The sequence below is a fragment of the Paenibacillus apiarius genome (genome assembly GCF_017052585.1).
In the GTDB taxonomy this organism is placed as follows: Bacteria; Bacillota; Bacilli; order Paenibacillales; family Paenibacillaceae; genus Paenibacillus_B; species Paenibacillus_B apiarius.
Map to the genome: position 1 here is coordinate 57,672 of NZ_JAFFHZ010000001.1, position 57,671 is coordinate 115,342.

Annotated in this window: 61 protein-coding genes (2 of these 61 cut by a window edge); 9 read left to right on the forward strand and 52 right to left on the reverse strand. The window is 49.9% G+C overall.

The window, feature by feature from the left end; translation table 11 throughout:
* Nucleotides 1-78 carry the start of an AIM24 family protein gene (locus JSQ80_RS00285; protein WP_087433202.1) on the reverse strand. The gene continues 624 nt to the left of window position 1, outside the view, so only the first 78 of its 702 coding nucleotides appear in the window; its start codon is at nucleotides 76-78; its stop codon lies off the left edge, out of view.
* A gap of 11 nt (nucleotides 79-89) precedes the next feature.
* Nucleotides 90-524 carry an SH3 domain-containing protein gene (locus JSQ80_RS00290; RefSeq protein WP_206093915.1) on the reverse strand — a complete coding sequence of 145 codons (435 nt, stop codon included), beginning with the start codon at nucleotides 522-524 and terminating at the stop codon, nucleotides 90-92.
* A gap of 361 nt (nucleotides 525-885) precedes the next feature.
* On the opposite strand from JSQ80_RS00290, the gene JSQ80_RS00295 reads away from it, so the two are divergent.
* Both JSQ80_RS00295 and JSQ80_RS00300 read left to right on the forward strand, forming a co-directional pair.
* Complete coding sequence (locus tag JSQ80_RS00295) at nucleotides 886-1,170, forward strand: hypothetical protein (protein ID WP_206093916.1); 285 nt, start codon at nucleotides 886-888, stop codon at nucleotides 1,168-1,170.
* A 534-nt stretch (nucleotides 1,171-1,704) separates the two neighbouring features.
* The gene (locus JSQ80_RS00300) at nucleotides 1,705-2,238 is read left to right on the forward strand and encodes a GNAT family N-acetyltransferase (protein WP_206093917.1); all 534 of its coding nucleotides are present in this window, start codon (nucleotides 1,705-1,707) and stop codon (nucleotides 2,236-2,238) included.
* 70 nt (nucleotides 2,239-2,308) lie between these two features.
* On the opposite strand, the gene JSQ80_RS00305 is transcribed toward JSQ80_RS00300, so the two are convergent.
* The 29 genes from JSQ80_RS00305 to JSQ80_RS00445 form a co-directional block, all read right to left on the reverse strand.
* Nucleotides 2,309-2,767, reverse strand: a complete 459-nt coding sequence (locus JSQ80_RS00305; protein WP_206093918.1) for a hypothetical protein — start codon at nucleotides 2,765-2,767, stop codon at nucleotides 2,309-2,311.
* A 364-nt stretch (nucleotides 2,768-3,131) separates the two neighbouring features.
* Complete coding sequence (locus tag JSQ80_RS00310) at nucleotides 3,132-3,374, reverse strand: DUF4318 domain-containing protein (protein WP_206093919.1); 243 nt, start codon at nucleotides 3,372-3,374, stop codon at nucleotides 3,132-3,134.
* 823 nt (nucleotides 3,375-4,197) lie between these two features.
* Nucleotides 4,198-5,022, reverse strand: coding sequence for a sporulation transcription factor Spo0A (spo0A, locus tag JSQ80_RS00315; protein WP_087433761.1), 825 nt, complete (start codon nucleotides 5,020-5,022; stop codon nucleotides 4,198-4,200).
* A gap of 169 nt (nucleotides 5,023-5,191) precedes the next feature.
* Nucleotides 5,192-6,604: a SpoIVB peptidase gene (gene spoIVB / locus JSQ80_RS00320; RefSeq protein WP_206093920.1), complete on the reverse strand. Its 1,413-nt coding sequence runs from the start codon at nucleotides 6,602-6,604 to the stop codon at nucleotides 5,192-5,194.
* Between the two features lie 118 nt (nucleotides 6,605-6,722).
* Nucleotides 6,723-8,444, reverse strand: a complete 1,722-nt coding sequence (gene recN, locus JSQ80_RS00325; RefSeq protein ID WP_206093921.1) for a DNA repair protein RecN — start codon at nucleotides 8,442-8,444, stop codon at nucleotides 6,723-6,725.
* Between the two features lie 23 nt (nucleotides 8,445-8,467).
* Nucleotides 8,468-8,917, reverse strand: a complete 450-nt coding sequence (gene ahrC / locus JSQ80_RS00330; RefSeq protein WP_019422907.1) for a transcriptional regulator AhrC/ArgR — start codon at nucleotides 8,915-8,917, stop codon at nucleotides 8,468-8,470.
* A gap of 67 nt (nucleotides 8,918-8,984) precedes the next feature.
* The gene (locus tag JSQ80_RS00335) at nucleotides 8,985-9,440 is read right to left on the reverse strand and encodes a DNA-binding protein (RefSeq protein ID WP_206093922.1); all 456 of its coding nucleotides are present in this window, start codon (nucleotides 9,438-9,440) and stop codon (nucleotides 8,985-8,987) included.
* Between the two features lie 134 nt (nucleotides 9,441-9,574).
* Complete coding sequence (locus JSQ80_RS00340; protein ID WP_087433757.1) at nucleotides 9,575-10,405, reverse strand: TlyA family RNA methyltransferase; 831 nt, start codon at nucleotides 10,403-10,405, stop codon at nucleotides 9,575-9,577.
* A 46-nt stretch (nucleotides 10,406-10,451) separates the two neighbouring features.
* On the reverse strand, nucleotides 10,452-12,350 hold the full coding sequence (gene dxs / locus JSQ80_RS00345) for a 1-deoxy-D-xylulose-5-phosphate synthase (protein WP_206093923.1): 1,899 nt from the start codon (nucleotides 12,348-12,350) through the stop codon (nucleotides 10,452-10,454).
* Nucleotides 12,331-12,957: a CNNM metal transporter family protein gene (locus JSQ80_RS00350; RefSeq protein ID WP_087433755.1), complete on the reverse strand. Its 627-nt coding sequence runs from the start codon at nucleotides 12,955-12,957 to the stop codon at nucleotides 12,331-12,333. The genes dxs and JSQ80_RS00350 overlap by 20 nt, the downstream gene beginning before the upstream one ends.
* Before the next feature lie 749 nt (nucleotides 12,958-13,706).
* Nucleotides 13,707-14,624 (reverse strand): polyprenyl synthetase family protein, encoded by a 918-nt coding sequence (locus JSQ80_RS00355; protein WP_140397883.1) that lies wholly within the window; start codon nucleotides 14,622-14,624, stop codon nucleotides 13,707-13,709.
* Nucleotides 14,617-14,883, reverse strand: coding sequence for an exodeoxyribonuclease VII small subunit (gene xseB, locus JSQ80_RS00360; protein WP_206093924.1), 267 nt, complete (start codon nucleotides 14,881-14,883; stop codon nucleotides 14,617-14,619). Before xseB ends, JSQ80_RS00355 begins: the two co-directional genes overlap by 8 nt.
* Before the next feature lie 5 nt (nucleotides 14,884-14,888).
* The gene (xseA, locus tag JSQ80_RS00365) at nucleotides 14,889-16,244 is read right to left on the reverse strand and encodes an exodeoxyribonuclease VII large subunit (RefSeq protein ID WP_206093925.1); all 1,356 of its coding nucleotides are present in this window, start codon (nucleotides 16,242-16,244) and stop codon (nucleotides 14,889-14,891) included.
* An 83-nt stretch (nucleotides 16,245-16,327) separates the two neighbouring features.
* Nucleotides 16,328-17,185 (reverse strand): bifunctional methylenetetrahydrofolate dehydrogenase/methenyltetrahydrofolate cyclohydrolase FolD, encoded by an 858-nt coding sequence (folD, locus tag JSQ80_RS00370; RefSeq protein WP_206093926.1) that lies wholly within the window; start codon nucleotides 17,183-17,185, stop codon nucleotides 16,328-16,330.
* Between the two features lie 69 nt (nucleotides 17,186-17,254).
* Nucleotides 17,255-17,740: a transcription antitermination factor NusB gene (gene nusB, locus JSQ80_RS00375; RefSeq protein WP_206093927.1), complete on the reverse strand. Its 486-nt coding sequence runs from the start codon at nucleotides 17,738-17,740 to the stop codon at nucleotides 17,255-17,257.
* A gap of 159 nt (nucleotides 17,741-17,899) precedes the next feature.
* Complete coding sequence (locus JSQ80_RS00380) at nucleotides 17,900-18,130, reverse strand: DUF2273 domain-containing protein (RefSeq protein ID WP_087433750.1); 231 nt, start codon at nucleotides 18,128-18,130, stop codon at nucleotides 17,900-17,902.
* A gap of 14 nt (nucleotides 18,131-18,144) precedes the next feature.
* Nucleotides 18,145-18,684, reverse strand: coding sequence for an alkaline shock response membrane anchor protein AmaP (gene amaP / locus JSQ80_RS00385; RefSeq protein WP_087433749.1), 540 nt, complete (start codon nucleotides 18,682-18,684; stop codon nucleotides 18,145-18,147).
* Between the two features lie 70 nt (nucleotides 18,685-18,754).
* Nucleotides 18,755-19,165: an Asp23/Gls24 family envelope stress response protein gene (locus JSQ80_RS00390; protein WP_087433748.1), complete on the reverse strand. Its 411-nt coding sequence runs from the start codon at nucleotides 19,163-19,165 to the stop codon at nucleotides 18,755-18,757.
* Nucleotides 19,166-19,275: 110 nt separating this feature from the next.
* A complete protein-coding gene (accC, locus tag JSQ80_RS00395) occupies nucleotides 19,276-20,619 on the reverse strand; it encodes an acetyl-CoA carboxylase biotin carboxylase subunit (RefSeq protein WP_206093928.1) in 1,344 nt (447 codons plus the stop codon).
* Between the two features lie 46 nt (nucleotides 20,620-20,665).
* Nucleotides 20,666-21,166, reverse strand: coding sequence for an acetyl-CoA carboxylase biotin carboxyl carrier protein (accB, locus tag JSQ80_RS00400; RefSeq protein WP_206093929.1), 501 nt, complete (start codon nucleotides 21,164-21,166; stop codon nucleotides 20,666-20,668).
* 141 nt (nucleotides 21,167-21,307) lie between these two features.
* On the reverse strand, nucleotides 21,308-22,147 hold the full coding sequence (locus JSQ80_RS00405) for a SpoIIIAH-like family protein (protein WP_206093930.1): 840 nt from the start codon (nucleotides 22,145-22,147) through the stop codon (nucleotides 21,308-21,310).
* 45 nt (nucleotides 22,148-22,192) lie between these two features.
* Complete coding sequence (spoIIIAG, locus tag JSQ80_RS00410; RefSeq protein WP_087433744.1) at nucleotides 22,193-22,858, reverse strand: stage III sporulation protein AG; 666 nt, start codon at nucleotides 22,856-22,858, stop codon at nucleotides 22,193-22,195.
* Between the two features lie 87 nt (nucleotides 22,859-22,945).
* The gene (spoIIIAF, locus tag JSQ80_RS00415; protein ID WP_206093931.1) at nucleotides 22,946-23,782 is read right to left on the reverse strand and encodes a stage III sporulation protein AF; all 837 of its coding nucleotides are present in this window, start codon (nucleotides 23,780-23,782) and stop codon (nucleotides 22,946-22,948) included.
* 34 nt (nucleotides 23,783-23,816) lie between these two features.
* Nucleotides 23,817-25,067 carry a stage III sporulation protein AE gene (gene spoIIIAE / locus JSQ80_RS00420; protein ID WP_206093932.1) on the reverse strand — a complete coding sequence of 417 codons (1,251 nt, stop codon included), beginning with the start codon at nucleotides 25,065-25,067 and terminating at the stop codon, nucleotides 23,817-23,819.
* Between the two features lie 12 nt (nucleotides 25,068-25,079).
* Nucleotides 25,080-25,469, reverse strand: a complete 390-nt coding sequence (gene spoIIIAD, locus JSQ80_RS00425) for a stage III sporulation protein AD (RefSeq protein WP_019422926.1) — start codon at nucleotides 25,467-25,469, stop codon at nucleotides 25,080-25,082.
* 27 nt (nucleotides 25,470-25,496) lie between these two features.
* Entirely contained in the window at nucleotides 25,497-25,700 is a 204-nt protein-coding gene (gene spoIIIAC / locus JSQ80_RS00430) for a stage III sporulation protein AC (protein ID WP_019422927.1), read from the reverse strand.
* 11 nt (nucleotides 25,701-25,711) lie between these two features.
* Nucleotides 25,712-26,239, reverse strand: coding sequence for a stage III sporulation protein SpoIIIAB (spoIIIAB, locus tag JSQ80_RS00435; protein WP_272491158.1), 528 nt, complete (start codon nucleotides 26,237-26,239; stop codon nucleotides 25,712-25,714).
* Nucleotides 26,229-27,236, reverse strand: coding sequence for a stage III sporulation protein AA (spoIIIAA, locus tag JSQ80_RS00440; protein ID WP_087433740.1), 1,008 nt, complete (start codon nucleotides 27,234-27,236; stop codon nucleotides 26,229-26,231). Before spoIIIAA ends, spoIIIAB begins: the two co-directional genes overlap by 11 nt.
* A gap of 161 nt (nucleotides 27,237-27,397) precedes the next feature.
* The gene (locus tag JSQ80_RS00445; protein WP_254912193.1) at nucleotides 27,398-27,667 is read right to left on the reverse strand and encodes a YqhV family protein; all 270 of its coding nucleotides are present in this window, start codon (nucleotides 27,665-27,667) and stop codon (nucleotides 27,398-27,400) included.
* 266 nt (nucleotides 27,668-27,933) lie between these two features.
* Between JSQ80_RS00445 and comA the strand changes: the two genes are divergently transcribed.
* The 3 genes from comA (at nucleotide 27,934) to JSQ80_RS00460 (ending at nucleotide 30,135) form a co-directional block, all read left to right on the forward strand.
* Nucleotides 27,934-28,755, forward strand: coding sequence for a phosphosulfolactate synthase (gene comA / locus JSQ80_RS00450; protein WP_206093933.1), 822 nt, complete (start codon nucleotides 27,934-27,936; stop codon nucleotides 28,753-28,755).
* Between the two features lie 36 nt (nucleotides 28,756-28,791).
* Nucleotides 28,792-29,523 carry a 2-phosphosulfolactate phosphatase gene (locus JSQ80_RS00455; RefSeq protein WP_418888858.1) on the forward strand — a complete coding sequence of 244 codons (732 nt, stop codon included), beginning with the start codon at nucleotides 28,792-28,794 and terminating at the stop codon, nucleotides 29,521-29,523.
* 150 nt (nucleotides 29,524-29,673) lie between these two features.
* Nucleotides 29,674-30,135, forward strand: a complete 462-nt coding sequence (locus JSQ80_RS00460; RefSeq protein ID WP_087433737.1) for a DUF441 domain-containing protein — start codon at nucleotides 29,674-29,676, stop codon at nucleotides 30,133-30,135.
* Nucleotides 30,136-30,156: 21 nt separating this feature from the next.
* Here JSQ80_RS00460 and JSQ80_RS00465 read toward each other — a convergent pair whose 3' ends face one another.
* From JSQ80_RS00465 to JSQ80_RS00485, 5 genes are all read right to left on the reverse strand, one after another.
* Nucleotides 30,157-31,410 (reverse strand): aspartate kinase, encoded by a 1,254-nt coding sequence (locus JSQ80_RS00465; RefSeq protein WP_206093935.1) that lies wholly within the window; start codon nucleotides 31,408-31,410, stop codon nucleotides 30,157-30,159.
* Between the two features lie 742 nt (nucleotides 31,411-32,152).
* On the reverse strand, nucleotides 32,153-32,710 hold the full coding sequence (gene efp / locus JSQ80_RS00470; RefSeq protein ID WP_087433733.1) for an elongation factor P: 558 nt from the start codon (nucleotides 32,708-32,710) through the stop codon (nucleotides 32,153-32,155).
* Nucleotides 32,711-32,834: 124 nt separating this feature from the next.
* Nucleotides 32,835-33,911 (reverse strand): M24 family metallopeptidase, encoded by a 1,077-nt coding sequence (locus JSQ80_RS00475; protein ID WP_206097421.1) that lies wholly within the window; start codon nucleotides 33,909-33,911, stop codon nucleotides 32,835-32,837.
* Between the two features lie 30 nt (nucleotides 33,912-33,941).
* Complete coding sequence (gene aroQ / locus JSQ80_RS00480; protein WP_206093936.1) at nucleotides 33,942-34,406, reverse strand: type II 3-dehydroquinate dehydratase; 465 nt, start codon at nucleotides 34,404-34,406, stop codon at nucleotides 33,942-33,944.
* Between the two features lie 116 nt (nucleotides 34,407-34,522).
* Entirely contained in the window at nucleotides 34,523-35,140 is a 618-nt protein-coding gene (locus JSQ80_RS00485; RefSeq protein WP_206093937.1) for a YqhR family membrane protein, read from the reverse strand.
* A gap of 162 nt (nucleotides 35,141-35,302) precedes the next feature.
* On the opposite strand from JSQ80_RS00485, the gene JSQ80_RS00490 reads away from it, so the two are divergent.
* Nucleotides 35,303-36,250, forward strand: a complete 948-nt coding sequence (locus tag JSQ80_RS00490) for a DUF1385 domain-containing protein (RefSeq protein ID WP_240463429.1) — start codon at nucleotides 35,303-35,305, stop codon at nucleotides 36,248-36,250.
* Between the two features lie 23 nt (nucleotides 36,251-36,273).
* Nucleotides 36,274-36,567 carry a hypothetical protein gene (locus JSQ80_RS00495; protein WP_206093939.1) on the forward strand — a complete coding sequence of 98 codons (294 nt, stop codon included), beginning with the start codon at nucleotides 36,274-36,276 and terminating at the stop codon, nucleotides 36,565-36,567.
* Nucleotides 36,568-36,624: 57 nt separating this feature from the next.
* Here JSQ80_RS00495 and JSQ80_RS00500 read toward each other — a convergent pair whose 3' ends face one another.
* From JSQ80_RS00500 to mntR, 3 genes are all read right to left on the reverse strand, one after another.
* Nucleotides 36,625-37,596: a patatin-like phospholipase family protein gene (locus JSQ80_RS00500; RefSeq protein WP_206093940.1), complete on the reverse strand. Its 972-nt coding sequence runs from the start codon at nucleotides 37,594-37,596 to the stop codon at nucleotides 36,625-36,627.
* Between the two features lie 151 nt (nucleotides 37,597-37,747).
* Nucleotides 37,748-39,334 (reverse strand): family 10 glycosylhydrolase, encoded by a 1,587-nt coding sequence (locus tag JSQ80_RS00505; protein ID WP_206093941.1) that lies wholly within the window; start codon nucleotides 39,332-39,334, stop codon nucleotides 37,748-37,750.
* A gap of 102 nt (nucleotides 39,335-39,436) precedes the next feature.
* On the reverse strand, nucleotides 39,437-39,862 hold the full coding sequence (gene mntR / locus JSQ80_RS00510) for a transcriptional regulator MntR (RefSeq protein ID WP_206093942.1): 426 nt from the start codon (nucleotides 39,860-39,862) through the stop codon (nucleotides 39,437-39,439).
* Nucleotides 39,863-40,050: 188 nt separating this feature from the next.
* Here mntR and splB point away from each other — a divergent pair, with 188 nt between their 5' ends.
* On the forward strand, nucleotides 40,051-41,133 hold the full coding sequence (splB, locus tag JSQ80_RS00515; protein WP_240463432.1) for a spore photoproduct lyase: 1,083 nt from the start codon (nucleotides 40,051-40,053) through the stop codon (nucleotides 41,131-41,133).
* A 51-nt stretch (nucleotides 41,134-41,184) separates the two neighbouring features.
* On the opposite strand, the gene JSQ80_RS00520 is transcribed toward splB, so the two are convergent.
* From JSQ80_RS00520 to JSQ80_RS00535, 4 genes are all read right to left on the reverse strand, one after another.
* The gene (locus JSQ80_RS00520) at nucleotides 41,185-41,901 is read right to left on the reverse strand and encodes a cytochrome c biogenesis CcdA family protein (protein ID WP_087433726.1); all 717 of its coding nucleotides are present in this window, start codon (nucleotides 41,899-41,901) and stop codon (nucleotides 41,185-41,187) included.
* 59 nt (nucleotides 41,902-41,960) lie between these two features.
* Nucleotides 41,961-42,764 (reverse strand): metal ABC transporter permease, encoded by an 804-nt coding sequence (locus JSQ80_RS00525; protein ID WP_087433785.1) that lies wholly within the window; start codon nucleotides 42,762-42,764, stop codon nucleotides 41,961-41,963.
* Between the two features lie 273 nt (nucleotides 42,765-43,037).
* On the reverse strand, nucleotides 43,038-43,784 hold the full coding sequence (locus tag JSQ80_RS00530; protein ID WP_087433725.1) for a metal ABC transporter ATP-binding protein: 747 nt from the start codon (nucleotides 43,782-43,784) through the stop codon (nucleotides 43,038-43,040).
* A gap of 60 nt (nucleotides 43,785-43,844) precedes the next feature.
* Entirely contained in the window at nucleotides 43,845-44,852 is a 1,008-nt protein-coding gene (locus JSQ80_RS00535; protein ID WP_206093943.1) for a metal ABC transporter substrate-binding protein, read from the reverse strand.
* A 245-nt stretch (nucleotides 44,853-45,097) separates the two neighbouring features.
* Between JSQ80_RS00535 and JSQ80_RS00540 the strand changes: the two genes are divergently transcribed.
* Nucleotides 45,098-45,910, forward strand: a complete 813-nt coding sequence (locus tag JSQ80_RS00540) for an undecaprenyl-diphosphate phosphatase (protein ID WP_206093944.1) — start codon at nucleotides 45,098-45,100, stop codon at nucleotides 45,908-45,910.
* 166 nt (nucleotides 45,911-46,076) lie between these two features.
* Here the strand turns inward: JSQ80_RS00540 and metG are convergent, their stop codons facing one another.
* The 9 genes from metG to JSQ80_RS00580 form a co-directional block, all read right to left on the reverse strand.
* Nucleotides 46,077-48,086, reverse strand: a complete 2,010-nt coding sequence (metG, locus tag JSQ80_RS00545) for a methionine--tRNA ligase (RefSeq protein WP_206097423.1) — start codon at nucleotides 48,084-48,086, stop codon at nucleotides 46,077-46,079.
* Nucleotides 48,087-48,182: 96 nt separating this feature from the next.
* The gene (locus JSQ80_RS29370) at nucleotides 48,183-48,308 is read right to left on the reverse strand and encodes a hypothetical protein (RefSeq protein ID WP_272491056.1); all 126 of its coding nucleotides are present in this window, start codon (nucleotides 48,306-48,308) and stop codon (nucleotides 48,183-48,185) included.
* 172 nt (nucleotides 48,309-48,480) lie between these two features.
* Nucleotides 48,481-48,753, reverse strand: a complete 273-nt coding sequence (yidD, locus tag JSQ80_RS00550) for a membrane protein insertion efficiency factor YidD (RefSeq protein ID WP_206093945.1) — start codon at nucleotides 48,751-48,753, stop codon at nucleotides 48,481-48,483.
* Nucleotides 48,750-49,211 (reverse strand): Fur family transcriptional regulator, encoded by a 462-nt coding sequence (locus JSQ80_RS00555; RefSeq protein ID WP_087433721.1) that lies wholly within the window; start codon nucleotides 49,209-49,211, stop codon nucleotides 48,750-48,752. Before JSQ80_RS00555 ends, yidD begins: the two co-directional genes overlap by 4 nt.
* Before the next feature lie 433 nt (nucleotides 49,212-49,644).
* On the reverse strand, nucleotides 49,645-51,786 hold the full coding sequence (locus JSQ80_RS00560; RefSeq protein WP_206093946.1) for a stalk domain-containing protein: 2,142 nt from the start codon (nucleotides 51,784-51,786) through the stop codon (nucleotides 49,645-49,647).
* A gap of 230 nt (nucleotides 51,787-52,016) precedes the next feature.
* On the reverse strand, nucleotides 52,017-53,639 hold the full coding sequence (nagZ, locus tag JSQ80_RS00565) for a beta-N-acetylhexosaminidase (protein WP_206093947.1): 1,623 nt from the start codon (nucleotides 53,637-53,639) through the stop codon (nucleotides 52,017-52,019).
* Between the two features lie 50 nt (nucleotides 53,640-53,689).
* Nucleotides 53,690-55,300, reverse strand: a complete 1,611-nt coding sequence (locus JSQ80_RS00570) for a response regulator transcription factor (protein ID WP_206093948.1) — start codon at nucleotides 55,298-55,300, stop codon at nucleotides 53,690-53,692.
* Nucleotides 55,297-57,126: a sensor histidine kinase gene (locus tag JSQ80_RS00575; RefSeq protein WP_087433717.1), complete on the reverse strand. Its 1,830-nt coding sequence runs from the start codon at nucleotides 57,124-57,126 to the stop codon at nucleotides 55,297-55,299. The genes JSQ80_RS00570 and JSQ80_RS00575 overlap by 4 nt, the downstream gene beginning before the upstream one ends.
* A 27-nt stretch (nucleotides 57,127-57,153) precedes the next feature.
* Nucleotides 57,154-57,671: the 3' portion of a carbohydrate ABC transporter permease gene (locus JSQ80_RS00580; RefSeq protein WP_087433716.1), read on the reverse strand. 313 nt of this gene lie beyond the right edge of the window; 518 of the gene's 831 nt are visible here — the last part of the coding sequence; the start codon falls outside the window, past its right edge; the stop codon is at nucleotides 57,154-57,156.

Sequence of the window (57,671 nt, forward strand, 5' to 3'; positions counted from 1 at the left end):
ATAAACGGCCTCATCCCCGCTCAGATGCAGCGAAGTCATCTGTGCATGCAATTCTTGGGCTTCTTGAATGACTTCCATTACATTCTCCTCTATTTCAACGTTCTGCGCCAGACGAAGATACGCAGCACCCGGGTAAGAATGATATATAATACGACCAGACCAATCCCTGTGCAGACAGTAATCACAATCCGTCGAAATTGCAGCTTTTCCTGCAGCTTCGCTTCCACATCCTTCTGCTCCCATTGATCAATGCGCTTGAGCAATTGTTCATTTTGCTGCCGCAGCGACTCGTTCTCTGCCTGCAATTGCTGCTGCATGGCATCCGATTGGCGCTTTGCCTCTTCAAGCGACTGCCGTGTTTCTTCATATTGCTGCTTCATCTGTTCAAAATCAGCCGGAAGCTCTGACAGCTTCTGCAGGAATCCAGCGTGAGCGGACGGACTCGGAACAAGGAACATCATGCTGAAAAAGAGCAGCAAGATTAGCCATGGCGCCTGCTTCCCCTTTTTCTGTCTTGATTGCATGCCATCCGCCTCCTTTTGAGATTATTTCAACTTCTCACCTATCAGTCGACAATTTTCATCAATATTATAGCATATCTTTATCGTTCGAAAAGGAAATGAAAGGTTACAAAATCATTAGATGAGGGTTGATTTTCGGAGAAAATGGCCGTCCACCGGAACCATTTAGAGCATTTGTGCTTACTATATCAGTAATGCAGGACTCATAAGGAGGAACCGGGATGCGTGATGAGGATCAGCGGAAGATATTGCTTGTCGTTACCATAATTGTGTTCTTAGCCTTCGCATACGGTTTCGTGGAAGGCACGGCACCAGAATCGGAAGGTACGATTATTCCGTAAACTTGACAAGAAGGTGAGTGTCAGTGACCTTTTCGAGAGGACGGCAAAAAAAATGCAGCGATAACAATAAAAATAATAAAAAAAAAAGAAACGGAACGAAATTATCTGTCGAGCAAATAGCGGTCATTGCCGCGTTGTTAACCAATTCACTTAAAGTGCAGTCGATCCTCGTAGACCGTAACCAAGTGGTGGAAGTGCTGCTTACCGGGTCTCTTCGCAAAAAGACGCAAATGGACCAGCTGATTGAACAAATAAGCGACCTCTCCATTGGAGATTTGCTAGAAAGCCTGAACAATCTAAATAAGTAATACGGCCTAGACAACTTGCTAATTCTAACTTCACAGATATTAGTTGATGTATCCCCCACCTTGTAGGAGCGAAAGTCTTATTTTTAATTGTTCGCCCTGCTTTGCACGAATATAGGACAAGCACACAGTGTAGAGCAGAGCCAAACAACATCGTGAAACACGACGTCTGGCCGGAAAAGAATATAAGTGGATAAATAAAGCGGCCCTGACTTCCCCATTGGCCAGTCCTGCAAGGACTTGGGCAATGAGGGGCGTCGAGCCGGATATAACGCCTTCTGCTGTTATCAACTTCCTCGGCTAAGTAACGTTGTCTGAATCTTGTATAATTTCTTCTAAAGTGAAAGGATTCGGAATGTTTAAAGTTAAGTATTTTCCGTATAACTTATGGATATCAATGACCAACTTTTGAGCCCCCTATTCAACATCGTCATATCAAAGTAAAATATTGTTATTCGTGAAATTACTCATCCCTATCAATGTTTATATGTTTCTTGAATTTATCTAGTTATTCCTTATAATAACGGGGGGATTTTTGTGGAGATATTGGGAGAGAAACTATTGCTGTCACAGATTACAATCAATGATTTGGATTTTATATGCAGGATAGAATGCGATAGGTGTCTATGGTATTTTGAAGAAGATCTACAGACGGAACAAGCCGTTAGAGAGAAATATCTACATAAAATCAATGAAATTGACGATGCATGCAGTTTTGATTTTATTGTAAGTTTAACTGAGGATGATAAGAAAACACTCATCGGTTTAGCGCAAGTTTGGAGCTATATCGAATACAGAAAGAGCTGGGAGTTAGGATATGCGATTCTTCCGGAATACGGGAGTAACGGTTATGGAACTGAAGCGGCCAGACTATTATTGAAATTTGCATTCGAAACATTAGATGCCCATAAAGTGGTTGGAATGTGCAATTCAAAAAATACTCGTTCAGCATCACTTATGGAACGTATTGGCATGACTAGGGAGGCTATTTTTAAAGAAGAGCTTTTTTGGCAAAACCAATGGACCGATCAATATTATTATTCAATTCTGGAAAAAGAGTATTACGTCTAACGCCCTACCTTTCGTGCAAGATGAAAAAAGCACCTTTAGGTGCTTTAGGTGCTTTTTTTATTAATAACACCTAACTGCGAGTGTCTATTACCAGTCTGTACGGTGTGTTAGGATCATAATCCGAAGGGTATCTCCCTCGCACTAATACATACACGTCTTCACCCGGATTAATAGTGGTTGTCAGAAAACGCGGTATTGCAGGACTACCGTAGTTGCCCTCATCTTTGAACGAAATAACTTGTCCGTCATTTTTGAATACAATAAACATCAGATCATACGTTCCACCACTATTAGGTGGGGTAAATAACGCTGCTACTGTACGCATGCCTGGAGTAGTGTTCTTTACATGGTAGAAATCGAGATCATCGGGAGCGTCGAGGTAACCGCCATGCTCATGCACATAGCCAAGGTCAACCTCAATTGCAGTATCAAAGGTATCTGCAACACCTTTTTGCGCAAAAGCAGATGGTGCAAAAGTTAGTATTAGCACGGAAGTAATCAAGGCTGTTATTACTTTTCTTATTCTCATAAACATTCGCCTCCAAATGCAATATAAGTCGGCCGAACTCTTAACAAAATATTACTAATTAATCAATCTTCTGGTATATAGTACGATAGGGCTAATATTTTGTCGGTTATTAAACATTAATGTAATATTCTATAAAGAAAACTTAATCTAAGTGGATTGTGGACATAGCGAGGGTGTAAAATAGAGTATGCCTTTCTCAGTTACTTATCTTACTGTTGCTCCAGAATAAATGTAGTGACTTGTACACATAAAGAATCGGAGATATGAAAGAGCGTTCGAACATTCGGAATACAGGGGCTCGGTACACAAAAAGCCCCGTTTTATTGAACGGGGCTTTTTCCTTTATAAAACAATCATTGTGGTATTAAATTTCTTTAAAATGGAGCACAAAGCCTGGTCTTCCTGCATTTTCAACTTGGCATTTATAAACAACATTATCTATAGAAATAACTGCAGGTCTATCGTATTCTACAAATTCGTATGCTACCTTTTCTTTCACACAATAACGTTCAATTTCATCTAAAAATGCTTGTTTATTCTTTGGAAGTTGATCCAATTCGACTGTAAAACCTTTCTTCAAAATCTTTTTCCAAAGATTTTCCATCATGATTGTCCCCCTCTTTTATAATTGATTACTACTTATAATTCTATTATACAATATCCTTTTCTTCGCGAAGAATTTATAATTTTATTATCGCATCTAAGCTAATATCTTTCACTAGTCCTTTTGTGACAGACTAAACTTCGGTGAGTTGGTGAAATGATCGAATAGGCTACGCAAACGGACGTGGAGTCTCCGATGTATCGAGAGGGCGAGCCGTATACTATTCCGGTCGTCGCGTGACACGCGGCTTGGTTCGCCGTAGTCAGTCCCCCTCAAATTTAAGGCGCGAAAACGATCTGCGAGAGGAGTACGTGGAAAAACAAGTAAAGCCCCGTTTTATTCAACGGGGCCGTTGCCGTATGGTTTTCGATCCGTAGCGCCAAGATACGATTTTAATCCGTCCTGCAAGATATGCGAGAAATTAACGTTTGCAGCGTCGTTCAGCCACTTCGGAATACGGTAGGGCTATCTGCGTTCAACTACCTATAATAAACAGGTTCGATAAGCGCATCGTTCGTGTTTTTACATTAAAAACGCCCACCTCCGAAAGTTTATCGGACAGGTGGGCGTCTTAGTTTACGTATTAAGTTGTCTAATGCAGACGCAATGACGCCTCGTCAGCCACTATTAGCCTGCGCCGGGCAAGGATTTGCGCTGCACTGTCGCTAAGTCAACGGCCGCCAAAGTTACGGCACGAACGGAGGTGAATCGTAAATTTTTGTTGGAGTGTTTGCGAAAAGTTTATCGGAACGTTTTAACGGGACGCCGATAAGTTTACGGGAACAAACGTTTGATACATCACCTTAACCCCTTACTCCTTACCTCTTCAGCTCACCTTATGCTCAATGCGCAGCTTGTCGGCTACCATCGCAATGAATTCGCTGTTCGTTGGCTTTGACTTGCTGATGTTGATTGTGTAGCCGAACAGACGGCTGATGCTGTCGATGTTGCCGCGCGTCCAAGCAACCTCAATCGCATGGCGAATGGCACGTTCTACGCGGCTCGGCGTCGTTTTGTATTTTTCCGCAATCGCAGGATATAATGTCTTCGTAATCGAACCCAAAATTTCAATGTTGTTATATACCATCGTAATTGCTTCGCGCAAATACTGATATCCTTTAATATGTGCCGGAACACCGATTTCATGAATAATCGAAGTGATATTGGCATCCAAATTCTTCGTCTTGCCCAGCTGTACAACATTGGATTTGGAGGATGAAGTCATCAAGCTGCTGGCACTGGAACCGCCCGTTAAAGCGGTATTCGACGATACGCCAGCTAACTGCCGAATGCGATTGGCCAAAATATCCATATCGAATGGCTTCAATATGTAATACGAGGCGCCAAGTTGGACCGCACGTTGCGTAATGCTCTCCTGCCCAAATGCGGTGAGCATAATGATCTTTGGTTGCGGGGACAAGTTCAAGCTTCGCAAACGTTCTAACACACCCAAGCCGTCTAAATGCGGCATAATAATATCGAGAATGAGCACGTCCGGCACCGCTCTCGTCTGCTCCAGGAATTGGAGTACCTCTTCGCCATTATAGGCGACCCCAGTGACGACCATGTCGTCTTGTTCTGATAAGAAATCAGCTAACAAATTAGTGAATTCTCGGTTGTCGTCCGCTAACAGTATTTCGATCTTTTGCAACTTTTAATCCTCCCTTGTCAAAGTTTCGCATATCGGCACCAATACAATGAGTGTTAAATCCTTTCCAGATCATGTTATTCGACATCAAGAATGAAATTCCTTCTGTCGAAAACTTTTTTTCTTTATTTTTTCGAAAAGATCCATTATAATGAAGATTTATTATAAATTTCTACATTATTCGTGCTGATTCGTAAAGGTTCGACATTGGTGTCGATTTGCTTAGTGAAAAAGGAGAAGGAGCACGCTGCGCGTGTACCTTCCCCTGTAGCCCCCACGTCTGCGGCGCCGATAAGACGACACCCGCATCCTGCAGCATCCATTCAATAAAGCAACCATAACCTGAGCTTGGGTCGTTGACGAAGACATGAGTAACGGCTCCGATTAGTTTGCCATTCTGAATGATTGGACTGCCGCTCATTCCCTGAACGATTCCACCGGTCTTCTGCAATAGTCGCGGATCAGTAATCCGAATGACCATACCTTTGGTTGCAGGCGTAGATTGCTTTGTCAGATGCGCAATTTCGATTTTGAAGCGCTCGACCTGTTGACCGTTCACGACCGTCAACATTTCCGCGGGTCCTTCCTGCACTTCCTCACTAAACGCTACCGGTATAGGCTCTTTAAATAAACTGTGATCTGGAGTAGCCGTCATTTTCCCGAATATTCCGAACGGAGTATTCCGTTCAATATTGCCTAAGACTCGGCTTTCCTTCAAAAAATGGGCTCTTTTCTCACCAGGTTCACCATTTTGGCTCTTGGATATCGAGGTTACGTTCGATTGTACGATTTCACCTTGACCAACGACAATGGGCGACTGCGTATCCATATCGGTAATTACGTGTCCCAAAGCTCCATACACGCCTTGATCGGGTGCATAGAAAGTAAGTGTTCCTACGCCCGCCGCAGAGTCACGGATATACAATCCGAGTCTCCACGTCTTATCCTCCGTATCATAAGCAGGCGTTAGCTGTGTCTTCACTTCCGTTTCACCGCGGCGGATAAGGAGTTCAAGCGGCTTTTTGCTCTCCCCGGCTTGCTTCACAATATCCGCCACTTTGCTTACATCATTTAGTCGAATCCCGTTCATACTCATAATGAGATCGCCTAATCGGACTCCTGCTGCTTCTCCAGGAGAGATTTTGTTATCTGGACTTACATGGACCAGATGGTGACCTACAACAAGAATGCCCGCTGATTTGACTTTGACGCCGATCGTCTGTCCACCAGGAATGACGCGCAAATTAGGAACGACATTCACTTTGAGCGTCTTTAATGGAATGCCTCCGAACAGCTTCAGCTTAAGTTCAGCCTGTCCGGATTGGGACGACTGAAGGGAAATCGGCTGCTGCAGCGATAAATCGAAGGAGGGGCGATTCTCGCCATTGACACGCAAAATATCCGGTCGGTCCACCGTGGCTTTAGCGTGTACAGGCATAACGAGATGAAGTTCTTTTTGCTCTCCTTCAAATAATCGAAGCTGGCTCGGCAATGCCGCAAAAGTGCGAAATGGAGCTGTGGTGCAGCATAAACAAACGATAATGACTAGCATCAGACCGAGCAGACGTTTTACGTTGGGGTTCAAAGGTGTCACACTCCTTTGTTGGCGGAAGCTTGACGAAAAGGACGTGCCGTTTTCGTAACTTTAAGGTATCCTTGACCCCTACGTTTTATTAGTGAAAATGATTCCTCAATCCCTTTATTTACGCACCTTTTTGACGTTCAGCCAACTTCAGCATTTCTTGTGCATGATGCAAAGTTCTTTCCGTTACTTCCACGCCTCCAAGCATGCGAGCCAACTCGGCGATGCGTCCTGTTTCGTCTAATTCCGTTACCTGCGTTGAAGTGCGCTCATCACGGACCTGCTTCTCGATATAATACTGATGATCAGCCATGCAAGCCACCTGGGGCAGATGCGTAATGGCGAATACTTGTCCGCTGCGGGACACCCACGCCAGCTTCTCCGCTATCGCTTGCGCGGCACGGCCGCTAACTCCCGTATCCACTTCATCGAATATGATCACCGGGACTCGATCCACCTCTGCAAATATGGTCTTCATCGCCAGCATAATACGGGACAATTCTCCCCCGGACGCAATCTTATGAAGGGGGCGAAGCGGTTCGCCGGGATTGGGGGAAATAAGAAACTCGGCATCATCCCAACCATTCTTCGTAAAGCGAACCGGGACGCCGCCCACATCGAAGCCATGTTCGCCTTGCAGCCGATCGAGCCGCACATCGAGCCGTGTTCGTTCCATATGAAGGTGCTGCAATTCTGCTTCGATACGCGCCGTTAGTTCATTCGCCAATTGGCGCCTTGCATTGGTTAATGCCTCCGCTTTCCGCGTCAGCTTCGCAAGCCGTTCCTGCGCTTCCTTTTCCAACGCGGCGATGCGTTCGTCCTTATGTTCAATCTTATCCGCCTCCGCTTCGATCCGCTGTAAATATTGAAGCATCTCCTCGACGGTTGAGCCATATTTGCGCTTTAATGAGGTAAGCTGATCAAGACGCTCCTCAATCTGTTCGAGACGAACTGGATTGAACTCTATATTTTCACGGTAGTCCCTGAGCTGATACGCAGCATCCTCCAACTGATAATATGCTGACTGAAGCTGCTCCACCATAGGCTGAAATTTCACCGTATCATACACCATTACATCCTCAAGCTTCGATAGCGCGAGATTGACGAAATCCATGGCGCCTTGCGCATATAAACGCTCATAAGCATTGTTCACAGAGTCCATCAGCTTCTCTGCATTGGCTAGTTTGCGCTTTTCTTCCGATAAACATTCATCTTCGCCAATTTTTAGTTGGGCGTTGTTGAGTTCTTCAATCTGGAAGCGATACAGATCAAGCATCTGATACGCTTGCTGGCTCGTCTCCTTCAATTGGTTCAATTCGTGCTGAAGAGCCATGAAGCATCCGAAGTCTTCACGGTATCGTCGCTTGATTGCAGCCAGTTCCTCACCGCCGTATGCGTCCAGCCATTCCAGATGACGCTCCACCTTGAGCAGCGATTGGTGTTCATGCTGACCATGTATATTGATAAGCAATTCTCCAACCTCGCGCAGCATCGTCAGATTGACCATTTGACCGTTGATCCTGCACAGGCTCTTGCCTTGCGCCGTTAATTCCCGTCGGATAATAAGCAGTTCGTCACGATCCGCTTGAATGCCCAAGCGAGATAACGCATTCCAGACCGGATGATCTCCTGGAAGATCGAATGAAGCTTCTACCTCAGCCCGGTCGCATCCGTAGCGGACGAAGTCAGACGATCCGCGTGCTCCGCCGATAAGCCCAAGCGCATCAATAATGATGGATTTACCTGCTCCCGTTTCCCCTGTAAGAACATGAAATCCACGATGAAAGTGCAGTTGCACCGATTCGACAACCGCCAAATTACGAATGGATATAGCTACTAACATGGAGCACCCCTCCCGAGCGCAAGTTATGAAATATGGCTCATAATCTGGTCTACGACGGCCTGGCTAAGCTGTTTCGTTCGGCATATGATAAGAATCGTATCATCACCGCATACCGTACCCATAATTTCAGGCCACTCGATCGAGTCCATCAGCACGGCGATCGCATTTGCCGTGCCAGGCAAGCACTTCATGACAACCAGATTCTCGGCACTATCGACGCTCACGAAGTTATCCAACAATGCGCGTTTCAATTTCTGTGCCGGATTGAAGCGCTGATCGATTGGAAGCGAATATTTATATCGACCATTATCCATTGGAACTTTAATAAGGTGCAGTTCTTTCATATCTCGAGACACAGTCGCTTGCGTCACATGGAATCCGGCTTGACGCAGCGCATCCACCAGTTCATCCTGTGTCTCGATGTCATTATTCATCACGATCTCTCTGATTTTGATATGTCGTTGTCCTTTCATGCATGCCCTCCATTAGATCAATCATGTGTGTAAATATTCACTGAAATCAATATAAATAAACCACTTATCAGGATTGTGCTTCTCCAAAATCCATACGCAGCAGACGCACCCGCCGTTCCAACAAATCTACAATAAGCAATCCGGCGCAATCCGGATAAGCCGCAAAGTAAGGTGTCCACAGCTTTCGCAGCCCGCTCGCGCCCCAATCCAGCTGCATCCGTTCTCGTGCGATACGAACAATATACCATTGTTCGTCACGTTTGACGACCATATCACCCCAAATTCGTGTCGGCTCCAAATTTTCCCCATCCAGACAAAAATGCAGCGGAACGAAAAATTTACCGCCGATGATTTCGTAGCCGCTGCTTTCAATTAAAGCAATCACTTCTTCGTCTTGCGGGAACCGGTCGCTTAACAGTACATCCTCCAGCGGCTCAGACGTACGCACATAATGGCGCAGCCCAAAACAAAGCCAAAGCAATAATCCGATTCCGATTATGCCCATCAACCATTGATCGCCCATACGGTCATTCACCTCAGGTTAGGATTAGGATCTATGCCGCTTACAATATTCATCAAATGGAAGAGCAAAAGAAACTCATCCGTCGGATGCCTGTCCCGGATGAGTTTCCTTTGCTGCTTGGCCTATTTAATACCTTATGAAGTGCGAAATGTGGAATTGGCTTCCTTGACGACAGCGGCAATCCCTTCGCGGGATATGTGCTCTTCAAGCTCATTCGCCTGTTCTGGTACAGTCCAATACGCTAAAAATTCAATATTGCCCTCGCCACCGGTAATTGGAGAGTAAGTCAACCCTTCTAAGTGAAACCCGATGGAAGCGGCAAAATCCAAAACGTCGCGCAGCACTTGCTCATGCGTGTTCGGGTCACGCACAACGCCCGATTTGCCTACCTTCTCCCGTCCTGCCTCGAACTGCGGCTTGATGAGAGCAACGACGCGCCCTCCGCTCGCGAGAAGCCGCTTCAAAGGCGGGAGAATCAACTTAAGCGATATGAAGGATACATCAATCGTCGCCGTATCCGGCTGCGGGCCTTCGAGATGCTCTGGCTCCATGTAGCGAAAATTGGTCCGTTCCATGACGTGCACCCGCTCGTCATTCCGCAAGGACCAATCCAATTGATTATAACCTACATCAATGGCGTACACTTGACTCGCTCCATTTTGAAGAGCGCAATCGGTAAAGCCCCCCGTCGATGCTCCGATATCCAGCATCACGCTGCCGTCAAAAGATAATCCGAACTGGCGTATCGCCTTCTCCAGCTTTAATCCGCCGCGGCTGACATAAGGATGCAGCGCGCCCTTCACCTTAATGGAGACATCGCGCGGAACCTTCATGCCCGCCTTCTCGATTCGTTCTTCATTTGTATAGACCAGCCCAGCCATAATGGCCTTTTTGGCCTTCTCGCGACTATCATAGTAGCCCTGCTCAACCAGCAGGACATCAATCCGTTCTTTTGGTATAGACATCCTTTGCTCCTGTCTTCATTCACTCTCTGCAACGAGATTGCATCGTCTAAGCCCGGGTCATCACATTGTTCCCATGCGCGAACAGCATCGTATGAACTTCCTTCGCTAGACGTTCTGCCGTTAAGCCGACCTCTTGGCGTTGTTCATTAATGCTTCCGTGCTCGATAAAGCAGTCCGGAACACCGATCGGCTTGATTTTAACTCCGAATAAATGATTCTCTGCATAAAATTCCATTACCGCGCTCGCCAATCCGCCTGCCATGGCTCCTTCTTCCATCACAAGAAGAGGAATCTGCTCCTTCGCAAGCTGGATTAGCAATGCTTCGTCAAGCGGCTTGATGAAGCGGGCATTGATGATTCGCAATTGAATCCCTTCACGCCGCAATTGCTCCGCCGCTTCTTGCGCAACTTGGACCATCGGTCCGATGGCAAGCACGGCCGCATGATCGCCTTGGCGAACCATTTCCCATGAACCGATCGGAATCGGAGTGAGAACTTCATCCAGCTTCACGCCTAGACCGTTAATGCGCGGATAGCGGACTGCTATCGGGCCGGCATCATAATCTAGCGCGGTCTTCATCATATGGCGCAGCTCGTTCTCGTCCTTCGGCATCATCAGCACCATGTTCGGAATGTGACGCAGGAACGGAATATCGAATACGCCGTGGTGCGTCTCGCCGTCTGGACCGACAAATCCAGCGCGATCGATGGCGAATACGACGTTGGCATGTTGACGGCAGATATCGTGCACGACTTGGTCATAAGCGCGCTGCAGGAAGGTCGAATAGACGGCGAACACCGGCTTCATCCCTTCCATTGCAAGCGCCGCACACATCGTGGCTGCGTGCTGCTCCGCTATGCCGACATCGATCATCCGGCCTGGGAACATCTCGGCGAACTTAAGGAGCCCGGAGCCGCCTGGCATCGCCGGCGTTACAGCGACGATACGCTCATCCTGCCGCGCCAGTTCGATTAAGGCGTTCGAGAACACTTCCGTATACATCGGATTGCCAACCGCCTTCAACGGTTGACCGGATTCAATCTTATAAGGAGAGATGCCATGCCACTTGTGCGAATCGGCCTCCGCAGGTGAATATCCCTTCCCCTTGGTCGTCAGGACGTGGACAAGCACGGGACCATCCACGCGATCCGCCTGTTGGAAAATGTCAATCAGCTTCTCGATATCATGACCGTCAACCGGTCCGAAATATTTCAGGCCGAATTCTTCGAACAGCATGCCGGATACGACTAGATACTTGAAACTGTCTTTTAGCCGTTCCGCTGTCTTGGCCAACTTGCCGCCGATGGCTGGAATCTTCTTCAGTAGCTGTTCCACTTCTTCTTTCGCTTTTTTGTAATTGCGGTCAGAGCGTATTTTGCTCAAATAATTATGCAGAGCTCCAACGTTCGGCGCAATCGACATTTCATTATCGTTCAAGACCACCATTAATTTTTTCTGTTCATGCCCAATATGATTGAGCGCTTCTAGAGCCATCCCGCCGGTGAGCGCGCCATCTCCAATGACGGCAATCACTTTGCTGTCTTCGCCTTTATAATCGCGTGACAGCGCCATACCCATCGCCGCTGACAGAGAAGTGCTGCTATGGCCCGCTTCCCATACATCGTGCTCGCTTTCCGCACGTTTGACGAAGCCGCACAATCCCTTGTATTGACGGAGCGTATCGAACCGGTCTCTGCGCCCGGTCAATATCTTATGTACATAAGCTTGATGACCGACGTCGAATATCATTTTATCCTTGGGACTGTCATATAAATAATGCAGGACAAGCGTAAGCTCGACTACGCCCAAGTTGGGAGCCAAATGTCCGCCTGTCGCAGATAATTTTTCGATAAGAAATTGGCGAATTTCCTCCGCCAACGGAACTAGCTGTTCTTTAGTCATTCGCTTTAAATCGCTAGGTTGGTTAATCTGTTCGAGCAGCACGGGATTTCCCTCGCTTTCGTTGTTTCGATTTGCTGCGTTTCTTCGTGAAGAGCGGAATTTTGAGCTTCGTCTCTATAACATAAAAGCATCTGCCAATAAGCAGCACGATTGGTGTTGCATAATAAATGGCAAATGATTTGCCCAACGCCTTGCCTCCCACTGTCAATGCCGACACCAGACCAGTAAAGACAACGCTCGTAACCGTCTTCATCAGCGCCGTGTCCGCATCCATTGCATACAGCAGATTCGTGACGACGATGGCTGTTGCCGCTCCGCTGATAACCCCCGTAATATCACCAATGACGTCATTGCAGAAATTAGAGAACCGATCTGCGTTGCGCACGATAGAAATCGCCTGCTTGGCGCCACGGACCTTCTCCGAGGCCATCGCGTGAAACGGCGTTTCATTCGCAGCCGCAGCAGCTAAGCCCATCATATCAAAAAACACTCCGATAAGCACGAGCAGGAGCACAATCACCATGCCAATGCTCCAACCCACTCCTTCCAGCATCGCGGTGGATGTGACGGAGAAGATGGCAGCAAGCGCAAATGTGATAAAGAAAATCAAGACGCTCCACCGAACGGAATGTTTAAATGAAAATTTCATTGTATTTGCTGTTCCATCCTTTAAGGTTATAACGAATCAGTCGAATCTGAATAAATTGGGAGTGGCAACTTCTTGAGTAAACGCTGTGGCTTAGGTCCAGTAGGTTTTCCCAGACGACCACCTCTTCGTCGCCGAACAGGCAGTTTCCCTTTACGGCCGTCTTGACGTCGTTGCCAATCGTCAGACTGAATTACCACTTAGTCCACACTATAATCCCCAAGAAGTCTCACGCCGTGAACAGTCTAGGAGTTTTCCTCAAGCAGCCTTGAACCAACCCTTAGCCTCTTTTGCAAACCAGATTTCAAACGGCATCCGAAAGATATGGCCTTTGGCCGAAGGACATCCTTTCTACACATCCGTAATCCCTGCAGATTCACTCAAGGCAGGCTACGCTACAAACAAGCCGGGTTCGTACAGTACCATTTCATTAGATAAGAGGAAATGATATGTGCGACTCGCAATGTAGGTTCATACCCCAAGCCGTAATGAGACGCGCGAGGGCGTCGTACCACGCACTTGGGCCTCCGCGGAAGCGGGGTCAACGCCCACATGCCATTGTGGATCGCCCCACAACCTTAACTCCCAGCATCAGCCCCCGACTGGGCGTCGAAAGCCAACACCAGGAACTTCATCGATGTGCCCTTTGGCGAATTTTTAGGCCCGCCTTCAGTGTTGGGAGGCCGACTAGAATACTGCACCACTCTACGTAAGCCCTATTATATCACATTTTTTTTCGTTTTACGCGCCATTTAATGGTTGCGATTCATTAAATAGTCAGCTAAATCGAACAGATGTTCGGGAGAAGGAAAACCCGCATCACTTATCGCCTGCTTCGCTTCCAGTGTCAACCGTTCCACTTCTTGCTGCGAAGCTTCAATGCCGATAAAGTAAGGATAAGTCACTTTGCCGCTCTTCTCGTCGCTCCCTTTGGCTTTGCCAAGCAGCGCTTCATCACCGACGACGTCCAATATATCATCCTGAATCTGGAAGGCCAAGCCGAGCTTCGTTCCATATATCGTCAACGCTCGAAGCTGAACTTCATTAGCTCCGGCAATTCGTCCCCCGGCGCGCAGCGAAAATACGATGAGATCGCCTGTTTTGTGCAGGTGAATATATTCCAGCTGTTCAAGCGTCGTAATTCCTTGCTCGCCCAGCATATCGGCCGCTTGTCCGCCGACCATGCCTCTCATGCCGGCATATTCCGCCAACTCTTCCACGATGGCGAGGGCGACATCAGCAGGAACACCGAATTGGCGGCTGCTCTGGACGATCGTATGGAACGCATGCGTTAGCAATCCATCGCCTGCCAAGATGGCCATAGCTTCGCCATACACTTTGTGGTTCGTTGGCTTGCCGCGCCGATAATCGTCATTGTCAAGCGCTGGCAAATCATCATGGACGAGCGAGTAGGTATGAATCATCTCGACGGCGCAGGCAACGGGCTCTGCGGCTGCGGTCCGCCCGTTCAAGCTTTCGCAAGCAAGCAAAACGCATACGGGGCGAAGCCGCTTTCCGCCCGCCATCAGTGAATAATTCATCGCTTGCCTGAGCGGCTCAGGGACGTGCCAGCCGGCTGGCAGCATGGCCGGAAGCAATTGCTCCAGCCTGGCCGCACGCTCCTTCAAGTAAGACGCGAACGCTCCGAAGGGATGAGAAGAATTACTCAATGGATCCACCCTCTTCTTCGGGACTGAATGGTTGTCGTTTCAACTCGCCGTTCTGTTCGGTCAGCATTTCAATCTTGCGTTCCACTTGCTGAAGCTTCTCGGAACACAGCTTGGATAAGCGCATGCCTTCTTGGAATAAATCGATGGCTTTCTCCAAAGGAGCGTCTCCGCCCTCTAATTGCGCGACAATCTGTTCCAGCTTCTCCATTGCCGCTTCGAAATTCAGTTCTTCCATCAGTTCGACTTCGCTCTTTGCCATGGGGGTTATTCACGCTCTCCTTTCATAGACCATACTTGACAATTCAATTGACCGTCGCTCAGTTTCACGTTGACCACGTCTCCGAGCTGAACGTCTGCGATGGTGCGAATAATTTTGGATTCCTGTTCGTCATACACGAGGCTGTATCCGCGTGACATGATTTTGAGCGGACTAAGCGCATCCAGCTGGCGGATATGACCGCCCAGCTCCATCTGGCGCTGTATCATTTGAGCCGTCATCGACTGCCGCAGCTGCCGCTCGGCATTCGTCAACCGCTGCCTGGCCGTGCGAATCTGATGGACCGGAGTCTGCTCGCGCAGACGGCCGCGCAGTTCTCTCCAGCGTTCTTCTGCTCTTCCGATATGCTGCATCGACCGGTACTGCAATTGCTCGGTCAATCGTTCCAGACGCTCCGCCTGCTTCAACGTCAATTGCTCCGGTCTTCTCAGCATGGAGGATTGCTGCGCGCGCATCAAGCGCTCTTGATTGCGATTCAACAGACGGTTCATTCCGTGCTGAAGCCGCTGCTGCATATGAAGCAGATGCTTGCTCAGCTCCTCATGATGGAGGACCGCAAGCTCCGCGGCGGCCGTCGGCGTTGGCGCCCGTAAATCCGCCACGAAGTCTGCAATCGTGAAATCCGTCTCGTGCCCTACGGCCGAAATAACCGGAATCGCAGACCCCGCGATGGCACGGGCCACGACTTCTTCATTAAAGGCCCACAATTCTTCCAGTGAACCGCCGCCGCGGCCAATGATCAGCACATCCACTTCTTGGTGCCGATTCATCGCTTCAATCGCCGTCGCAATCGAAGCGGCTGCTTGAGTTCCCTGTACGAGCACGGGGTAGAGCATTACCGACATCCCCGGCTGTCTGCGCTTCAATGTAATCATGATATCGCGGACCGCCGCACCCGTTGGAGACGTGATAACCCCTATCGCTTTGGGGAACCTCGGGAGCGGCCGCTTCCGATCCTCTGCGAACAGCCCTTCTCCCTGCAACCGTCCCTTCAGCTGCTCATAAGCCATATACAGGCTTCCGATCCCGTCAGGCTGCATGTGCTGCGCGTAGAACTGGTACTGCCCGTCCCGTTCGTATACCGTTACATATCCGCGCGCAATCACCCGTGTCCCTTCCTTGGGACGAAAAGCAAGCTTCTGATTGTGGGAGGCAAACATTATCGTTCGGATACGGCTGTCGGTATCCTTGAGCGTGAAATACATATGACCGCTGGAATGGTGCGTGAAGTTTGATATTTCGCCGCGCAGCCATACATCCTGCAGCATGGCGTCTCCATCCAATTTCATTCGGATATATCGATTTACATCCTTAATGGACAGTATTCGCGTTTCAGAAGACATGACTTTTTGCCTCCTTTCCAAGGCTGCTGAAAAGTGACCTATTAGAATGAGCACTTTTCGTCCCTGTTCTTGGTCAGTGACTGTTACTGAATCTGATGAATCCGTTTCGCTGCCTTCAATGTATTTACCATCAGCATCGTAATGGTCATCGGGCCTACACCGCCTGGCACCGGTGTTATCCAGCCGCATTCCTCTGCCACGTCATCGAAGTTGACGTCGCCCGCCAATTTGCCGTTCTCCAACCGATTCATGCCCACGTCGATGATGACGGCGCCCGGCTTGATGAACGAACGATCAACGAACTGAGCTTTCCCGATCGCGACTACCAATATGTCGGCCATGCGCGTAAGCTCGCGCATGTTGTTCGTGCGGGAATGGCACATGGTGACGGTGGCGTTCTCTCTTTGCAGCAAGAGAGAGATCGGCTTGCCGACAATATTGCTTCGGCCGATGACGACGGCATGCTTTCCTTCAACCGGAATTTGATTGCGTTTCAGCATTTCCATCACGCCGGCTGGCGTGCAAGGCAACAACGACTCATCGCCGATTACCATATTGCCAACGCTTATCGGATGGAAGCCATCGACGTCTTTCTCTACGGAAATGGCGTCAATGACAGCCTTCTCGTCAATATGCTTCGGCAGAGGGAGCTGAACGAGAATGCCATGAATGGAGGTTTGTTCATTCAGCCGTCCCACAAGCTCCAGCAATTGCTCTTGTGTCGTGTCGTTCGGCAGACGGTGGACCTCGGAATAAAAACCGAGCTCGAGACATGCCTTGTGCTTGCTGTTGACGTATACTTGCGATGCCGGATCTTCACCGACGAGCACAACGGCTAATCCGGGCTGTATTCCAAGCTCCTTCAAACGTGCGGTTTCCTGTTTAACCTCCTCGCGAATCGTGCGAGATAAAGCTTTGCCATCCAATAAAGATGCTGTCATCGTCTACTCCCCCATTCATGAATCCTTCGATGTCGTCATTACTGTGCTCTCCATCGGGACGCGAACTCTCTATTCTTCGAGGTCGGCCTCTTCGGTGTCAGCGGCTGCCGATACCTGCGGGCGTTCAGTATCCCGCATCAGTTGGCCAAGCACGCCGTTGACGAATTTGCCCGACTCATCCGTGCCGAAGTGCTTCGCCAAATTGATGGCTTCGTTAATGGCCACCTTCGGAGGAACGTCGTCACGGAATTTCATTTCATAGCAGGCAAGGCGTAGAATTTGTCTGTCAACACGCGACAGACGGTCCATTTGCCAGTTTTTTAAATAATGCGCCAAAATCAGATCAATTTCCCCGCGCTGCTTCCAAGTCGCTCGAACCCATTCCAGAACATGCTTATGCATAGCCTCCGCATGCTCTGGCTTGACGCCAATCTCATTGTCTAGGTTCGATGATTCCGTTACGATCATGGCAACCGCTTCTTCAGGGGTTACCTCCGTCATTTCAAGCTGATATAAGCTTTGAATAGCCATCTCTCTGGCGATGCGTCTCTTCATGAATTTATCCTCCTGCGTATAAAGCGTCCGGCAACCCTATAGCTTCCTTATTTACTAAAAGTGACGAACTGATTCATTTAAAAAATCCTATGACCGCTCCGATTGTCTTCCGTCGGTCATTACCGGCGATCAAGGCAGTCGTTCGGAGCGTCCATAGGACTACTTCAACCTTCTCCAACGTTCAGACAACCATGAACCGATACGTTGCCACGGGAACATGGGGCCCAAATGTAAGTCTTTCTGTCTGCCTACATTGTATCCGATGAATACAAGCAGCGCAAAGAAGAGCATATCCCAAAAGCCGACAATCAAATACAGCATGCCAAAAAAGATACCTGCCGCGATGCCGATGATGCGTCCCCCGTGACTCTCCCAAATTTCTTTCCACATGGAAAGCTCACCACCTATTCAACGCGCGCTTTGAAGGTTTGCGTCTGTACGATATTCGCGACATATACCGATACATATGAGACCGGAATCCCGGTAATCTCCTGCACATAATCCCGAACTTGACGCTGCACTTCCTCCGTCATGCCGGGGATCGCCGTTTCTCCATCGACGATGGTGCGGATCATAATATCGAGCCCCGCTTCATTCGCGCGGATGCGTGCCTTTAGATCTTTGACGCCCCTTACGCGGGCTGCCGCTTTGAGTGCTACATTTTCTATTGTTTCCAAAGAAATCTTAATGTCGCCAATATCCGTACGCTGATCGATCGACGGCAGGGATGCGCGCTCGCGGCGGATCGATACGTAGAAAAAACGTACGCTCAGTAAAAATAAAACGGCGGCCGTCGCAATAACGGTCGTCTGCATCCAGAACGGTTCTGTAAGGTAAAGCGGTGCGCCAATAAACCCTAATGCCGCCAAGATGGCCGCTACCGAGATGGCGCCGATGACAAAACTATACACAAACAGCAAAAGCCTGTCCACAATTCTGCTCACGTTAGCCCGTGCCTCCTTGTTGAATGGCAGTAAACCCCCTGCCACCAGGAGGGGGTTTAACTTATCCTATTTACTTCACTCGCGCTGGGTTCTCGACTTCTTCTGTCTTCTCCTGCGTCTTGAAGTGCACATCGTGAACATGCACATTCACTTCCACAACATGGAGACCCGTCATCGTCTCGATGGAACGCTTGACATTCTGTTGAATCTCATCGGCCACGGTCGGAATGCGGTGACCGTATACCACGATAATATTTACGTCCACTGCCGCTTCGCGCTGCCCGACTTCCACCTTGACGCCTTTGGACAGGTTTTTGCGGCCCAACAACTCCGCGATGTCACCAGCAAAACCGCCGCTCATGCCGGCTACACCCTCTACTTCAATCGTAGCAAGGCCTGCAATTACTGTAATGACTTCTGGTGCTATCTGAATATTACCTAGGTCCGTACGCTCAAAATCCGGAACAATCGTCTGATTCATCCGTCACACACTCCCCATAATTTTATGCATTGAGGCGTTACTTATCCGTTATTATCATAACTATATCATTTGTCCATTTCTATGACAAACGACTCATGTTGAACAACTTGTCATACCTCATGCTCTTCTAAAAACTTGATGTCAAAATCGCCATTCACAAAATTCGGATGCTGCAAAAGACGCATATGGAACGGGATCGTCGTATGGATGCCTTCAATGGCGAACTCGGACAACGCCCGCTTCATGCGCGCTATCGCTTCTTCCCGTGTAGGCGCCCACACGATAAGCTTCGCTATCATGGAATCGTAGTGAGGAGAAATGACATATCCCGGATACGCAGCGCTATCCACGCGCACTCCGAAGCCTCCTGGAGGCAGATAGAATTGAATCTGACCAGCCGAAGGCATAAAGTTGCGTGCCGGATCCTCCGCGTTCACACGGCATTCTATCGCCCAACCGTCAATTTTGACATCCTCTTGACGGAAGGATAAAGGTTCGCCTTGAGCCACAAGAATCATTTCTTTAATCAGATCGATTCCCGTAATCATTTCCGTGACTGGATGCTCAACTTGAATCCGTGTATTCATTTCCATGAAATAAAATTGACCGTCCGTTCCCAGCAAAAATTCCAGCGTGCCCGCACCGGAATAATCAACGGCCAGGGCAGCGCGCACGGCAGCTTCCCCCATACGCTCACGAATATCCGGCGTCAAGATGGGACAAGGCGCTTCTTCGATCAGTTTCTGACGGCGCCGCTGAATGGAACAGTCACGCTCGCCCAAATGAACGGCATGGCCGTGCTTATCCGCAATAATTTGGATTTCAACGTGCTTCATTCCCGTCAAATACTTCTCCAGATATACACCGGCGTTGCCGAATGCTCTCTCCGCTTCTTGTTGAGCCGTAGTCATTTGCTTCACGAGCGAATCTTCATCCTCGGCAATTCGAATGCCTTTGCCGCCTCCGCCGGCCGTCGCTTTGATGATAACGGGATAGCCGATGTCACGAGCGAGCATCAATGCTTCATCCATATCCTCCACCAGACCGTCAGAACCGGGGATTACCGGAACCCCCGCGTTCTTCATTGTCTGCTTCGCAACGGCTTTATCCCCCATACGCTCAATGGCGTCGGAAGACGGTCCGATGAATGTAATGCCGCATGATGCGCAAATATCCGCAAAATCAGCGTTCTCCGCCAGAAATCCGTAACCTGGGTGCACGGCATCGCATTCGGTCAATGTGGCAACACTCATAATATTAGTGAAATTCAAGTAACTGTCTCGAGATGATGTCGGGCCGATACAGTACGCTTCATCGGCCAATCGCACGTGCAGGGCGTCACGGTCTGCCTCGGAATAAACGGCTACGGTTGCAATCCCGAGCTCACGGCAGGCGCGAATGATACGAACAGCGATTTCACCACGGTTAGCAATTAGAATTTTCTGGAACTTCATCCTGTGACCTCCTTGGCTTGGCATGGTTCGGAATGGGGATCTCCCGTCATTCCGGCTTCACCAAGAATAAAGGCTGGCCGAATTCGACCAATTGACCGTTCTCTACAAGCACTTCAACGATTTCACCTTTGACTTCGGCTTCAAGCTCATTCATCAATTTCATCGCTTCCAAAATGCATACGACTGTTTTCTCATGGATCTTGTTCCCTGCATTAACGAAAGGCGGAGCTTCCGGAGAAGGGGCACTGTAGAATGTGCCTACCATCGGCGATACGATCTTGTGCAGTCCCGCCTGTTCTGCCGCAGGGGCAACAGACGCTTGCGCAGGCTGCTCGGCAGCTGTTCCCACTGCTGCTGGAGGTTGTTGAGGCGCAACCGATACGACAGGATATGTATGCTGTGCAGGTGCTGGTTGGACGCTGACAACTTCGGTTTTGCCCGGCTTGCGTATAGACAGACGGCAACCTTCGTTCTCAATCTCCAATTCATGCACGGAAGTCTGGTCCAGCAGCTTGATCAACTCTTTGATTTCGCTTATTTTGAACAACGCTTTTCACTCCTCGTGACAATATGTATAGAAAGGTAGATTCGTTTCAAAGCGGACAATCTACAGACGTATGTATTATATCACAAACGAAACAAATGGAAAGAGCCCAGTTTAGAACCGGGCTTGTTCCCATTGCAAGCGTTACTCCGAAACATACTGCACGCTTACCTTATCTTGAGTTACGTTCAATTCTTTCATCAGCTTGCCGATAATATCGACAGCTTCTTTCACTTCCATTTTTTCGCTCTGCACGACAACTTTGTATTTATCATTATCCAGCATGATGACAGCGTTGTCGTATTCCTTCTGGAGTTCGGTCTCCAAGTTCGTAATCTTCGCTTCACGCTCATCCAGCACGTTCATTTCTTCATAGGCTTTAGACCACTTTTCTCCGGTAGTATTCGAATCGTTAATCATTCCCATGAGCCGTTCCATATCTTGTTGATATTGCTCGTTGCGCTGCATCTGCTTCTCTTCGATCATGCTGCGTTTCATCACGCCTTCCGCCTCGACTTGATCGAGCATTGCCTGTTCCTTGTCTCCCGCCTTGGCATTGCCTGCGGACGCGGCGCCGTCAGCTGCATCCGACTTTTCCGACGTATCCTGAGTGCCCGCCCCCGCACCGGCTTGGTTGTCTTGGACTTTCCCGTCGTCGGTCTGCGTTGCCGCCGCACCGTCCGTTCCCGCTTCCTTGCCGGCATTGGCGTTTCCTCCCGCCGCATTTCCACCGGCTTTCGATTCAGCCGCATTTCCCGCGGCCTTCGATTCGGCTTCATCCCCGGTGGATACCGGTGTCACTTGAATTTCCGGCAATTGACTCACCTCGGTCGCATCCCCCTTGAGCTGCTCTTCCATACGGACGTTATCCGCCGTCTCCTGCAGCGGGGAAGGGGTATCTTCCGTAAACAAATAGTATGCGGACAGCACCACCATCAAGCTCAGCATCGAAACAAGCCATATCGTTTGTCTTTTTGTGTTCATCGTTATACTTCCTCCTTCTCCATTCTCGCGTTCTGCTATTCTTTGCTACTCGGCGATTTTGCGTGGGACGACCGATATGCGGTACGCTGGCACGTTCAATCCTTTTTCCACGGCATCGACAATCATCTGCTTCACTACCGCATTCTCTGCCCCCTTGGCGACGACGACGACTCCGCGCACTTTCGGCTTGATTCGCTTCGTTACAATCGGAGTCTGATTGCCTGAATCCTGATACATCACAATTTCTCCGTCGCGCGTATAATTGGTGACATGGCGTTTGCCCCCGTTTGCGTCTGTCTCGTCCGTCTGCTGCTGATTGTCTTTGTAATTGCGCTGCACGATGACCTCTTCGGTTGAATCAATGGTGACAAGCACATCGACTTGTCCAACGCCCACAATCTCTTCCAGGATGCTTTTGACTCGTGATTCAAACGATCTTTCAACGGATTCGAATGCAATCGTAGAAGCTGCCGCAGATGAATCCTTGCCATCTGCCGTTTCGAACGCGCCGACTGCCGGAGGCTCCCTGCCCGTATTTTTTTTGCCTATAAGCCCCCCGTTGCTGCTGTCAAACGGTTGAAACGATCCGTACAAGAGGAGTGCCGCACCTACGAGACCGAGAATGAGCAGCCAGCGGAACGTTCGTACGCGCTTCGAACCGTTTGCGCCCTTGCCGATCCACTTTTCGACCTGCTGCAACCATTTCGCCAACGCTATCGACCGCCTTTTGCGTAGAATGGACTTGCTCTCACTTGTCCTATTTCACCTATACGCGTTTCTTTTGTTTTTATGACCGTTTTAGGATCGTTTTTTAAAATTTGTCTGTCCTTTGTCTATCCATTGGATTGATATTTGCTCGGGTGACACAAGCCAGGAAGATGTTAACTCCCTGATCGTTCGCTGCTCTATCCCAAATCCGGCTTGTTGATGTGGGGCAGTTGCCGAGGCAGGCACATCCGGGGCGCTCGCAGCTATCGAAGAACTATCGGAGCCATCGCGTTGTGTCGCGTCGATGTGCACCTTTTCAACACGACGAACGTTCTCAATAGGTTCTATGGGCGAAGGAGGCAGCGTCTCCCGACTCTCGGGGGCAGCGCCTGCGGACGGAGATGACGGCATATGTGCGGTCTCTTTCATCAAGACCGTTATCCGTTCGATTACAGGCTGTCCTTTCTTCGAATCGCGGGCAAGAACTACATCGACATCCGTGACTTCGGCGTGCAGCGCACGGAGTGTATCGGGCTCCGAATCCGGTTCATCCGCCGACCTGAGGGCTGCGCCAAGCTGTTCTTTCATGCGTGATCCGATCTCCAGCGCGGCCAGGCGAAGCGCATCCGCCTGCCGTTCCCGGGCCAACTGCTCCCCCTGCTGCTGAATATTCGCCAAGCTTGTCCGGTCGCTCCCCGCAGCTTGTGTGCCGGAAGACAGCATGGCGTTCCACTGTTCGGCCAATTCATCCGTTACCTTCGCATCGAACAGCTTCAACACCGGAGACAGCAGCGTAAGCAAAATAATCAGGCTTAGCATGAGCTTGACATAACGCTGCATCGTGCGGTTCGGCAGCAGCAAGTCGATGAATGTCGCCAGCAGGATGATCATAATTATTTCTTTCAACCATTGACCTAACCAACTCATGCCGCGAACTCCTTCCCCGCGTGCCCTGACTGCGCTACCTCATCATGACGGTGACGTTGCCTGCGGTTAACAGTATCGTAATGGCGAGAAAAAACATCAAGCCGACGGCTGACAAAGCGGCGAACACGTAGATCATGCTCTTGCCGACTGTCTTGAGGCAACCGACGACGGGACTGTCGCCTAGCGGCTGCATGACGGCTGAAGATACGTTGTAAATCAGCGCCAGCGTCATAATTTTGATGGCTGGAAATGCGCATAAGAACAATAAAATAATGACCCCCGTCAAACCGACAGCATTTTTGACAAGCAGCGATGCCGAGATGACGGTATCCGTCGCATCAGAGAATACGCGGCCCACCACGGGCACAAAGTTGCCTGTAATGTACTTGGCCGTTCGGATCGTGACACCGTCTGTTACCGAGCTCGTCACACCCTGAACCGATATGACGCCCAAAAAAATCGTAAGCAGCACACCCAGCAGCCCTACGCTAATATTCCGCAGCAAATTGGCAAGCTGCGTCACTTTATACTTGTCCGACAGCGCGCTGACGATGTGGAGAACCGCCGAGAAGAATAGCAGCGGGAATACTCCCGCATAAATTAACGTTCCAATGATGTGCACCATGAAGACGATGAGCGGATGCATGACGGAGACCGTAACCACGTTGCCCATCGAAGCTAGCAGCGTGAATAAGAGCGGCACCATCGCCATCATAAAGTGAATCATGCTCGAAATCGCGTCCTTCGCATATCCAATCGCGATATGGAAGCTGTTGATCGCTAATATAATGATGACCATATACGAGATGGAATAAGCGATTTTACTTACCGCATTGCGTTCGAACGCGGTCTGCAAGGTCTCCAACACCATGCTGAATAGGGCCAATATGACGATCGTCACGATGAGCTTCCCGTTCATCACCACTTCCTGCATCAAAAACATTCCTATCGCCTTCAGCACATTGCCTATCGTAAGCTTCTCTCCGCCGGGGAGCAGGATGTCCGCAAAGCTGGGCATGGCATCCTTCGGGAAGAAGCCGCCATATTGGGTCAACAAATCATTCCAATAACGCTCTACTTCCCCCGTCTTAAGCCTGCTGGCTTGCTGCTCCACCCAAGCTTTCGCCGCTGCGGAAGAAGCGGGATTTCCTTTATCCGGCGGCTCGTCCGGAGCGGCAAATCCAACTCCGATAAAAGCGAACAGGAAACAGCAGATCATGGCTATCCATGTCCATTTGAACCTGTCCGATTTTGTCAGCGCCCTTTTCAATTGGCTTCGATCCATTCGCTCTCCACCTTACGCCGGAAGCAGTCTCATCACCGTTTCGATAATGACGCTAATAATCGGGATGGCCAAAACCATGATGAGCACTTTTCCGGCAAGCTCAATCTTCGAAGCGATACCTTCTTGTCCGGCATCGCGCACCACTTGGGCTCCGAACTCCGCAATATAAGCGATCCCGATTATTTTGAGAATCGTCTTTAAATAGACGGGTTGAATACCTGAGCGCTCCGCCAAATCCTCAAGCACATGAATGACGGTTTCTATCTTCCCGATAAGAAACAGAAAAATTAATATGCCTGCAAACGCTGATATTAAAAAAGCAAACATCGGTTTCTGCTCTTTCACGACGAGCACCAGTATCGTTGCGAGCAAACCGAGACCTACCACTTGAATGATTTCCATGAAATCACCTGCCGCGCAGAATCCAACTCACTGAAACAAGAAGATGGTCTTAATCTCTTGAAAAAGGTGATCCAGCAAGCGGACGACCATGAATAAAACCACGACAAAGCCGATTACCGTCACCCAATGGGCCATATCTTCCTTTCCCATTTGCTTCAGCACGGTATGAATCATCGCAATGATGATGCCGATTCCGGCAATTTGGAAAATGGCGCTGACATCCACACTCATCCCCTGGCACCTCAATACATCAAAATAACGGCTAATAATCCGCTTAATACGCCGAGACTTCGGCACATCGTGCCGTACCGCTGATGTTCCTCCCTAGCCGTGCTTTCCTCCTGCTCTAGCTGCTTGACGGCATGCCGAATGTGCTTTCTCTGATCCTCGCGGTCACTGACTCCCAAGCTGTAGCCAAGCTCATTCAAAATCCGAATGTCTTCCTTGGCAAGCGCCGTCTTCTTTCCATTGCACCGCCACGCCTGGTCCCAAGCTTCCCGAGCGGTCAGAGGAGGGCCATCGGCGCCGTTCATCGCCTGTGCGGCTTCCGTAAAGACCAGTTGAAGCGGAGAGGGCATTTGCCTGCTGATGTCGGTAAACGCGGACGAGAGCGGCGTATAACCGTACACAATCGCCGTCTCCAAGCGTTGAAGCGCATGATTGAGCAAGCGCAGCTGCTTCGGACGGGCCGCGTATTGCGCCGCCTTCAACCAGCCGATGCTGGAGGCCGAGGCGATGAGCAGCGCCGCTCCAATGAATTTAACGATCAGTGCCCCCTCCCTTCTTCACTCCCCGGCTGTCCTGCCCTTGCAGTGCCCTTCGCTTCTCGTCGTACACTTTCCGCTGCCATTCGCGCTTGGAACGCTTCAACATGACGATTCGGCCGAACGCCCCTTCGTCCATCAACCGCTGAATGCTTGGACGCTTCGTCAAATCGTCAATGTCCGCTCCATGGGCCGAAGCAATGAGCCTTACGCCTGCATGCATCGCTTCGCGCATCGCATGCAAGTCCTCTTCCCGTCCGAATTCATCAACGATGAGCACGTCGGGAGACATGGAGCGAATGAACATCATCATTCCTTCCGCCTTCGGACAACCGTCCATGACATCGGTCCGGTATCCTAAATCATAGCTTGGCACGCCTTTGATGCACCCGGCAATTTCCGAACGCTCATCGACGATGCCCACCTTTAACGCTTTCCACCTTGCTTCGGAATGATTCCATGCGCCCGTGCCGACTGCGCGCGCGATATCGCGGAGCATCGTTGTCTTCCCATGCTGCGGCGGAGAGACGATCAACGTGTGATACACAGTCTGATGCCTGAAATCCAGCAGCATTGGCATAATGGAATCGGCAATTCCCCGCACTTCCCTCGCAATTCGAATATTGAATCCCGTAATCTCCCGCAAATGACTGACACTGCCCTGTGTTAACACGGTCCTTCCCGCCAAGCCGATGCGATGGCCTCCCGGGATAGTCACGAACCCGCGGCGCAGTTCCTCTTCCATTGTGTATAACGAATGATTCGTAATGAAATCGAGTAATTGATGACCATCCTCACGGCTTGGACGATAGGCCGTCTCCGGATCCTCCGTCACGGTGCCAAGCGGGGTCACTAAATAAAAGTCTCCCATGACGCCGATTTCAAGCGGCCGTCTTTCCCGTATGCGAATCTCTTCCAGTTCGGCAAGAATCCGTGCTGGCAGACGCATCAGTACGGATTTCAATTCCGGAGGCAGCACCGCTGACCAGCTCAGAGTATTCATATCTGTTCCCTCCATGCAGAAACGCTGTCCGCCTGGCGACGGAAGCATACGAATCTGCGTGATAGGCAGCCACTGATTCGGCTTTGATTATGTCGCTGCTCGTACAACATATGTATGGTTCTTGTCCCTCATTTATGCAACAACCCGCCCTGCCTATATCTCTATTTCTTGAGAATGCCAATAAGCAGACAGGTTACCCCGACGACGATCCAAGCGATTTTGTTCCAATTGAGCTTGTCCGCCATACCGATTAATCCGATCGTCGTCGTCGCGATCAGCACCAACGGCCCGACCAAGGCAAGCAGCGAATTCACCGCCAGTGCCCGCTCCGGCTGGTTCAGCCTCAGCATAATAATCGCTGCCGTTATTTCCAGGCATCCTGACATCACTCTAAGCCCCGCCATGCTTGCGACGAATTTATCAATCGACACGTTTCATTAGCCTCCTTCCGGGATCATGTGCTTTCGTCCTGCAGCCGCATAAGCGCTTCGTACCGATGCTGTCCTTTCTTCGCTGGTATCATTCTATGCTCGTCCATGCCGTTTTAGAGCATCGTCCTCTTATACTCGCATTTTTTAAGCCGATAGATTGCGTCATATATAGGCCTGACTTATTGAGCTAGGCACGTGTCAGGGGCAAAATGCATATATTGCTTCCAAGATTCGACTATCCTGCTGACATGAAGGAGATTGTGAACATGAGCTTGACGGACAATCAAATCGAGATTTGGCCAAGTGCCTTATGCGATCCGAGCGGAGAACGTGAACGCAAGCCGAGAACGACAGGATTAACGATGGTTATGGACAAAGGGCTGGGACTAGGCGAATTTAAAGATATGCTCGAGCTGGCCCATGAGCATATCGATATAATCAAGATGGGCTTCGGCACAGCTGCAGTCATGCCTCATCGCCTGCTTACTGCCAAGCTGAACGCTGCCAAGCGTTACGGAATTACGGTCATGCCCGGCGGAACATTTCTGGAGATCGCGGTCGTAAAAGGCATTGTCGAAGATTTTTTTCATATGATGGGAGAAACGGGATTCACGGGAGTGGAGGTATCAGACGGGACGATTTCGCTGTCGCGTCAAGATCGCAACGACTTGATTGCGCGAGCGCGGGAGCTGGGATTTCATGTATGTTCGGAGTATGGGAAGAAAGATTCCCTATCATCGTTTCTACTGGATGACTTGCTTGAAACCTTCACGGAAGATATCGCGCACGGCTCCGCGTGGATGACGCTCGAAGGAAGAGAATCCGGTATTGGGGTAGGCGTGTATGATGACAGCGGCAGCTGCGACACCAACCTCGTCACCCGAATCGTAGAATCCGTGCACACGCCGGAACGATTGATGTGGGAAGCGCCGCGTAAAGATCAGCAAGTTGCCATTCTCCACACGGCCGGACTGCGCGCCAATATCGGCAATATCGCCCCGCAGGAGATTATCGCGTGCGAGGCGCTGCGTCGCGGCCTTCGTTCCGATACGATGAACCAGCTCGCGCTGCCGCGCGATATAAAGTAACGGTTCACTACGGAAAAATTCATGATCACGGAGGAGGTGAGATGGTTGCAGGTCGATGTCATTGCAAGCGTAAATGAAGCTCGAGCCATTGATCTTACGAATCGCACCGTTATCGTTATCGATGTTCTGCGGGCGACAAGCACCATCGTTACGGCATTGTCCCATGGCGCTTCCGGCGTTATCCCCGCGGAGACGGTCAGTCAAGCAAAGCAGATCGTCCAGTCCGGAGATGTGCTTGGAGGCGAGCGTTATTCCAAAAAGATTGCCGGGTTTGACACCGGCAATTCACCTTTCGAGTACATGGGGAACGATTATAACGGCAAACGTATCGTCTTGACGACCTCGAACGGAACCCGTGCCATTCAGAAAGCGATGAAAGCCGATTACGTATTGGCAGGTGCGATGATTAATGCCTCTGCCTGCGCAAACGCCGCTTATAGGCTTCGCAAAGATATTGCTCTGCTCTGCGCAGGCACGCAAGATACATTCGCATTCGAAGACGGTCTATGCGCGGGGCTTATCCTATCCGAGCTGTATCGTTGCACGGATAACGCGCATGCTATTGTGACCAACGATTACGGCTATATGATGTATAGCGCCTATCGTTTCCATGAGGATAATATGTTCGAAGCATTAATGAACGCTTCCGGCGGTAAACGCCTAGCCAAGATCGGCTGCTCCAAAGATGTCGAATATTGCGCTCAAGTCAATATCAATGCGCTTGTTCCCATCTTGGAAAACAACATTATGAAGCCATTTCATCTATAAACGCTTGCTCAAGGAGTAACTTACGGATTCTATCGCTGTTGGAAAGCACTGGACAGCATTCTTTCATGTTCTAAAGCAAGAGGGCTTGTTCATAAGTTTAAGTAACACCATCGGTCCTGCCGAACAACTCTCTTCTGAGGAGCATATATCATGAATGGCGAGTTCGTATTGCTTATACTTATTATTGTCGGTCTGGTGAGCAGGTCCCCTATTATTACGACGGCCGCTTGTATTTTGCTAATTATTAAGCTTGTCCATCTGGAACGGTTCCTGCCAGCCATCGAGCGGCGCGGCTTGGAATTCGGGTTGCTGTTTTTGACCATTGCGGTCCTCGTGCCCTTCGCCGCTGAACGAATCAGCTCGCAAGACTTATTGCAGACGCTTACCTCCTGGCCCGGCCTCTTGGCGCTGGCCGGCGGCGCGATTGCCACTTCAATGAACGGCAGAGGGCTGGACCTGTTGAAAAACGATCCGCAAATGATTGTCGGGCTTGTCGCCGGATCGATCATCGGGATCGTCATGTTGCGCGGCATACCGGTCGGGCCGTTAATGGCAGCCGGTATTACCGCATTATTACTGCAAATCAGCAGATGGATAATAGACAAGTTCTAATATGAGATGCCGGACCGTTGCCTAGCGCCGGTCTTTCGGCCCGCCGACGAATGCCTGCTCCAATGTGTCCAAGCCATAAGCCGTGTGGAGCGCGCGGATAATGTCATGGATATTGTCCGCAGCCACCACACAGGACACTTTAATCTCCGACGTGCTCACCATCTTGATGCTGACTCCTGTCTCGGAAATGACTTTGAACATTTTAGCCGCAACACCCGGATGACTGACCATGCCGGCCCCTACGATAGAAATCTTCACCAGATCGGTTTCAGACGTAACTTCCCTGTACGGAACCTCGGCCCGAATCTGATCCAATACGGCAATCGCGCGCTCGCGGTCATGAAGAGCCGTCGTAAAGGAGAAATCCGCCTCTCCATTCTGTACACCGCTCTGTACGATAATATCGACATCAATGTGCGCATCTGCGAGCGCTCCGAACATTTTCGCCAGCACCCCCGGCAAATCGGCAACCCCGAGTACACTAATCCGAGCTACGTTCTTATCATAAGCGATGCCGCTGACGACCACGCCTTGTTCCATAATCGCTTCCTCCTTCACATAGGTGCCTTCATTATGGTTGAAGCTTGAGCGAACAACGAGACAGACGTTGTTGTGCTTCGCATACTCAACCGCCCGTGGATGCAGAACGGCCGCGCCTAAATGGGCCAGCTCCAGCATCTCGTCATAAGAAATCTCTTTTAATTTCCGGGCGCAGCGTACGATACGAGGATCGGTTGAATAGATCCCATCCACGTCCGTGTATATCTCACATATGTCCGCTTCGATTGCTGCAGCCATCGCAACGGCCGTCGTATCCGAGCCGCCACGGCCCAAGGTCGTAATCTCACCACAGTCCGACATGCCCTGGAATCCGGCTACGATCACGATTTGTCCGTCATCCAGCGCCTTCTTCACCCGTTCCGGCTGAATATCGTGAATGCGGGCTTTACCGTGCGTTTCATCGGTGCGGAAGCCTGCCTGCCATCCCGTCATCGATACCGCATCATGACCCAGTTGATGGATTGCTATGGATAGAAGGGCGACAGATATTTGTTCACCTGTCGTGAGAAGCATGTCCATCTCACGGGCAGGCGGATTCTCATTCAGATTCTTAGATTGATCGATTAATTCGTCCGTCGTATCTCCCATCGCGGAGACGACGACGACGCACTGGTGGCCTTGTTCTTTTTTTTCGATGATTCGTTTGGCAACCCGCTTCAACCGTTCGAGATCTCCTACGGAACTGCCACCGAATTTCATGACGTATAGCGCCACGCTGACTCACTCCCACCCATATTAAACTGTATGATGCTTTCATTTAATTGCATATTATAGCATGTTTTTATCCGTATGGTGGAAAAAATAAATGAAAATCTGCACGTTCTGGCTTGTTCAGATTCTGACCTGCGGGGAGAGTGGCTCCAAGCAATGAGAAAACATGTTCGTTTGGCAAACACAGACTGCCCGAAAAAACATTCACGAACTCACTTCAGGCATGCTCACATTTCCATTACCCTATGCTGTATTCAGTTTCGTAATTGCTCCTTCAAAATTGTAAATTTTTCCTCTTCATGTTACGCTCATACTGATAGATCTTGACCGAACAAGTTGAGTGTTCACTTATTGAAATATTAATGTTAAGAGGTTTTTATAAAAACGAAAATACACAAAATCCTATTTGTATGCAGTTTGATAATTCCCTTCCTCCCTGTATTGTTTAATAAGTTTCAAACTTTAAACAACAGCACCCGGTTACTTGGATGGCCATTAAAATTCATCTGGTATAGAGGCGCAGACTTTCCGTCGCATGCACTGTATTTGTTCAGCCCAGCTCGTTTTATCAAAACCCAATTTAAAATGGAGTTGTACATTCTGGATGTGATCATTACTTTCTTCGCAATGCTTGTAGCATCAAAACTTTACGTACTATACAAGCACCCAGACCCTAACCCGGCTATCCACAAAAACACAAAAAAGCTATGAGCGTAATTACGCTCATAGCTTTAGTGCACATCCATTATGCGCGCGAAATGTATTTGCCTTCACGCGTGTCGATCAATAGAACGTCGCCTTCGTTGATGAAGAGCGGCACTTGGACGTTCAATCCCGTTTCCACCGTCGCATTCTTCGTCGCGCCTTGCGCCGTGTTGCCTTTTACGCCAGGTTCAGTCTCGGTAACTTTCAGCTCGACGCTGTTCGGCAAGTTAATCCCCAAGATTTCGCCTTGGTAGCTAGTAATGTTGACAAGCATGTTATCTTTCAAAAAATTCAATTCCCATTCCAATTGCGCCTTAGACAAGGAAAATTGGTCATAGCTCTCGTTATCCATGAATGTATATTCTTCACCGCTGTTGTACAAATATTGCACTTCGCGATTGTCGATCTGCGCGCGGCCGATCGTCTCTCCCGCACGGAACGTCTTCTCGACGATGTTTCCATTACGCAAATTCCGCAATTTGGAACGCACAAATGCCGCGCCTTTCCCCGGCTTTACGTGCTGGAAGTCCACGACGGAGAAGATGTCACCGTCCACTAACACTGTCAAACCTGTCTTGAAATCGTTAACTGATATCACTGTAAATTCCCTCCTACATGCATGGCAACCCCGTTTATCCATAATGACGACGAGAACCGTCAAGAAGCGGGTTCATCCATTGCCTGTGGAAGGCCATGCCGAACCCGCACTGCCGAATCGGTCATTACATGTCTAATACGAGCAGTTGTTTCGTGGATTGTGTTATTATTTCAATCCCGTTGTCCGTGATGACGATATCGTCCTCGATTCGCACCCCGCCGAATCCTGGCAAGTAAATGCCAGGTTCCACCGTTACGGTCATTCCGGGAGTTAACACCTGATCGCTGGTATGAGCCAGTCTTGGATATTCATGAATTTCCATTCCCAAGCCATGTCCCAAACTATGGCCGAAGTTGTCTCCATAACCATAGCCCTTGATGACGTCGCGAGCGATTGCATCGGCTTCGCGGCCCGTCATGCCCGGGCGGATGCGCTCCAGCGCCTTCAGCTGCGCTTCAAGCACGATATTGTAAATCTCGTGATGCTTCTCGCTCGGCTTCCCGAGCACGACGGTACGCGTCAGATCAGAGCAGTATCCTTGGTATAACGCGCCAAAGTCGAATTTGATGAATTCATTGCCTTGAATGATGCGGTCGCTCGCCACGCCGTGCGGCAAAGCGGAACGCTCGCCGGAAGCGACTATCGTGTCGAAGGAGCTTGATGTCGCGCCGTTCTTGCGCATGAAGAACTCCATCTCCAGCGCCAATTCCTTCTCGCTCACGCCGGGCTTGATGAAGTTCAGAATGTGACTGAACGTCTTATCTGCAAGCTGAGCGGCCTGCCGCATGACAGCCAGCTCATCGGCATCCTTAATCATGCGCAGATCTTCGACAATGCCGCTAACCGGCACGAGTTCAACCGGTTGCAATTGCTCTTGATAAGAGGTATAAGTCGAATAAGTCACATGATCCTGTTCGAAGCCAAGCCGGTTAATATTCATTTCCGCCAGAAGCTGCTTCAATGTATCCGTCATCCGGAGCGCATGTTCGACAACCTCGAACTCGCTGGCTTGCTCTGAAGCTTGCATCGTGTAGCGGAAATCGGTCATTAATACAGCGCGATCCTTCGTAATGACGACATAACCAGCCGAGCCCGTGAATCCGGACAAATAACGACGGTTCACCGCGCTCGCGATGAACATCGCTTCCAAGCCTTTCGTTTCCATTGCCTGTCTTAATCGAGTCAATCGTGGTTGGCTCATCATCTCATCATCTCCTGACGTACTTCATATTTACGCTTCGGACGGGGCCGCAGCAGCATGCGGTGACACATGGCGGTGCAAGGCGATTAACCCCAATTCATAGCTAAGCGACCCAAATCCAGCGATCTGACCGACAACGACGGGTGCAGTTACCGAGACGTGACGGAATTCCTCACGCTTATGTATGTTGGACATATGAACTTCTACAGTCGGAATACTTACGGTGCTGATGGCGTCCCGCAGTGCGTAGCTATAATGCGTCAGCGCTCCGGGATTGATCAGAATGCCGTCACACTTGCCGTATGCAGCGTGGATGCGGTCAATGATTGCGCCTTCGTGATTGCTCTGGAACGTCTCCAACTGAACGCCCATATCCTGAGCCTTTTGTACAAGCCGTGCTTCAATCGCAGCCAACGATTCGCTGCCGTAGACACCTGGCTCTCGAATGCCGAGCATATTCAAGTTCGGACCGTTCAGTAACAAATAGCAAGCCAAGCAAATCCCACCTCTCCAGCGTATCGTCAACAGACGAATCCTCACGTATTTTATCACACGAAGCAAGAAATGAGAAGAACCAAAGCATAAAGTTGAATGAATACCATTTCATGGAATCACATGACTGGTTCAGGCTGCTTCCCTTCCGTATTTTTGCCGGAGCCGCTGCCAGAATTATCATTGGACTCAGAGGAAGGCCCCTGAGCGCCGCCCTGATTCCCGCCTTGGCTTTGTGATTTGGCTTCGTCGGGCTCCCGCAATCGTTCATCATTGAATTCCGTCGCAACCGTGTAGCCAATGAACAACCCCCACAACAGCATGATGCAGGATTCCGTCCAAATCGTGTTCCACGTCGTCTTCCAGACGGGAGGCACAAGCCCTATCGACGGGCCGATTGCAATAAACAGCACAATCCACCACGCCAGTCCATATGCCATGCCTGCCCATGGACCGGGAATCTTCCGCAAGAACAATGTATACAATATGGCTGCCGCTATAGAGAAGAGGATAAAGAAGAACAAACCTGCGGCCTGCCCCTTTATCGTCGTCAAGTAATCATGCTTATAAAAAGGCTCAACCAGAAAACCGGGCACAACGATCGTAAATTGAAACAAATAAGAGAGCCAATGCAGGCCTCCCCATATCAACCCTGAAAAAAAACCGAGTTGGAGCGCAAACTTTAATGGGTTCGTCCGTTTCTGCCGTCTTATCTGTCTTGCTTGCTGCTGATTCATCTTCATCCGCCTTTCATGTGCAATATTTAGTTAGCATGTAGTATGCTCCAATGCAGAATTAGAGATTACAATCATGGTGTGGAAAACGGCAAAGAAATTCGTTACAATAAAATTATTACAATTGGATTAATCGGGAACGTACAATTAAGGATGGTGAAACGATTGTCTCAAGAAACAAAAGCAAACTACGGAGGACAGGCCGTAATTGAAGGCGTAATGTTCGCCGGCAGACATGTAAATGTGACGGCCGTTCGACGTAAAAATAACGAAATTACTTTTTACGAAGTTCCGCGGCAAGATAAGCCTTGGATGAACAAGCTGAAGAAGATTCCATTTATCCGCGGCATCGTCGGTATCTTTGACGCCAGTGCCAAGGGATACCAACATTTGAATTTTGCCGCAGAGAAATACGCGGAAGATGAGGAAGGCCCGGAAGCGGGTCCGCAAGATAAGCAAGAGTCCAAATGGAATCTGGCGATGATTGTCGGTGTGGCGGTAGTCGGCGTATTGTCGCTCATATTCAGCAAAGTCATCTTCACTGCCGTGCCAGCCATAATTGAAGAATTGCTGCTCGGCAAGGCATTCGACAACCGTGTCGTGCACACGTTGATTGAGGGAGTGATCAAAATCGTCTTCTTGCTCGGCTACTTGTGGCTGATTGCCAAGACGCCGATCATCAAACGATTGTTCCAATACCACGGGGCAGAGCATAAGGTTATTACTGCATATGAAGCAGGAGTTGACCTGACCGTGGAAAATGTTCAGAAGTTCAATACGCTGCATTATCGTTGCGGCAGCAGCTTTATTATTTTATCTGTCATTATTGGTGTCGTGATTTATTCATTCATCCCATATGATAACCTATGGGAGCGCGTGTATCCGCGCCTGCTGCTTATCCCTGTCGTCATTGGCGTATCGTATGAATTTTTGCGGCTGACCAATGCGCTGAGAGACGTTCCTGTCTTGCGTTGGCTCGGATATCCCGGCCTCTGGCTGCAGCTGTTGACGACAAAACAACCAGAGGATGACCAGGTTGAAGTGTCCATTGCTTCCTTTAACCGCATGCGTGAATTGGATATAGAACTGGTAAACAATAAAGCAGCATCCTAAAACAAGGCGAAAGGGTGAGGACGATGGCTCCACGTTGGTTATTATATGTACTCGTCCTATTCGTCGGAATCGGTATATTTAGTAGCTTTAGACAGGATCCGGTATACGTCATCATCCCTGTTGTGCTTATTGCTGTTATATGGCTGGCCTACCGATTCGGACCGAAAGGCAATGCGCCGCGAGTGAAGAAGTCGGCGCAGACGGAAGCGAAGCTCAAGGGAACGCAGCCAAAGAAGCGCGTTCGCAGCCGTTCACAGGCGTCACTGCGTGTCATTGACGGACATAAGTCAAAAGAAACGAAAAAGCAATCGAAATAACCAAACAGCGCGGCAGTCGGGATTTCCCCGGTGCCGCGCTGTGTTTAGTTAGCGTGCTTATCCTTTGTTCATACAGAACGCTTGATACATTTGTTCATAATTGCCGTAATCCCACTCGTCAAAAAACTTCGTGCCTGCATTCAGGCCTGATTCATACAATGCCATACTTTCCTCTAGCGTTAAATCGAATTCTGTCGTTCCGATGCCAAGCGTTGGGATTTTAATGGTGCGGAACCGGTTTTGCTTATCGATATAACGCTGATCATGAGCCGACATCATCGTTTCGAACATCGCCTGCAGCATCGTAACGAGCCCTGTAATCCGGTGCGGCTGGTTTTCTTTCTTCCCTACCATCTGGAACCCGATCGTCGGCATGAGGCGCCTCGTCTTCGGATCGCGCTCATCATCGAACAGCCACAACGGGAAGTTGCTCAGCATCCCGCCATCCACGATATAAGCGAACTGCGTGTTGAACGGTTTGCTGCGCCCGCGCTCGGTATGATGCGCATAACGAATGATGACGGGATCGAAAAAATACGGAATGCTCGTGCTCATCCGGACCGCTTGGCTGACGAGCAATTTGCTTGGGTCGATGCCATACTGCTTGATATCGTCAGGCAAAACCAGCAGACGGCCATTTGAAATATCCGAAGCGATAATGCGAAGCTGCTTGTTCTTCAAATCGCCGAATGTGCGAATGTTTTTTTTCAACAGACAAGCATGAATCCATTGCTCCAGCCGCTCACCGGAATAAAGCCCCTTCTTGAGCAGCAGTCTGGCCGCAGGCCCCATCCATTTTATCTGAAAAATGGGAGCGCGCTGTAAAAAGGAAGAAAAGGGCATTTGCAAAATGAGCTGCTGCATTTCTTCAGCCGTGTATCCGGCCGCAATCAACGCCGCGACGACGGATCCGGAAGAGGTGCCCGCGACGTGCCTGAATCGGATACCGTTCAGTTCCGCCGCTCGAACCGCGCCTGCCAACGAAATGCCCTTTACGCCTCCTCCTTCAAATACGGCATTCATGTACATCGACCATGTCCCCTTCCCGCCTGCCTACTGTTATGTATGCGCGGCGAGATAAGGATATGTCCATTATTTGTTGCCATTTCTATGAAAAATGTATAATTTCAGTTGCATGTTTTATAAAATAAAGTCATTTTTCAATCGGATAAGAATAAAATTATTGCTTGTAATATTGCTGCAAACGCTCCGAAACCTGCTTTGTGTTCTTGATTAGATCTTTAGCGCTAAAGAAAATGCTGCCTGCGATATGATTGTATTGCTTGTTGTAGTCGAGCTGTTTTACGAGCACATCGGCACTGCTCCAGTCTTTCTCCTTCGCATCCGCCAATTTGTAAGCGGCATGTCCAATATATAAATCAACTCCGCTGCCCGCTGTTTCTTTGACCCACCAATCTACGAGCGTGTCGTACGAAGCAGCCGCATGGCCGATATGCCAATACACCTGCGGTGCAATGTAATCGATCCAGCCGTTCTTAATCCACGTTCTCGTATCGGCATATAAATTGTCGTAGCTGCTTAGACCTGCTTTCGTTGCAGAGCCTGTCGGATCGGCACTGGAATTCCGCCATACGCCAAATGGACTGATGCCGAATTTCACTTGCGGCTTCGACGCTTTAATATCTTTGCTTAACGACTGCACGAATTGATTGACGTTGTCGCGCCGCCAATCCGCTTTGTTGGTGAACACCTTGTTATATTTGCGGTATGTATCCTCATCATTGAACGGTTCTTTATCTTCTCCATAAGGATAGAAGTAATCGTCCAGATGAACGCCGTCGATGTCATACTGTGTCACGACCTCCATAATCGTATCCAGGATGAAGCTTCTTGCTTCTGGCTCGCCTGGATTATAGAGCAGCTTGCCGCCATGTTTGACGACCCATTCTGGATGCTGCTTCGCCGGATGATTATCGACGAGCTTATCAAGGTTGCCTTGAACGCTGATGCGGTACGGATTGAACCAAGCATGAAACTCCATCCCTCGTTTATGTGTCTCCTCTACCATATAGGCGAGCGGATCATAACCGGGGTCTTGTCCTTGCTTGCCCGTCAACCATTCTGACCAAGGCAGCAGCTTCGATGGATAAAAGGCGTCCGAAGTCGGGCGAACTTGAACGAATACGGCATTCATCCCCATCTGCTTCAGCTTGTCAAGCATATCGGCATATTGCTGCTTCTGCTGTTCGGCATTAAAGCCGGACTTGCCCGGAGCTTGCGGCCAATCGATATTGTACACTGTCGATATCCATGTTCCCCGCAAGCCGTCCATATGAATTTCTTCGCCGGCTTCTTCGCTGCCGCTCCCGGTCACTAGCGTAACCGTGCGCGTGTTCTTGTCCCACTTGACCGGAACGCCGACATTTTCACTAATGAACCGAAGCGGAACCATCGTGCGCCCCGCTTTCATCGCTGCGCTTACATCCAACTCCATGCTTTTACCGTTTATCTCGGCGGTGCTGCTGCCAAGCGTCAACTTAATTACGGTGCCATCCTTTCGGAACTCTACCTGCCTGCTGGCTGGATCCCAATCCACTCCCGCTCCGACCGCCTCCCCGACTGCCCGAAAAGGCAGCATCGTCACATTTTTGCCCGGGACGATATAAGGCGCTGCGTCCGTCTGCAGACGGCGTTCATTAATGAAGATGCTTACATCCTCGGACGCCGCTGCAGCCAGCACAGGCAACGACGCGCTTAGCATCATCGCTGCGCAAGTGCCCAGCAATATTCGTTTGACCTTGTTCATAAATGGTAACCTCTCCCTTACATTTGTTGAGTAAAGCTTGGAACTGCCCTCATTGTATTAGACGCAAAAAATAAAACATCTGTTTCGCTTTAAACAGATGTTTTACGATTCAATTTCCAATTCGCTGCGAACGCTGTTCAATGCGGCCACTCGTTCCGGATCACGTTGGAAGTACTCAACAAGCGCTTCAATGCACGTAATCGAATCCCAGCTTAGATGATGTTCGATTCCTTCGACATCTGTATAAATATGCTCCTCCTGCACCCCAATCAACGCCAAAAAATGTTCTAACAGCTGATGTCTATCAACCAAACGCTTGCCGATTTTTTTTCCTTTGCTCGTAAGAACAAGGCCCCGATACTTTTCATATATGAGATATTGATCTTTATCGAGCTTCTGAATCATCTTCGTTACGGATGAAGGATGAACCTCCAGTCCTTCCGCGATGTCTGACACGCGTGCGTAGCCCTTCTCATCGATAAGTTTATAGATACGCTCCAAATAATCTTCCATGCTCGGTGTAGGCATCAAGATTCCCTCATTTCATTCCACATTAAAAAACTCCAGCCGGAGCAAAACAGTGCACCTCTAAGTTTACATTGTTTCTCGAACAAGTTCAACCTTACCCGAAAATACGGCATTTACCAGTCGATTCGCTTCGTGTAATACACAAACTATATCGGACTGCACATTGTGCTACAGGAAGGGAGGATACCATGCCGACCGAGAAGGTTGTTCCGTCATCCGCCACGAAGAGCCGCACTCCTCGCGCCACGGTGAAATTCGTGCCGGAGCTCGTCTATTTCGAACCGGGAGCGTTAGATTATCCCAAAGGAAAGCAAATTATGGCTTGGGTCAAGGCGCAAGGGATTGAGCATCAAATGACCACCTCTCATAATCGCATTACCAATTTCCCGGGTGAAACCGAGGTAGAGCAATATCGAATCGCCAAACGCACGCTTGTCGTCGGCGTCCGCAAAACATTAAAGTTCGATCAATCCAAGCCGTCGGCCGAATATGCAATTCCTATCGGTACCGGCTGCATTGGCCATTGCCATTATTGTTATTTGCAAACGACGCTCGGAGCCAAGCCGTATATACGGGTATATGTCAATACAGATGACGTATGGAGCGCGGCAAAGCGTTATATTGAAGAAGGAAAGCCCGAAGTTACGAGGTTCGAGGCTTCCTGTACGTCCGATCCTTTAAGCGTCGAGCACATTACGGGCAGCTTGTCCGAGCTCATTGAAAAAATGGCGCAGGAGGAATTCGGACGCCTCCGCTTCGTTACGAAGTATCACAACGTAGAACCGCTGCTCGATCTGCATCATAATCGCCGTACAGATGTCCGCTTCAGCGTGAATGCGGATGATGTCATACGCCAGTTCGAGCCTGGAACCTCTCGGTTCGAGGAACGCATCGAGGCCGCTGGCAAAATCGCCCGCGCCGGTTATCCATTAGGCTTTATCATTGCGCCAATTTATTGGTACAACGGCTGGGAGGAAGGCTACAGAACGCTTATTAAGCGGTTAGCGGAATCGCTGCCGGAAGAAGCGAAGCGGGATTTGACATTTGAGCTGATTCAGCACCGCTATACGAAGACAGCCAAATCCGTCATTGAGAAGCGGTATCCGAAAAGCAAGCTCGAAATGAAGGAAGAGGAGCGAAAGTACAAGTGGGGCCGCTGGGGACAAGGGAAATACGTGTATCCAGATGAGAAGGCCGGCGCGTTAAAAACGTTGATATCGGAACAAATTTACGAGCATTTTCCGACTTCCCGGATCTTGTATTTTACTTGATGAATAAAAAACCGTGTGCTCACTATGGGAGGACGCACACGGTACCGTTTCTTATGTAAGATTTCGCAACCAATCCGGCGTAATTTGCTGCAGCCAGATGTTGATCTGGTTCAAATGATCGGTAAAGAGCAGTATTCCCATAATAATCATGATGCCGCCGCCTAATTTCATCATGATTCCGGAATATTTCGTAAGCCAACGGGTCGAACCGATAAAGAACGATAAAATAAAAAACGGCACACCGAATCCGATGCAGTAAGCGGTCGTCATGACGATGCCCATGCTGGGCTCTGAGGCGGTCAAAGAGAAAATAGCCCCCAAAATCGGCCCTACACATGGGGACCAGCCCGCCGAGAAGCCCATTCCGAATAGGAACGATCCGAAATAGCCTCCTTTTTTGCCGACATTGAATTTCCAATCCTTCATCAGCATCTGCGGCCTGAATATGCCAAGCAAAATGAGACCCATCACCAAAATCAAAATCGCCGAAATTTGCCGCACCACGTCCCGGTATTGAGACAAAAAGGATCCCAAGAAGGTGGCGCTCAGCCCTAACGTATAGAACACAACGCTAATCCCGAGTATGAAGAACAGCGTGTGCGTCATCGTCTTCCATCTGACTGCGCGCGTGTTCTGCTCACTCTTCAACTCATTGACCGACATCCCGGTAATAATCGAGATATACGAAGGATACAACGGCAAGCAGCAAGGAGAAATAAATGATACCACTCCCGCCCAAAATGCAATCCATACCGTAATATCCGCCATCGAAACCGACTCCTCTCGCTCACGCTTGCATGGAGCTGCATTTCGTCATGCAAGCGCCGTTATACTTTGACCCCGCGGCGTATCACTAAGGTTAATATTAACACGGCGATGAGCAGAAGGACAATCGTTGCCCCTGGCGCCAAATTCCAAATACCTGCGGTCAGCAATCCGGCAACGACGGCGAACTCCGCCACCAATACAGACGTCATGACCGCCTGTTTAAAGCCTTTGGCGACTAACAGGCTCGTGGCGACCGGGATGGTCAGCAATGCGGATACGAGCAGAGCCCCCACAATCTTAATCGCTGCGCTGATGACAAGTGCGGTGAGCACCGTAACGGCGATATTGAGCCAGCGTACCGGTAAGCCATTGACCGCTGCCGCATCCTCGTCGAACGTCAGCATGAACATCTCTTTGAAGAAGACAAGCATAAATATAATGACGATGGCCGTAACGGCGCCAACGACCGTCAAGTCTGTGCTGTTCAACGTATAGATGCTTCCGAATAAATAGTTGGTTACATTCGCATTAAAGCTCATCCCAAGCGTGAAAAAGAGCGATGCCAGCGCTACCCCGCCTGACATAATGACCGCGATGGACAACTCGGCATAGGTTTTATACGCCTTGCGCAGCTTTTCAATCGCGATCGCGCCGAGAAGCGCAAAGACGATCCCCATGGCCAGAGGGTATACACCGAGCAAAAAACCGAGCGCAACGCCGGCTATCGTCACGTGCGCCAGCGTGTCGCCGATCATCGACAAACGGCGCAGCACCAGAAACATCCCCATTAACGGCCCGGTCACTCCGATGAGCAAACCACCGATAAGCGCCCGTTGAAAAAATTCGGAACTGATAATATCCAACAATCGTAACTACCCCTTTAAATGAAGGTTCAAAAAGACCACTTTTCAGCACCGAGAAGATTGCAAGAACCCGAAGCGTATGCTTCCGCAGCGCGTTTTGCTCCGCAAAACTTGTAAGGAGGAGCGGAGTGTAGGCAAGACTACATGAGCACCGGACTTAAAGGGTGAATGCAAGATTCGATGCCAATCACAACATTTAAGATACTTCGTGATCAAAAGGTGGCTTTTTGAACTACCTCTTTAATGCAAGTCAAGTGCAACACGGCGCTACTCTCAACTGAGCACGCCGTGTGTTAAATCCGGTTCCGCACACTCCACGTTATGCGAATGCTTGACATAGAAATTAAGCTTGCCGCACGTTCCCTTCGGATCGCTGCCGAGCCACGAATTGACCAGGTCCAGATCGTGCGATACCATGATGAACGTCATATGATGATGCTCGTGAAGATGCTGTAATAGATTGAAAAATTCCTTCTGCGTCTGTGCGTCGATGCCAACCGTCGGCTCATCTAGAATAAGCAGCTCCGGCTTGTTCACCATCGCTCTGGCGAGAAATACGCGCTGCTGCTGCCCGCCTGACAACTGTCCAATGCGCTTCTGTGCCAAGTCCTCGATCCGCATCGCACGCAATGCGTCCTTCGTCCGGCTCATGTCTTCCTTCGTCAAGCGCCGGAACAACCGGCTCCGGTTGTACATTCCGGACTGCACCACTTCCATAACGGTAGCCGGAAAAAGCGGATTGAACGAATTTTTCTGCGGAACATAACCGATCCGCTCCCACTCTTTGAACCGTTGAAGCGGTGTGCCGAATAGCTTGACCTCGCCCGACGTCGGACGAAGCAGGCCGACCAACAAGCGGAGCAGCGTGGTCTTGCCCGCACCGTTCGTTCCGATGACACCGACGAAATCCCGTTCATATACCGAGAAATTCACATCTTCAAATACTTGCTGACCTTCGTATCCAAATCCTACGTGCTCTAATGAAATCACCTGCTCATGACAGGTGTCAATCGTATTCATCCTTGTTTCATCTCGCTTCCTCGTTCAAGCTGTATAAGAGACCTCGCTGAACGTCCATTCTTATTGTAACGCGAGAAGGAGATTTTGCAAATTGCGTTCCATCAACGTCAAATAGTTATCGCCCGCATCCGCCTGTTCTTTTGTCAGCCCTTCAAGCGGGCTCAGCACCAAAATATCGGCTTTCGCTTCGCTTGCCAATGTTTTAGCCAATTGATCCGATACGAGCTCTTCGAAAAATACGTACTTAAGCCCTTTCTCCTGAACCAGCTTCGATAACCGCAGCAAATCTTGCGCTCTTGGTTCAGCATCCGGCGTAATCCCCATAATTGCGTGCTGGGTCAATCCATAATCACGGCATAAGTATCCGAAGGCATGGTGGGAAACGACGATATCGCGATGTTTGACATTTTTCAACGACTCTTCGTATTTCGCGTCGATAGCTTCCAGCTTCGATTTCAGCTTGTCATAATTGCTCTCGTAATCAGCTTGGTGCGCCGCATCTTCCTGCACCAGCGCATCTTTCACATTTTTCGCCATCACGAGCGCCGATTTTGGGCTCACCCATGTGTGAGGGTCTGTGCTGCCATGGTCATGGTCATGATTCTCTTCATGGCCTTCTTCGTGACTCTCCCCGTGACCTTCCTCATGCGCGTGTTCTTCGGATTCTTCATGGGCGCCGTCCGCTTCAATGAGCGCAACGCCCTTGCTTACCTCAATCGTCTTAACCTGCGAACCGGAATCCAATCCTTTGACGAAATCATCCAGCCAGCCTTCAAATCCGGCTCCGTTCACCATAAGCAGCTGCGACTTCGATGCATTTTGCAAATCGCGGCTTTTTGGCGTCCAATCATGCGGCTCGACTCCGGCCGGTATTAAATTAATGGCATTTACATGCTCGCCGCCGATTTCGCCGACCATATAATAAATGGGATAAAAGCTCGTAACGACATTGACCTTGCCCTCGACGATGCCCTGCTGAGCGCCGTTTCCGCACCCGGCCAGCACGATCAGGAAGGCGCACGCCAACAATGCCAGTTTACGAATGTGGGTAGAAGTACGTAGTTTCATTGCTTAACTTCCTTTCCATTCCTCTAATTTCTTCTCCCCTGCATAGCGGTGCCAGTGAAGTAAGGATCGTTCTTCTTCGTAATTATTACTATTAAGATTATAGGCACGGTTAATTCCTTTGTCAATCCCCTATTTTTGAATCCATTGTCCTCCCCGCTTTGACAACTATCCAGCGGCGATTATAAGATGGTAACGTGTCTCTTAACCTAGCAGACAAGCAATTATTAAATAGGGAGTGAAGATTTTTGGAATGGTTAGACTGGCTTAAATATGCCGTGCTCGGCCTGGTGCAGGGGTTCACGGAACCGATTCCGGTATCGTCCAGCGGTCACTTGGTAATTGCCGAAAAATTGTTTGGATTACATATGGAAGGGCTTGGCTTTGAAGTGCTCGTCAACTTTGCATCCTTGCTAGCTATTTTGCTCATTTATCGCCAAGATATTGTCAGGCTTGCTGTAAATACGTTCCGATTTATGTTCAAGCGCGATCCAGATGCAAAATCGGACTTTATGTTTGTCATCTATTTGATTCTGGCCACGTTTCCTGCAGGCGTTATAGGTGTCTTATTCAAGGATACGATTGCCGATGTATTCAAAGGAGTAAAGATTATCGGGGCCACTCTGCTCATCACCGCTCTCGCATTATGGCTCATCCGCAATTTGCGCGGGCGCAAAGGGGATAAAGACTTGTCCTTTGGGGAAACGTTCATTGTAGGTTTGGCGCAATCCGTTGCGCTCATTCCCGGAATCAGCCGCTCCGGGGCCACGATTGTAGCTGCGATGGCATTGGGCTGGAAGCAGGAAACGGCGCTGCGCTTTTCTTTCTTCCTCTACATCCCGGTCAGTCTGGGCAGCATGATTCTTGAAGGAAAAGACATGATAAAGGACCCGATGCTGGGTCAATTGATCGGGCCTTATTTGCTTGCTTTTATTTGTTCCTTCGTCGCTTCCTACTTTGCATTGAAATGGTTCATGGGCCTGATGGCGCGCGGCAATCTGAAATGGTTCTCCTTGTACTGCGTCTTTGCCGGATTGCTCGTGCTGTTCTTTATGAACTAGCAATACGAATCGCATTGCATGCAAAAGAGGCTGTCCCGGCAGGTCTGAAGGACCTGAGGAACAGCCTCTTTCTTATGGGCCGCTCTTCTCCGTATCTATCGCCCCATGCCTTGTCCGCCATTGCATTTCGTGCAATGGAACAGCAGCATGTGCGTCAACTATGCTTCTACTTCACGATCGCGCCGTTTGGCATGCTGTCCGGAACCATGGCGAGCGTCAATTGGCCATCCTTGGATGCCGCCAAAATCATGCCTTGAGACAGTACGCCGCGCAGCTTGACCGGCTTCAGGTTCACCACGCAAATCACTTTGCGGCCCACGAGCTCCTCAGGCTTATAATATTGCGCAATGCCGGATACGACCTGGCGTTGCTCGTAGCCGAGATCAAGCTCTAAGCGAAGCAGCTTATCGGCCTTAGGCACCGGCTCGCAGTGCGTGACTTGGGCGACGCGCAGCTCCACCTTCGCGAAATCGTCGATCGCAATCTCTGCCTTTGCATCCTCTGGTGTGCTTGCTTCCGGCTTCGTATCAGACGGCGCCTTCTCCGCCGCGGCCTCTGGCGCGCCTGCAGGCGCTTCTCCGTCTTTTTTGCCTCCGCTCATCGCTTCGGCAATGGCAGCGACTTCCGTTTCTACCTCAAGACGCGGGAAGATAGGTTCCCCTTTAACTACCTTCGTGCCGCCGGCGATTACGCCTAACGTGCGCGCCGCATCCCATTCGGTGCTGTCACCGGCTTGCAGCCCAAGCTGCGCCCATACTTTGGCAGGAGCTTGCGTCAAGAACGGCTGCAGGAGAATCGCCGCGATACGCAGGCTTTCCGCCAAATGCGTCATCACTGACGCCAGCTCGCCGGCCTTCGCCTCATCCTTCGCGAGCACCCAAGGCTGCGTCTCATCGATATATTTGTTCGTCCGGCTAATGAACTGCCAGATCGCGGTCAACGCCACGGAAAATTCCATGTTCTCCATAGCCGCTTCCACTTTATCCACCGTTTGCGCCGCAACGTTGGCCAATTCCCCGTCAAATGCCGTTATTTGCCCTTGATAGGCCGGAATGTGTCCGCCGAAATATTTATCGATCATGGCGACGGTGCGGTTCAGCAGGTTGCCAAGGTCATTGGCCAAGTCGAAGTTAACGCGCTCCACGAAGCCTTCCGGCGTGAACGTTCCATCCGAGCCGAACGGAACCTCGCGCAGCAAGTAATAGCGCAGCGCATCCAGCCCGTAACGGTCAATCAGCATGACCGGATCGACGACATTGCCTTTGGACTTGGACATTTTGCCGTCCTTCATCAGCAGCCAGCCGTGACCGAACACCTTCTTCGGCAGCGGCAGTCCAAGCGCCATCAGCATAATCGGCCAATAAATCGTATGGAAGCGGATAATCTCCTTGCCGACCAGATGCACGTCCGCAGGCCAAAACTTCTCGTACAGCTCCGGCTTTTCTGTGCCATATCCGAGCGCTGTAATGTAGTTCGACAAAGCATCGATCCATACATAGACGACATGCTTAGGATCGCCCTTTACTTTGACGCCCCAATCGAACGATGTGCGGGATACCGCCAAATCTTCCAGCCCTGGCTTAATGAAGTTGTTAATCATTTCATTTTTGCGGGACTCCGGCTGAATGAAATCGGGATGAGCTTCATAATAAGCCAACAGTTGATCCGCATATTTGCTCATGCGGAAGAAATAGCTCTCTTCCTTCACCAGCTCGACCGGCCGGCCGCAGTCCGGACAGTTGCCGTTCTCTAGCTGGCGTTCGGTGAAGAATGCTTCACAAGGCGTGCAATACCAGCCTTCGTACGTGCCTTTGTATATGTCGCCTTGCTGCAGCAATTGGTCAAAAATGTCCTGCACGACCTTCTTGTGCCGCTCTTCGGTCGTGCGGATAAAATCGTCATACGAGATGTCGAGCTTTCCCCACAGCTCCTTGATTCCGCTAACGATATCGTCAACGAATTGCTGCGGCGTTTTGCCGCTTTCCCCTGCTTTGCGCTCAATCTTCTGTCCATGCTCATCCGTCCCCGTCAAATAACGGACGTCAAAGCCACGGAGCCGCTTATAGCGGGCCATCGCGTCACCTGCTACAGTCGTGTACGCATGGCCGATATGGAGCTTGTCGCTCGGGTAATAAATCGGGGTCGTAATATAGAACGTCTTGTCTGCCTTTGTCATCATAACAGCCTCCTAGCAAAAATAAAAAAAGCCCGCGTCCGCTTTGGGACGAGAGCTTAATCTCACGTGGTACCACCCAACTTTCTGCCGCTTCGATTACGCCGGTACGACGGCGTGGGAATCAACAGCGACAGCTTCATTGTGGCCGGTTGAGCCGACCAACCATTCGATATCGAGAATGACGCGCCGCAGGCTTATGCAGAAGCGATTCTGCACTTGCAAGCGGTTCCTCCCGGACCATATTCGGAAGACTTCCCATACCGGTTCGCAGCAATCCCGGCTCTCTGTCATGGCACGCTCTTCGTACTCATCCGTTCTTCGGATTTTGTATTTTCCATGTATAGGATAACAAAAAGGGAACTATGCTCAATATAGCGTAGCCATTGTCCACCTGTCAAGGACGCTTTGGCGGAACCGGGTCAAAGCCTCCGGGGTTGAAGGGATGGCATCTGGCAATTCGCCTCATCGTGAGCCAAGAGCCCTTGAGCGGCCCATGCACCTCCAACGCTTCCAAAGCATAAGCGGAACAGGTCGGATAGAACCGGCACGTCGGAGGCTTAAGCGGCGAGATCCATTTGCGGTATACTCTCACCGGACCTTGAAAAGCTCTCGTCACCCATCGCGGACAGGCAGAGGGCGCGCCGTTCCCAGGCAAATTCGAAGTCATGATGCATTGCCCTTCGCGTCATCCTTCGCTTTCTCTTCCTGTTCCTTGTCCGAACAAGCTTCGCAATATCCGAACACTTCAAATTTATGCTTAACGACCTGGAATTTCTCAGGCACGTCCGTTAGTGGCATCGGGCAAAAATGAATCGGATACGTCTTCTCGCATTGCAGGCAAATCATATGATGGTGATGGTGGCTTTCCGCACAGTGCACGCGGAATTTCACGCCATCTTCGAATACAATCTGCTCTAATACTCCTAATTCATGCATTACGCGCAAATTGCGGTACACGGTGTCGAAGCTAAGTCCGGAATAGCGTTTTCCCATGAAATCATAGACATCCTTCGGGGTCAGAAAGCCGTCGGTATCCGCGAACAACTTCGCCAACGTTCGACGCTGATCCGTTATTCGCAACCCCTGCTCGGCCATTTTTTCGAGTATCTGATCTGTGGTCAGCATCGAAGTTCCTCCTCTGTATGCAACAAACCGATTATTATTATAATGCTCTAATTGCTGGCGCAAAGTCAAACCTAATGATAAACCTGGACTATTTCATAACAAAATAGCGAGTGTTAGGCTCATGAACTGTAAATGTGCATTATAATTTCGTTTTATAACGATTTTCAGGCACTTGAACGGCAAATCCGCATTTGAATTTATGTCTTTTTCGATTTATGGCGATTTTTAGGAAAATGAGATGTAATTTTGCAGTTGGAGAGCCCCAAAAGATGGAATACGCCTGTAACAGATGTACTTTTGCAGTTCACGCACGCACCGTGTACAGTGCGGATGTCGGCGAGGGAGGACGTCGATCTTCGCTGTCTTCCATTCAAAAAGGACAGCCGCTAAGCTGTCCTTTGAATGATGAATGAATGAGTTCCAATTCAATATATTACGAGCGCGGTTTTGGCAATGGGAGGAAGAGCAGGTTCACCGGCATATTGCTGCCTGCCGCCGGAGTGAACAGAATTTCCACCGATTCTTCGTAATCGCCCGTCCGGTATACAACGCTGGCTTCATCCACGCCCTTAATCAATCCTTGATTCGGCGAGTTCACCTTCTGACCGTTTACAAGCATCGCACCGGAGTACGAACCTGAACGGGAGTTGAAGGCGATGAGCGTATGTGGTGCCACCTTCTCCAGCTTCACACGGTACAGCACGCCGAAGTTCCCTTTGTTGACCATGTCTTGGTACGTCAGCATGTCCGTGCCCGTAAGGTCCTTATCGTTAATCTTGTCTGCGAACACCAGGCGTTCGCCCTTGCCCACTTCTTCCTTGACCGTAAAGTTGCGATCCGCGTTCGTATACGTGCCGCGAATATGTTCGTCCGGAGCCAACGGCTGCAGATTCGGCAATTCCGTCAATACGTCTTTGTCCGCATCCAGCGCAACTACGGTATATTCCAACGTGGTGCTGCCGTGAAAATCAGCATACAGCGTATACGTATCGTTAGGCTTGAGCGGGCGCTGATTCAATTCCGGAATAACGACCTTCGTTTCATTGGGCTTAATTTGCATTTCGGTCACTTTGTCGTTTTTCTCGAAGGACTCGAAGTAGCGTACTGTGGACATCTTGCCCGTTTGCTGCGGGTAAGGGCTCGGGCCCGCCAATCCATAATGCTCGATATAGAAGTCGGCAGGGTCATCCGAAATGTTTTTCACCAAAATATACAATTGAAGATTGTTTGATTTTTTGTTGATGTGGTGCAAAAAGATACGGGCTCCGCCCGCCACGTTGTCCTGGTACAGAATGCCATTGTCTTTGACATTCTCCGGACTGTTCGAACGGTACAACTTGCGGTTATTTTCCGTAAGCTCCGGCTGCAGCAGCTTCAAACCAAGCGCGGATCCGCCGTCAAAAGGAAACACTTCTCCAACCGGAGTATACACTTTGTTGAACTCGTCGAACGTATACAACGTCTCGCTCGTAATCGTGATGGTGTGCGAAACTTCACTGGAAAGACCGTATTTGTCGGTTACCTTCAACGTAACGGTATGATCGCCCGGTTCGAAGAAAGCCGGCTTGTTGTTCGTCCATTCCCGCTTCAGATCGGCGACATCGTCATCATCCGTGCTTAAATCCTGGTAGCGAATGTATTCACCCATCTTGTACGTCGTTTTGTCCGTCTGGAATTCAGCCACAGGCGGTTCATTCGGCTTCAATACCGTAATCGTCACGGAGTATGGCTCACTCCATTCACCGCGCTCGTCGCGCACGCGCAGCGAGACCGTGTATGTGCCAGGCTCATCGTAATAGTCTTGCAAGCCGGTCCATTCTTCCTCGACAATTTGCAGGCCGCGTGGAGATTTGGACTCATTGGTGACCGTAACCCGCGTCTGCTTCGCGAAGATTTCCTGCTCGTTGACACTGAATTTTGCGATTGGCGGAGCGCTTAATTGAATGGTGATGCGCTTCGTCTTGTTATCCCATTGATACGGCATGTCGAATGCTTGCATGGCCGACGTGATCGGCACCATGAACGTCCCTTCTTGCATATAGGAAGCGCCGCTCATTTTGGTTGCTTGTCCGTTGACCCGGTAACTGCTGCTGCCTACTTTATAACGAAGCTCTTTATCGCCGCTCGCAATAATCGTTTCTTTCGTCTTGCTGTCGTAGTTCACTTGCAAACCAAACCGTTCGACGAGAGAGCGCAGTGCGATATAAGAGACGCCCTTTTTCACGGTAATCGGCTGCGGAGATTTGTATTCCACGCCGTTCTGATACATCAGATTGCTATCTGCGATTAATACGAGCACATCTGTGCCAGCTTCGCCATCTGCGAACCCTGACTTGCCCGTTGAATTGTTGCCGCTATCATTTACGTTGTCCTTTACTTCGTCAGTGTCCTGATCCGTATCAGCGCTGCCATTCACTTCGCCCTGAATCGAGCCGCTTCCCTCTTGCATGGTTCCGTTTGTTACTTGGTTATTATCCGTTGCCGCCGCGTTCCCTTCAGCCGCAACGATAGGGATAACGGTAATGAATTGCACTGCAGCTACGCAGGTAATGAAAAGCTGTTTCCAAGATTTCATGTTTACGTCCTACTCCTCACCCAATCAGATATTCGTATGTGTAGTTATGTTTCCGTTCTGTGTATGTTTGAACATAGTTATAGACGCTTCTCTTTATAAAAAGTTTCTACTTTCGATCGTTTTTCTTCAGCAAAAGTTAAGAAATTGTTAAAAAATAAAACCTACATCTTTTTTGATGTAGGTTTTATTAAATTCAACGGTGACGGAAAGCGGAAATGCCAATGTCCGTATTAAGCCCGATGTCCGAATGGATATGCGGGAGAAATCGTAACCGGCAGCTTGCCATTGGCCTCTTGCCGGCCTAGGAGAACATTCGCCAAGGCCGACATCGTAGCCGGACGATTCTCGTAGCAGCACAGATAGGCCGGTGCTTGCGGGAACTGATTCAGATCGTACGGATTCCGCGTGGAGGCGACGATAACCCGTTTGTCGGTATCGCGGAGCAATCCTTCCACGATATCGACTTGCCCTTGATGCAGCATTGACACGGCATTATACGTCAGCACAATAATTTGACGATATTCCGCTGCCATCGCCAATGTGTCACGAACCTCTTCCGCGTCCGGATACGTGCTGATGCGCAGCTCCGTCACTTGCTTCACATGCGGCTGCAGCGCTGTCGCCACCGTGAAGGTCTGCGTAATCGGTTCATCGACCTCCGTACGCTGGCGAACTTCAGGCCAGATAACGAGCGTCGCCTCTTCCCGATCTATCGGCAAGCATTGCTTGTCATCCTTCACTAGCGTAATGCTATCGGCACAGATGCGCTCAACGACGGCCTTCGCTTCCGGCGTTCCGAACGAAGAAGCGAACTCCGGCGTTACATCCGCAAGCTGCTTCATTTGGCGTTTCTCCTTCAGGGCAAGCAGACGGTGTACGGATTCGTCGATCTGGGATTCAGAGATACGGCCGGTACGGACCGCATCGATCAAGGCCTCGATTGCCGCCACCTGTTCTGTGAATGTATGGCTAATCAGCACCAGGTCCGCTCCGGCTTCGACCGCTCTGACCGCCCCTTCGGCGATGCCGAATTCCTTCGAGATGGCATGCATCTCGAGGCAGTCGGTTACAATAACTCCATCAAACCCCAGACGCTGGCGCAATAATTGGGTCAGCACTTTCCGGGACAGCGTAGCGGGAATGTCATCCGGCTCGAACGCAGGGAACATGACATGCGCGGTCATGATGCAGTCCACGCCTTCTTTAATTGCGCGGATGAACGGCGCCAGCTCGATCGACATGAGACGGTCTTCGCTATGCGGCACGGCCGCGAGGCCATGATGGGAATCGACAGCCGTATCGCCATGACCCGGAAAATGCTTTGCCGTCGCGGCCACGTTGGCATCCTGCAGTCCGCGAATTTGCGCTGCCCCGAGCTCTGCGACCACGTCAGGACGCTCCCCGTAAGAACGGACGCCGATGACTGGATTTTTCGCATTGTTGTTGACGTCCACGCTAGGCGCAAAGTTCATGTTGATGCCCATGCGAAGCAGCTCTTCTCCGCAAATTTTCGCCGCATCATATGCATGCTCCGCGCTGCGGGTGGCACCGATAGCCATGTTGCCGGGAATGAGCGTGATCTCGTCCCAGTCGATACGCGCTACCATGCCGCCTTCCTGGTCAATGCAAATGAAGAGCGGAATATCGGTCTGCTTCCGGGAAATCGACTGCAGCTCACTCGATAGACGGCATACTTGCTCCGGATTTTCGACGTTGCGGCGAAAATAGATGATACCGCCTACTTCGTATTTTTCCAGCAGCGTGCGAATCTCCGTATTTACAGCCGGAGTTTGGAAGCCGCACATTACCATTTGGCCGATCTTCTGTTCCAACGTTAATTGACGATTGCTCATGCCACTCATCCCATCCTCTATATTATCGTGAAATTATTACTGATATCTGTTTAATCGTGATTATGTTCAGCAGACAGGGGCTGCTCGCGAAATTCAGACGGCGTTATCCCCGTATACTTCTGGAACACCTTCGAAAAATAGCGGCGCTCCGAATATCCGACTGAGGCCCCAATATGGGTGATGCTCTTATCCGTCATGCGCAGCATGGACTTGGCAAGATTCATCCGCTGCTTTGTAACGTATTCTACGAATGTCTCGCCGAAATGAGTCTTGAATAACAAGCTGAAATAGCTGCAGCTGATGCCGAGATAATCGGAGATTTCATCGATTCCGATATCTGAACTCAGATTGCGGTGAATGTAATCCTTGGCAGAAATCATAAGCAGTTCACTCGATTTCTTGTTCATCGCGTGTTCCTTCGTATGATTGATCAGCTGTGTAATGAGATTGTTCAAATCTTTGACGCTGACGCTGTGCTGCAGCCTGTTCCACATCGTTTCTTCTTCTTGGGAACTGACAAGCTCCAGCTCCCGCATCTCGCGCAGCAAATGAATGATGACATAATGAAGAAATTTCTCGACCCGCATCACGGATTGCTCCGGCATTAACAGCAGACCGGATTGAAGCGATTGCAAGCTCTTCTCCACCTTGCCTTTGTCGTTCTGCTTCATGCCCGATACGATATCTTCAACAAGCTGCCACTCCGATACGGATGCCGCTTGACGCGCATTGGACCCTTCGTCCACCTGCACCAGCTGCTCGTCGTCGGGATAGAGCACCAAGGAACGCTGCAGCCGCTTATACGTATTGGCAAGACAGGCAAGCTGAATCGGGCCTTTGTCCCAAGCCAAGCTAACCGTTAGCTTGACGTGCTCGCGCACCGCCCGCTGGAAGGATCGCGCCCAGCGAGCCATGTCCTCTTGCGAGACTTCGCACCGCTCTTTGGAATACTGCATCAAGACGCACCATTCCCCTTCGCGCATCTGCAGCACCGCATATTCGAGCCGCTCATCGCTTATCGCGTCTTGCAGGACGTTGCGCACCGCAAAATTCCATAATTTACGCTCGTTATCACTCCATGATACGGTATGCTGCACATATCCGTCCAGATCGATTAACAGCAACGCGTAGTCCAATTGATCGGCCTGAAGCCCGTCATCTGCTATCACGTACGGAGGAGTTCCCGCGGAAAAGCCCATCAGGACATCGAACATCATTTTCTCGTAAGCGAGACTAATGACCTTGCCCCAGCGCCGCTCCGACCGGTTCTTCTCCTGCTTCCGCGAACGGACGAGATTGGCAATCGTACGGACGGTCTGCTCCAACTCCTCGTAATTAATCGGCTTGAGTATATAGTCCCGTACGCCGTGCTGCAAGGCAATTCGGGCGTACTCGAATTCCTGATAGCCGGTCAGCATCATCACTTCGGCCTCGCTGCCCATTTTACGGACTTCCCGCAGAAATTCCATGCCATCCATCACAGGCATGCGAATATCGCACAAAATAAGGTCCGGATCTCGCTGACGGACGATATCGAGCCCCTCCGCTCCGTTGCGCGCCATGCCAACGATCTCTACCGCTAGCTCTTCCCAAGGAATAACCATTTTTAAATTGTTCAAAATATGAATTTCATCATCGATCAATAACGCTTTCACACTCATTCCGCTTCACCCTGTTCATATTTCGGTATGATGCATCGGATTATCGTCCCCATGTTCGGGGCGGAACAAATAAACAAGCCATAGCGAGAGCCGTATTGAATGCGGATACGATCTGCCACACTGCGCACGCCAAGTCCCCTGCGCTCCGTATTGTAAGCTTGATCCGCGATCGGCAGCAACGCTTTCTGTTCTTCGGACATCATATATTGGAACTTCTTTAGCTGCTCATTCGACATCCCTAATCCATTATCCTCAATATCGATATAAATTCGTTCAGCGTCATCGTAAGCGGCAATGCGTATCCAGCCTGTATGCGTAATTCCGTCGAACCCATGCTGAATGCTGTTCTCCACCAGAGGCTGCAGCGTCAGCTTCAATATTTGATTATTCAAGATATCGTCCGGAACATCGATTTCAAAGTTAAATAAATCTTCAAAGCGGAATTTCTGGATTTCCATATAACTGCGCAAGTATGCCAGCTCTTCCCGAATCGTAATCTCTTCCTTGTCCTGAATGCTGGTCCGCAATATGTTGCCGAGGCGGTAGACCATTTGGCTTACTTTGCGTCCTTCGTTCTGAATGGCGAGGGCATTGATCGATTCGAGCGTATTGAAGATGAAGTGCGGCTTAATCTGGGCTTCCAGCACGCGCATTTCCGCCATGTTCTTCTGCTTCTGCTCCTGCTTGACCTGGTCGATGAGCTCAGACACTCGCTCGGTCAACTGGTTGAACCCTTTGGCAAGCGTCGTCATCTCGTCATTGCCCTTTTCCTCCACGCGAACGTTCAATTCCCCGGTCTCAACCCGGCGCATGAACCTGACGATCCGGTTGACAGAGTTGGTAATACGGTTCATGAACAAGAGAAAGAACAGCAGGGCCGCTACGACGCAGGCGAACATAATAATTGCCACCCAAATTCCGAAATCGACCATCTCTTGCGTCAGCATTTTCCATGATGTCACCGAGACGATATACCAATCGAAATCTTTTAATTTGTAGGTGGAAATGAGACTTTCCTGCCCGTTGAAATCGGTCTTGTAGCTGTTGTACAGCGATGTGCTGTTAGCGACAGGCTCAATGACGGACTGCAAATTGCTCAGCTTATGTTCGTTGCCGCTCTCGTATAATATGCTTCCATTTCGATTCACTAGATAGAAATGCGGAGAATTGGGATTATCCCATTGGAACTTGTTGAATATCGAATCCAGCTCCCAATTCTTCACCTGCACGACGAGCACGCCCAAATTCCGCATGGAGCTCATGCTCTTAATCACTCTTATCTGGGTGAAGCCGTCTTCGTTGCCCGTAATCTCGGGGTATTCATTGGGCCCAATCCATAACGGGGCTCCTCTTCTCTTCAATACGTTCTCGTAAATTTCATGCTGCTTAAATTGTTCGAATGGAAGCGCTTTAAACCCTTGCTTGTCAAATATAGGAACAACTTGTTGCCAGCTCGAATCACTGCGGATATTGTATAAATAAGCAAAGTTGATCGATGGATGATTGTATAGCAGCAAGCGGAAATTCCGCTGATTGGCGTTCAGCTTCAAAAAATCGGCTTTGGCTAAGTTTTGTTCCCGCGGATTGCGGGCCGATAGTGCGCCCTCAATCACAGAGCTGCCTATGCCGAGGTCGGTTACCCTGTCCAATTCCGAGAACAGATAACTGACGCTTTTGCCTGTCGCTTTCAACGAAAGTTCCGCCTGCTGGTTATATTTCTCTTCAAGCATTTGAAACGCGATCCAGAAGGTTAACGTGCCAAGCAGCAGGAGCGGAATGATAATGAGGGTGACAAATGCCGTCATAAGCTTAAAGCGCAGGTTCATCCCATTTCACAGCTCCATCCGAGTAAATTAGCCTTTAACTCCGCCTGCCGTCAACCCTTCAATAATCTTCTCTTGCAGGATGGCATAAATGACCATGACCGGAACGACACTGTATACAATCCCCGCCGACATTTGAGCGTAGTTGATATTGTAAGCGTCCCGAAATCCGACCATGCCGACCGGAAGAGTCTTGAGCGAATCTTCCGACAAGAAATAGTTAGCCAGCAAGAATTCATTCCAATTCCCCAAGAAATTAACGATGAATACGGTTACCAAGGCCGGAACCGTTAATGGCATTATAATTCTAGCAAATATGGACGGAGCCCTCAACCCATCCACGACAGCCGCTTCCTCAATTTCCGATGGCAGCGAACGCATGAAAGCGGTCAGGATGACGATCGTAAATGGAATCGCGTTAGCCGTATAAGGCACCAACAGCGCCCAATGCGTATCAAGAAAGTTAAACTGCCGCATCAGATTATAAATAGGAAGCAGCAAGGCGTTGCCCGGTATGAGAATGCCGATCAGAATCAGTTGGAACAACC

Excerpts from the sequence above, each read along its gene's own strand:
- JSQ80_RS00560 (WP_206093946.1), bottom strand. The coding sequence starts at position 51,786 with ATGAAATCTTGGAAACAGCTTTTCATTACCTGCGTAGCTGCAGTGCAA.
- splB (WP_240463432.1), top strand. The coding sequence starts at position 40,051 with ATGCCGACCGAGAAGGTTGTTCCGTCATCCGCCACGAAGAGCCGCACT.
- JSQ80_RS00555 (WP_087433721.1), bottom strand. The coding sequence starts at position 49,211 with ATGCTGACCACAGATCAGATACTCGAAAAAATGGCCGAGCAGGGGTTG.
- recN (WP_206093921.1), bottom strand. The coding sequence starts at position 8,444 with ATGTTAGTAGCTATATCCATTCGTAATTTGGCGGTTGTCGAATCGGTG.
- ahrC (WP_019422907.1), bottom strand. The coding sequence starts at position 8,917 with ATGAAAGGACAACGACATATCAAAATCAGAGAGATCGTGATGAATAAT.
- JSQ80_RS00530 (WP_087433725.1), bottom strand. The coding sequence starts at position 43,784 with ATGAATACGATTGACACCTGTCATGAGCAGGTGATTTCATTAGAGCAC.
- spoIIIAA (WP_087433740.1), bottom strand. The coding sequence starts at position 27,236 with ATGAATACTCTGAGCTGGTCAGCGGTGCTGCCTCCGGAATTGAAATCC.
- JSQ80_RS00310 (WP_206093919.1), bottom strand. The coding sequence starts at position 3,374 with ATGATGGAAAATCTTTGGAAAAAGATTTTGAAGAAAGGTTTTACAGTC.
- JSQ80_RS00505 (WP_206093941.1), bottom strand. The coding sequence starts at position 39,334 with ATGAACAAGGTCAAACGAATATTGCTGGGCACTTGCGCAGCGATGATG.
- nusB (WP_206093927.1), bottom strand. The coding sequence starts at position 17,740 with ATGAAGAGACGCATCGCCAGAGAGATGGCTATTCAAAGCTTATATCAG.
- xseB (WP_206093924.1), bottom strand. The coding sequence starts at position 14,883 with ATGGCAAAGAGCGAAGTCGAACTGATGGAAGAACTGAATTTCGAAGCG.
- JSQ80_RS00335 (WP_206093922.1), bottom strand. The coding sequence starts at position 9,440 with ATGGGCGATCAATGGTTGATGGGCATAATCGGAATCGGATTATTGCTT.
- JSQ80_RS00460 (WP_087433737.1), top strand. The coding sequence starts at position 29,674 with ATGAATGGCGAGTTCGTATTGCTTATACTTATTATTGTCGGTCTGGTG.
- JSQ80_RS00500 (WP_206093940.1), bottom strand. The coding sequence starts at position 37,596 with ATGTACATGAATGCCGTATTTGAAGGAGGAGGCGTAAAGGGCATTTCG.
- metG (WP_206097423.1), bottom strand. The coding sequence starts at position 48,086 with ATGACAAAGGCAGACAAGACGTTCTATATTACGACCCCGATTTATTAC.
- spoIIIAD (WP_019422926.1), bottom strand. The coding sequence starts at position 25,469 with ATGGAAATCATTCAAGTGGTAGGTCTCGGTTTGCTCGCAACGATACTG.
- JSQ80_RS00485 (WP_206093937.1), bottom strand. The coding sequence starts at position 35,140 with ATGAATCAGCAGCAAGCAAGACAGATAAGACGGCAGAAACGGACGAAC.
- JSQ80_RS00575 (WP_087433717.1), bottom strand. The coding sequence starts at position 57,126 with ATGAACCTGCGCTTTAAGCTTATGACGGCATTTGTCACCCTCATTATC.
- JSQ80_RS00350 (WP_087433755.1), bottom strand. The coding sequence starts at position 12,957 with ATGAAATTTTCATTTAAACATTCCGTTCGGTGGAGCGTCTTGATTTTC.
- JSQ80_RS00405 (WP_206093930.1), bottom strand. The coding sequence starts at position 22,147 with ATGAACACAAAAAGACAAACGATATGGCTTGTTTCGATGCTGAGCTTG.
- yidD (WP_206093945.1), bottom strand. The coding sequence starts at position 48,753 with ATGACTTCGAATTTGCCTGGGAACGGCGCGCCCTCTGCCTGTCCGCGA.
- nagZ (WP_206093947.1), bottom strand. The coding sequence starts at position 53,639 with ATGAGCAATCGTCAATTAACGTTGGAACAGAAGATCGGCCAAATGGTA.
- JSQ80_RS00305 (WP_206093918.1), bottom strand. The coding sequence starts at position 2,767 with ATGAGAATAAGAAAAGTAATAACAGCCTTGATTACTTCCGTGCTAATA.
- folD (WP_206093926.1), bottom strand. The coding sequence starts at position 17,185 with ATGACAGCATCTTTATTGGATGGCAAAGCTTTATCTCGCACGATTCGC.
- JSQ80_RS00380 (WP_087433750.1), bottom strand. The coding sequence starts at position 18,130 with ATGTGGAAAGAAATTTGGGAGAGTCACGGGGGACGCATCATCGGCATC.
- JSQ80_RS00535 (WP_206093943.1), bottom strand. The coding sequence starts at position 44,852 with ATGAAACTACGTACTTCTACCCACATTCGTAAACTGGCATTGTTGGCG.
- spoIIIAC (WP_019422927.1), bottom strand. The coding sequence starts at position 25,700 with ATGAGTGTGGATGTCAGCGCCATTTTCCAAATTGCCGGAATCGGCATC.
- xseA (WP_206093925.1), bottom strand. The coding sequence starts at position 16,244 with ATGTCTTCTGAAACGCGAATACTGTCCATTAAGGATGTAAATCGATAT.
- JSQ80_RS00495 (WP_206093939.1), top strand. The coding sequence starts at position 36,274 with ATGGCTCCACGTTGGTTATTATATGTACTCGTCCTATTCGTCGGAATC.
- JSQ80_RS00520 (WP_087433726.1), bottom strand. The coding sequence starts at position 41,901 with ATGGCGGATATTACGGTATGGATTGCATTTTGGGCGGGAGTGGTATCA.
- spoIIIAF (WP_206093931.1), bottom strand. The coding sequence starts at position 23,782 with ATGAGTTGGTTAGGTCAATGGTTGAAAGAAATAATTATGATCATCCTG.
- mntR (WP_206093942.1), bottom strand. The coding sequence starts at position 39,862 with ATGCCTACACCGAGCATGGAAGATTATTTGGAGCGTATCTATAAACTT.
- JSQ80_RS00475 (WP_206097421.1), bottom strand. The coding sequence starts at position 33,911 with ATGAGCCAACCACGATTGACTCGATTAAGACAGGCAATGGAAACGAAA.
- JSQ80_RS00340 (WP_087433757.1), bottom strand. The coding sequence starts at position 10,405 with ATGTCTATACCAAAAGAACGGATTGATGTCCTGCTGGTTGAGCAGGGC.
- JSQ80_RS00570 (WP_206093948.1), bottom strand. The coding sequence starts at position 55,300 with ATGAGTGTGAAAGCGTTATTGATCGATGATGAAATTCATATTTTGAAC.
- spoIIIAE (WP_206093932.1), bottom strand. The coding sequence starts at position 25,067 with ATGGATCGAAGCCAATTGAAAAGGGCGCTGACAAAATCGGACAGGTTC.
- JSQ80_RS00390 (WP_087433748.1), bottom strand. The coding sequence starts at position 19,165 with ATGAATCAGACGATTGTTCCGGATTTTGAGCGTACGGACCTAGGTAAT.
- JSQ80_RS00290 (WP_206093915.1), bottom strand. The coding sequence starts at position 524 with ATGCAATCAAGACAGAAAAAGGGGAAGCAGGCGCCATGGCTAATCTTG.
- comA (WP_206093933.1), top strand. The coding sequence starts at position 27,934 with ATGAGCTTGACGGACAATCAAATCGAGATTTGGCCAAGTGCCTTATGC.
- accC (WP_206093928.1), bottom strand. The coding sequence starts at position 20,619 with ATGAAGTTCCAGAAAATTCTAATTGCTAACCGTGGTGAAATCGCTGTT.